Here is a 56,861-nt window from a genome sequence, read left to right as displayed (position 1 = left end):
TTACTACATCGATTACCGCAACGCGCGTCCGAAGTTCGTCGAAGCGTTCTGGAACATCGTGAACTGGAACTTCGCAGCGCAAAACTTCGCGTAATACGAAGAAGCGCTGTTCGATGTGCCGCAATGGCTGCGGCACATGCAAAAAGCCCTCGATGCGAATCGAGGGCTTTTTTGTTTTGCGCGAAGTGATTTACGCAAAAGCGGCGATGGTTTCCTGCGTCGAGCGCACGTGGCCCATGTGCGGGAACAGCTTGTTGAATGAGAAGTGATGCATCTCTTCGTTCAGGCCCGAAGTGGCGTCTTCGACGAACACGAGCTTGAAGCCGAGATCGAACGCCGCGCGTGCGGTGGATTCGACGCCGAAGTTCGTGGCGATCCCGCCGATGACGATGGTGTCGATGCCGCGGCGGCGCAACTGCTGCTCGAGATTGGTGCCGTAGAACGCGCCCCATTGGCGCTTGGCGACGATCACGTCGCCGGCTTGCGCGCCGATCTCGGGCACGAGTTCGGAGGCCTCCGCCGGTGCGGGCGGCGTGTCGGGCGTGCGCCCGGGCGCGTCGGCGGGCAGCGCGAGCAGTTCGTTCAGGAGCACGTGGACCCAGACGACGGTGCCGCCCTTGGCGCGCAGGGCGTCGGCGAGCGGCTTGGCCTTGGCCACGACTTGTGCGCCGCTATAGGGCGCGACCTGGCGGCCGACGATACCGTGCTGGAGGTCGATCATCACGAGCGCCGTGGTGCGCGCGTTCAGTGAAAGTGCTTGCGTCATGGTTCACCTATATGTGAGGATGGCTTCACATAATCATACACGAATGTGAAGGAGGCTTCAGATATGGCGGCAGACCCGCTCGCGCGCAAGGAGGCGCAAAAGGAAGACGCACGCGAAAACGCACGGCGCGTGCCGCGCCAGGAACGCGCGGCGCGCACCGTAGACACGCTGCTCGAAGCTGCGGGCGAAGCCTTCGCCGAGCGCGGCTTCGAAGCGGCGACGATGACGCAGATCGCCCAGCAGGCGGGTGTTTCGGTGGGCGCGGCGTACCAGTACTTCCCGAACAAGGAGGCGCTGGCGCTCGCGCTGCGCAAACGCTACGGCGATGAAATGGACGCGCGCTGGAGTGCGCTCATCGCTGCGCACGACGATGCGGGCAAGCTGCCGCTCGCGCAACTGGTCGAGCGCCTGTTCGACCTGATGGTCGATCTGATGCACGACTATCCCGCGTATTTGCCCCTGCTTTCCGTGCCGCTCGGCTTCAAGCGCGATGCGGCCGTGCGCAATCTGCTGCGCCAGCGTTTCACGGCGCTCTTCCTGCGTTATCAGCCGGCGCTTTCGTCCGACGAGGCCTATCGCGTGGCCGAAGTCATGCTGCAGGTCATCAAGAGCCTCAACCCACTCTACGCCGCGGCGAAACCGAAAGAGCGCAAGCTGCTGGTCGCCGAGTACAAGGGCGTGCTGGCGGCGTGGCTCGCCGTGCGGCTCGCGTGAGAGCGCGAGCCGCCCACACCCGCGCCGCGCCTTAGCGCAGGAGCGGCTCTTCGCGCGACGTCAGCACACGGTCGATCAGGCCATATTCCGCGGCCGCCTGCGCCGACATGAAATTGTCGCGGTCGCTGTCGTGCGCGATCTGCTCGATGCCGCGTCCGGTGCGCTCGGCGAGCATCGAGTTCAGGCGCTCGCGCAGGTAAAGGATCTCGCGTGCCTGCAACTCGACATCGGCAGCGGTGCCCTGGCCGCCTCCCGAAGGCTGATGGATCATGATGCGCGCATTGGGTAGTGCGAAGCGTTTTCCGTTTGCGCCCGCTGCGAGCAGGAACGACCCCATGCTGGCCGCGAAACCCGTGCACAGCGTCGAGACATCGGGCTTGATGAACTGCATCGTGTCGTAGATCGCGAGTCCGTCGTACACCGAACCGCCCGGCGAGTTGATATAGAGGCTGATGTCCTTGTCCGCGTTTTCCGCTTCGAGAAAGAGCAGTTGCGCGACCACGAGGCTCGCGCTTTGCTCGGTCACCGGCCCGACGAGGAACACGATGCGCTCGCGCAAGAGGCGAGAGTAAATGTCGTAGGCACGCTCGCCGCGCCCCGATGTTTCGATCACGGTCGGGACGAGATTGAGCGCGCTTGGCGGCATTGCTGCATGATTCAGTGCAAAGGATGGCATGAATGGCCTCGCGTTTTTCCGCTGACGGCTGTTGGCGTTGGCGGCGCGATCGCGCCGCTGCTGCCATGACGCCCGGCGAAGCCGTCGCGTGACGAGAATATTTTTGCGTGGGGCTGTCACGCCGGCCTTGCGCCGAACGTCATGAGGGAAACGGGCGGGAGCGGGCACGCATGGCGAAGGAGCGAAGCGAATGACGCAGGCGATCGACACAATCGAAGGAACAAGTCTGGAGGGCGCTGGGCGCAATGAGGCTGCGACCCCGGTGGGCGAGGCAGCCGGACCTCGCGAACAGGCATGGACTGACGCGCGCCGCGCCGCCGCCTTCGGCGAGGCGCGCGGGCGGCTCCTTGCGCTGGCAACGCGCGTGCTGGGCAGCCGCGCGGAGGCCGAGGACGTCGTGCAAGATGCATGGTTCCGCTGGCGCGACGCCGACGCGCAAGCGTTGCGCGCGCCGCAGGCGTGGCTCGCCACGGTGACGGTGCGCCTCGCGATCGACCGGCTGCGGCGCTTGCGCCGGGAGAATGCGGGCGAACACGAAGCTGCATGGCTCGACGACGCGGCGCCCTCGGCGGAAGAGGCCGGATTGCGCGCGCGGCGGTTTTCGGAGGCGCTGCTGCTCCTGCTCGAAAGGCTGGGACCGCTCGAACAGGCGGTGTTCGTGTTGCGCGAGGCCTTCGACTGCGACTACGCGCAGATTGGCGCGCTCACCGGCTGCACAAACGAACATTGCCGGCAGATCGTGCGGCGCGCCCGTGTGCGGCTCGCGCGCGAGGCCGCGCCGCAAGCGGCTCCTGCCGACAAAGTGCAGCACGCGCGCACGGTTGAGCGATTGCGCGACGTGCTGCATGCGCAGGATCGCGCGGGATTGATGGACTTGCTGGGCGTGACGGCAACGGCGCTGGTCGCGTCCAGCGTGGGCGAAGTGACCGAAGTGACTCGCCGCCACGGCGCGCAAGAAGCGGCAGTCGCGCCCGTTCTACGCGCCGAGGCGCTCGCCCTGGACTGCGAGCCGGGCGTGGCGCTCGTCGCGCAGGACGGTGCGCTCGCGGCGTGGCTGCATGTGCGCGACGACCGCTACGGGTTGCCCGAGCCTGTTGTTTGTGTCGCGGCAATGGAAGAGGGGAGCGCGCTCCAGGCGGCCAACCGGGCTTTTGGCGGCGATGCCGTGCGCAAGCTGCTCGCCCGGCTCGCCTCGAGCGACGGCGCGGCGTGCGTGTCTACGCTCCGTGTCACCGCGCGAGCGTTCACCACGCACGACTGCGCGACGCTGCTCGCGCAGCCTCTCGTCCTGGCCTGAACCCAGGCGTGAACGCTAGTCAGCCGCGCTAGCCGCGCAAGGCGGCGTCCCAGTTGATGTCGACGCACAGCACCTGCACGCCGTGTTCCGTCTGCACGGCGACCGACGCCGTGACGCACAGGTGCGCCTCGTTGATCGACAGATAAGGGGGTGTGAACTGCACGCGGCCCGGCGCCTTCATCGCGCCGATGAAGTAGGGCCGCCGCTCCCAGCTCGCGCCTTCCGAATGCAGCAGCGGCCGGAAGCGCTTGGCGCGTTGCGACGTGCGGCCGTCGGGCAGCACGTTGTCGCCGATCTGGCGGCCCGACGCGTCGAGCAGGAAGCAGCGCGCCGTGTCGTCGAGGCCGAGCAGCGGCAGCGTCGCGTCGCTCATGTTCACGCCTTCGGCAAGCTGCTTCGCCGCCGCTTCGATGGCGCTCACGTACGGCGCAAGACGCGCGGACTGCGAGCGCTCGCGCGCGGCCACGCGCTCGCGCAGCCGCGCCGAAAGATCGTCCATGAGCTGCGCGGCCTTGGCCGGCGGCACCGGCTCGACGTCGGGCCGCGCGAAATACGCACCCTGCACGAAGTCGGCGTTGCTCTCCAGCGCGATCAGCGCGTCGCGCTCGGTCGAAAGGCCGCCCACGAGCACGAGCTGACCCGACTCGTGCAGCATCGAAACGAGCCCCGGCAGCACGCGCTCGATATGCGCGTGGCGGCTCGCCTGGGCGAGCAGGCTGCGGTCGAGCGTCACGATGTCGGGTCGCAGCTGCCACACGCGGTCGATGTTCGAATGCTTCGCGCCGAAGCCGTCGAGCGCGATCACGAAGCCCGCCTTGCGCAATCCGTCGATGATTTCCGCGAAGCGCGAATTCTCGCCGCCCGCCTGCTCCGACACTTCGAGCACCACGCGCTGCGGCTGCAGGCCGAGCGCCTTGAGGCCGGCGAGCAGGGCGTCGCCGTAGCTCGTGTCCATCAGCGCGGCCGGATGCAGGCTCAGAAAGAGCCATTCGTCATGCGAATCGAACGCATTGAAGTTGCCCAGATGCAGCGATTCCGCGAGGCGCCCCAGTTCGAGCAGGTCGCCGCGGCGCGCCGCCTGCGTGAACACTTCCTGCGACGGCGCCTGCTGACCCTGCTCGTCATGCGCGCGCAGCGACGCGTGATAGCCGATCGCGCGCCGATGCGCGACCGAAAACACGGGCTGGAACACGCTGAAGACGGTGTAGCCGCCGTACAGCACGGTGCGGCGGGCGCCTTCTTCGCCGGCAATGGGGCGAGACTGGAAGCCGGGGGGATCGATGTCGATCATGCTGGTCATTTCGTTTCGATGGCACGCGGGACGGACGGGCGGGACGCGTGAGCGTCAAGTTTACAGGATAGGACAGCAAAAAGTATGCAAGTCCCAAGTCCCGCGGCCATTGGCCTGTGTGTTGGCGCACGCGCTATTTCGGGACGGTGCCCGCGATGTTCCTGAGTTGGTGCCTGAACGCGGCACGAACGCTGGCGACGCACGGCCGCGAGGCGCGCCGCACCTTTGCGGTGCGCGCGCCGCCGCCGGCGATCCAACCACAACGACCGCTGCAGCGGCCGCGGCGTATCAGGCCCGCTCGGACGGATCGGTCTTTTTCGCAGTGCGCCGCAGGTCCGACGAGAGCTGCGCGAAGATCCACGACGACCCTGCCGTGATGATGCCCACGCAAATGAACGTCGCGTGGAAGGCCGGAATTACGCTCTCGCCCGTCTTGTGGCCCATGATGCCCGTGAAGGTCGTAAGCAACGCGCCCGCGACGGTGACGCCCAGGCTCATCGAGAGCATCTGCACGAGCGAGAAGAGGCTGTTGCCGCTGCTCGCGCCGCCCGTGCCCAGGTCCTTGAGCGTGAGCGTGTTCATCGCCGTGAACTGCATCGAGTTCACGCCGCCGAAAATCGCCAGTTGTGCGATACGCATCCACAACGGCTCGTTAGGCGTGGAAAGCGCGAAGCTCGCCATCATGAGGCCCACGAGCACGGTGTTCGAGACCAGCACGCTGCGGTAGCCGTAACGCATGATGAGGTACGTCACGAGGCGCTTGGAGAACATGCCCGCCGCGGCGGTGGGCAGCATCATGAGGCCGGCTTCGAAGGCCGTGTAGCCGAGCGCCACCTGCAGGAGCAGCGGAATCAGATACGGCATCGCGCCGCTGCCGATGCGCGCGAACAGATTGCCGAGCAGGCCCACGCTGAAGGTGTGGATCTTGAAGAGATCGAGCGAAAAGATCGGCTGCGGCGTGCGTACCGCGTGCAAACCGTAGGCCACGAACGCGGCGAGCGAGAGGATGAACAGCACGAGCACGGTGGCGTGCTGGATGCCGAACTCGCTGCGCCCGTCGAGCGCGAAGGAAATTGCGAGCATGCCGATGACGAGCAGCAGGTAGCCCGGCAGGTCGAAGCGCGGCGTGTCGGGGTTGCGGCTGTCGGGCATGAAGATGAAGGTGGCCACGCACCCCACCACGCCCACCGGCACGTTGATGAGAAAGATCCAGTGCCACGAGGCGATCTGCACGAGCCAGCCGCCGAGCGTCGGACCGATGAGCGGGCCGATCAGCCCCGGAATCGCCACGAACGAGAGCGCAGGCAGATAGCGCTCGGCGGGAAACGTGCGCAGCACGGCAAGCCGGCCGACCGGCAGCAGCATCGCACCGCCCACGCCCTGTGCTACGCGCGAGACCACGAGCTGGTTCAGCGTATGCGCGCTCGCGCACAGGAGCGAGCCGACCGCGAATACGAAAATCGCGCCGAGAAACACACGCCGGGTGCCGAGTTTGTCCGCGAGCCAGCCCGATACGGGAATCATCACCGCCATCGTGAGCGAATACGCGATCACGACTGATTGCATGCGCAACGGTAATTCGCCCAGACTCTTCGCCATCGCCGGCAAGGCCGTGTTGACGATGGTCGAATCGAGGGTCTGCATGAAGAAGCCGGTGGCGACGAGCCACAGCATCACGGACAACGAGCGGGGCGACGGGGCGGTGCTGGATGCAGCAGTGGATTCGGACATGGGCGAGGAGTGGGGCGCGCAGGCAAGCGCCATTGTAGGGAAAACGGCGTGCGCGCGCAGACCGAAGGGCCCGCTGCCACGCATTTGCCACGCCTGCGCGCTTATCCGGGCAGACGCGGCGCCGCCGCGAAGAACGCCTGGGCGCGCGGGTCGAGCGTGAGCGCCACGTTGATGCGGATCCACGGGCTCGCTTCGCCATGCGGGCGGAAGTGACTGCCCGGCGAGACCGCGACGCCGAGCGGCTCGCCGCAGGCCGCGAGCCGCGCCGAATCCTCCACGTGCGGTACGCGCGCCCAGACGAACTTGCCGCCCGTTTGCGCGTAGCCGCGTGCCGCGGGCGACGCTGCCGCGCCGCCGAACAGCTCCCACCCATGCGCTTCGAGCGTGCGCGTGGCCGACCCTTGCGCTTCGGCGATGCGCCGGCGCAGCCGTTCGAGGTATTTGCGGTACGCGCCGCGCTCGAGCAGCGTGGCGGCCACGGCCTGCGTGAAGCGCGAGCCGCTGATGGTGGTCAGCGCCTTGATGGCCGCGAGGTCGCGCACGATTGCCGAGTTGGCCACGACATAGCCCACGCGCAGCGCCGAGGACAGTGTTTTCGAGAGCCCGCCTACGTACACGACGTGCTCGAACTGGTCGAGCGCGGCGAGGCGGTCAGTGGGATCGGCCTGGAAATCGGCGTAGATGTCGTCCTCGACGATCGTGAAGCGGTGCTCGCGCGCGAGCTGCAGCAAGCGGAACGCGACCGGCGGCGAGATCGTCGAGCCGGTCGGGTTGTGGAAGACCGTGTTGACGAAGAACGCGCGCGGGCGGTGCTCGGCGAGCATCGCGTGCAAATGGTCGATGTCGGGCCCGCTCGCCGTGCGGCGGATACCCACGAGGCGCACGCCATGCAGTTTCAGCAGACCGTACAGGTTGTAGTAGCCGGGGTCTTCGACGAAAACCGTGTCGCCGGGCTTGAGCATGTAGCGCATGAGCAGGTCGAGGCCCTCGCTCGCGCCTTCGGTGACGAGGATCTGCTGCGTCTCGGCCACGATGCCGAGCGGCGCGAGGCGGTGGCGCAGATGCTCTCGCAGCGTGGCGTCGCCGGTAGGCGTGCCGTAGTCGACGAGGCTGGCGGGGTCGCTGCGCGACACATGGCGGATCGCCTGGCCAAGCGCGTCGATGTCGCGCCAGGCCTGCGGGATCGAGCCGCTGTCGAGCTGCAGCGATTCGTCCGCGCGTTCGAGCTGGCTGAGCAGGTGGCCGGACTCATCGGCCGCGTTCGTGAGGTCGCAGGTGCCCATGCCGGAGAGTCCCGCGCGCGCGTGTTCGCTCACGTAAAAGCCCGAGCCATGGCGCGAGTCGAGATAGCCGAGCGAGACGAGCCGGTCATAGGCCTCGATCACGGGAAATCGGCTGATGGCGTAGTCGGCGGCGAACTGGCGGATGGACGGCAGGCGCGAGCCCGGGTGCGCCGCGCGCGAGCGAATCCACGTCTGTACGCCGGTGACGATCTGTTCGGTGAGCGGCACGTCGCTCGCGCGGTCGAGTTCGAGTTTCATCTGGGTCTCATCTGGGTACGTGACTGTTCGGTTTTTTCACTGCACAGTTCCAGACGAACTGTTCGGAAGTGTGCATGGGATCGTGCGTCACTGATCGCAATAATGCTCCTACCGGGAAGGCGCTTCAAGTCCTGATCAGCAAGCCTTCCGGAGGCCGCCCGAGGGTGATCGGCGGCCATCTGCAAGGAGCACGGCAATGCGCGAAATCCGAATCTTCGAACTGGAACACGGCGAGCCCGTCGAAACCTGGCGGCTCGCAGAGGCTATGCAATTGCATGTGAGCGAAGGCGAAATCTGGCTCACGATCGCGGGCGACGCCGGCGACTACTGGCTGCGCGCCGGCGAATCGATTGGGCTTGCGGCGGGCGTGCGCGTTCACGTGAGCGCAGGCCGCGAGGGCGCGCGTTTCGTGCTGGCGCTGGGCGGCGCAACCGCCGAAGCGCCGGCGCGGACGTTCGCACCCGTCGACATGGAGCGCGTACGCGCGGCGGGCGCGAGCAGTGTCGCGGCGCGCATCGGCGAGGCGTTGCGCGGCTGGGCGCAGCGCGGGCAGTGGGGTGTCCGCGCTGCGGGTTGAGCGTGTTGCTCGTTGCTTTTCGCTCCGGTTACGCGATGTGCCTGCCAACGTGCCGCACATCGCCGGCCATTTCCCCCACATAGCGTGCGCGCGGGCGGATCAGCCGGCCATCGGCGGTCTGTTCGAGCGCATGCGCAATCCAGCCCGTCACGCGGCCGGCGGCGAACAGCGTGAACGCCGCGCCGCGCGGCAGTCCCAGTACGCGTTCGATGGCCGCGAGCGCGTAGTCGAGCGTCGGGCGCGCACCGCTCGTCTCGGCCACGGCCTGCGCGAGCGCGTCGACTTCGTCCATGGGCGAGCGCGCCGGCGCACGCTGTGCGAGCAGGTCCAGCAACAGGCGCGCGCGCGGGTCGCCATCGGGATAGAGCGGGTGGCCGAAGCCGGACAGCGGCACCGCCGCGCCGAGGTCGTCGGGCGCGAGGCGGTCGGCCAGATAGCGATGCAGGTCGTCGGCGCGCGCGGCTTCGTCGAAGAGCGCGGCCACGCGCGTGGTCTCGCCGCCGTGGCGCGGCCCGGCCAGCGCGGCCAGGCCGCCCGTCGCCGCGCCGAACAGATGCGTGCCGGTCGAGGTGATACAGCGCACCGTGAACGTCGAGGCATTCAGTTCGTGGTCCGCGCACAGCACAAGTGCCGCGCGCAGCAGGTCGGTTTGCGCGCGCGAACGCACGCCCCACGCTTCGCCTAGCTGGCGGTGCAGCGGCTCGTTCGACGGCGCGGCGGAAACGAGCGCCGCCGCGAGCAGGCGCATGAGCATCGCACCGGTGTCGATTTGCGCGTCGCGGCCCTGCGCCCAGATGCGCGGCATTTGCGCGGCGGCGGCCGGCAACAGCACGAGCGCACGTTCGAGCGGCGTGTGCCCACTCCAGATCTTCAGCCATGCCGACCATTGCGCGGCCGCGATGGGCGCCTCGGGCGCCTGCAGCACGCGGCGCGGCGCGCATTGCCAGAGCAGCGCCGCGACGTCTTCGAGCGAAGCCTCGCGCGCGAGCGCGATGGCGTCCTGCCCGCGATAAAAGAGCTTGCCGTCGGCGATCAACGTGATCGACGATTCGAGCACGGGCACGCCCCAGTCGAGCACCTTCTGCGCGACCTTGCCCGCACGCTTGCCGTCGGCCTTGCGGCGCGCGAGGCGCCGCACCTCGGCGGCGTCGTAGCGGTTGTGGCGGCCATTGGGCGAGGGCGCCGAGGCGATGAGCCCGCGGCTCACATAGGCGTAGAGCGTGGCCCGGCTGATGCCGAGTTCGGCGGCGGCTTCTTCCGCGGTCATATAGCTGGACATGGTGGCTCGCCTCCTGGAACCGGAGAAATCAATCTATGTTGATCATGATAAACAAGATTGATCCAGGATTCGAGCGGCGCGACGATTCGTGACATCAATTCAGCCCGTTTTCTCCACGCTCTCCTAGCAAAAGGACTCCACACCATGACGCCACGCGACGCGCTCGAACACCTCTGGATGCTGGCGGGCTGCGACCCGTCCGCGCTCGGCTGGCTCGATATGGAAGGCGGCGATCCGGGCCTGCCGTCGATCTTTCGCGTGGGCACGCTCGCTGCGGCGAGCATTGGCGCGGCGGGGCTCGCGGCGGCGCAACTGCACGCATTGCGCTCGGGCCGGCAGCAGCGCGTGGCGATCGACGTGCGCCGGGCGCTTGCCGCGTTTCGCAGCGAACGTTATTTGAGCGTGGACGGCAAGCCGCCCACGGAACTGCGTCATCCCGTGACGGGCCACTTCCCGACCGGCGACGGCCGCTGGATCCAGCTGCACGCGAACTTTCCGCATCACCTTGCGGGCATCCTGCGCGTGCTCGAATGCGCGGACGACCGCGACGCCGTGGCGCGCGCGATCCTCGGCTGGGAGGGCGCGGCGCTCGACGACGCGCTCGCGCAAGCGGGGCTGTGCGCCGCGCTCGTGCGTGCGCCGCGCGAATGGGCCGCGCATGAGCAGGCCAAGGCGGTGGCGAGCTTGCCGCTCTTCGAGATCGAACGTATTGGCGACGCGCCCGCCGAGTCGCCGCAAGCGGGCGCCGGTGCGCGTCCTCTGGAAGGCGTGCGCGTGCTCGACCTCACGCGCATCATCGCGGGTCCGGTGGCGGGGCGCACGCTCGGTCAACACGGCGCGGACGTGCTGCTCATCAACGGTCCGCATCTGCCGAACATCGCGCCGCTCGTGATCGATAACGGCCGCAGCAAGCGCTCGGCCGCGCTCGACCTGCGCGATGAAGCCGCGTGCGAGCAATTGCGCACACTTGTGCGCGACGCCGATGTGTTCGTTCAAGGCTACCGGCCAGGCGCGCTTGCCGCGCGCGGATTCGCGCCCGAATCGCTTGCGCAGTTGCGGCCCGGCATCGTGTGCGTGTCGATCAGCGCGTATGGGCATCGCGGGCCGTGGCGCGAGCGGCGCGGCTTCGACAGCCTCGTGCAGTCGGCGAGCGGAATCGTGTGGGCCGAGAGCGTCGCCGCGGCAAAACATGACAACGGCGGCCGGGACACCGCGCAGCCGTTCGCCGCGGCGCGACCGCTACCGTGTCAGGCGCTCGATCACGCCACTGGGTATCTCGCGGCATTCGGCGCGATGGTCGCGCTCGCGCGGCGCGCACGTGAAGGCGGCAGCTGGCACGTGCGCCTTTCGCTCGCGCAAACGGGTCGCTGGCTGCAGACGATGGGCGCGCTCGAAGACGGCCAACGCGTGCCCGACGTGGGCGTCGCCGATCTCGCCGATTGTCTGGAGGAAATGGAGTCGCCGTTCGGACGCGTGCGCGCGGTGGCGCCCGCCGAACGGCTCGAACTCACACCCGCGTTTCACGCGCGGCCACCGGTGCCGATCGGCAGCGATGCGCCGGTGTGGAGCGCGCGGTAGAACGAACAGGCGCAAACAGGCGCGATCAGGCGCCTGCGCGCGTTTTAGCAAGCTACTTGCGCAATTCCGCGACGAAATCGTAGTAGTCGTTGCGGCAGTACGTATCGGTGAGTTCGATGGCGCGCTGATCGGCGGTATAGCCCACGCGCGTGATGAGCAGCAGCGCCTCGTTGGGCGCGATGCTCATCTGCCGCGCGATTTCCTCGCTCGCATTCACGGCGCGAAAGTGTTGCAGCGCGCGCACGATCGACAGTCCGCGCTGTTCGAGAAAGCTATAGAGCGAGTCGCCGATCGCGTTCGGATCGGGAATCAGCGCGGCGGGGAAGGTGGAGTTCTCGACGGCCATGACGATGCCGTCGGCCAGACGCAGGCGCTTCAGGCGCGTGACGGCGGCTGCCGGCGAAAGGCCGAGCTGGATCACCTCGTCGCGGCTCGCGGGCTGGATCTCGCGCGAGAGCCAGCGCGAGCTGGGCGTGAAACCGCGCTGGCGCAGCATCTCGCTGAAGCTCGTGAGGCGCGAGAGCGGGTCTTCGATACGCGGCGTGATGAAGCTGCCCGCGCCTTGCGTGCGGCGAATCAGGCCCTGCTCGACGAGCAGCGCGATCGCCTTGCGCGCCGTGATGCGCGAAACGCCGAGAGACTCCGCGAGTACGCGTTCCGAAGGCAGGGCTTCGCCCGCGTTCCAGCGATTGTCGTGAATCGCGACGCTCAGCTTGCGTGCGAGCTGCAGATAGAGCGGCGTGTCGTTGTCCGGGTCCGGGCGCAGGTCGCGCCAGCGGTCTTCCGTGGGTGCGTTCATGGGAGGCGTGCATGAAAGGCGAACGGCAATTTTATGTCATCGGCGTGCGATCACGGAAATGAACGGCTTGCGAGAGTGCGTATGACCGCATTGCGCGCGAGGCGATACACTGGCCGTTCGTTGCCAGTCAGCGCCGTTGCAGCGCGCAAAGGGAGATCATGACGACCGATATCGCAAGCGTCGCATTGCCGGACGGCGAACGCATTCCGAAGCTCGGGCAGGGCACGTGGGAAATGGGCGAGCGCAGCGCGCATCGCGCAGCGGAAATCGCCGCGTTGCGCGAAGGCGTGGCGCTCGGCATGACGCTCATCGACACCGCCGAGATGTACGGCGACGGCGCGACCGAGCGCCTCGTCGGCGAGGCCTTGCAGGGTTTGCGCGACGAAGTGTTTCTCGTGAGCAAGGTGTATCCGCACAACGCGAGCCGCAACGGCGTGGTGCGCGCGTGCGAGTCGAGCCTGAAACGCCTCGGCACGGACCGGCTCGATCTTTATTTGCTGCACTGGCGTGGCGGCGTGCCGCTCGAAGAGACGGTCGAAGGGTTCGAAGCGCTCGTGCGCGCGGGCAAGATCCGCCACTGGGGCGTGAGCAACTTCGACACCGACGACATGGAGGAACTGTTCGCCACACCCGGCGGCGACGCGTGCGCGACCAACCAGATCCTCTACAACATCGCGCGGCGCGGCGCCGAATTCGACCTGCTGCCGTGGAGCGCCGCGCATCGCATGCCGGTGATGGCGTATAGCCCCGTCGATCACGCGCGCCTGCCCAGGCGCTCGCCGCTCGACGACATCGCTCATGCGCACGGTGTCTCGGTGTATCGCGTGGCGATGGCGTGGGTCCTGGGTCAAAGCGGGGTCTGTGCGATTCCGAAGGCAGGACGCGTGGAGCACGTGCGCGACAACCGTGCGGCGCTCGATCTCGTGCTCGGCGCAGAAGAGCACGCGGCGCTCGACGCCTATTTCAAGCCGCCGCGCAGCAAGCGTCCGTTGGAGATGCTGTAACGAGCGATTGAGGTACGCGCTTCTCGTGCGCGGTCATCGCCGGCGCCTGCGTATCGCGAGCAGACAGCCCGCATGGCCGCGTGGGAACGCCACACGTGTCGCGCATCCGGCGACCGGCCCACGGCGGCGGTGCCCGGCCGGGGGACCGGGACGCCGCCGCCGACGCCAGGACTGGCGCGCCTGGCCATCGCGCCAGATCGGGGTGGCTGCAGCGGTTTGCCTGCACCGCCGTACAGGCTCAATGACCGCTGCCATGGCCGCCACCGTGTCCGCCGCCGTACCCGCCGCCCGGGCCGCCCGACGGTCCACCCTTGCCGAATCCACCTCCGAAACCACCGCCGAAGCCGCCGAAACCCCCGCCAAAGCCGCCGCCAAAGCCGCCGCCGAATCCGCCCGATGGGCCGCTCGCCGATCCGCCGTGGCTGCCACAGCCACACCCGCCTGAACTGCCGCCGCCGTTGTTGCCACCACCGTTGTTGCCGCCGCCGTTGTTGCCGCCGCCGTTGTTGCCGCCACCGTTGTTACCACCGCTGTTGTTGCCACCGCCGTTGTTGCCACCACCGCCTTTCCCGCCGCCGGAGTTGCTGGAACCGCCTCCCGAACCGCTCGGTCCCGTCCCTCCTATGCCAGAACTGCCGCTGCGGCCAAGCCCTCCCGTGCTGGCCGTAGCGGCGCCCGCGCCGCCGCCGCTGCTTCCGTTGCTGCCACTCGACGACCCCGAGCCGCCATGGCCGCCGCCGTTGCCTCGAAAACACGCGCTGCCTGTCGTACGGCTAATGCAATCGTTCGGCGCGAACACGGTAGAAACGTCGCTCGCCAGGATGGTTGAATCGGAGTCCGAATCAGTTTTCGATAAGGTGCCGGCAGCAGGCGAACCTGCAGCAGGCGACTCCTCAGCAACCGGCGCGCTGAAGGCCCCGAAGCCTTCCGCCCCGCTCGCGGGCATGGGTGCGTCCGCGAGCAGGATCACCGGATTGATGGTGTCGCCTGCGGCGCGGGCGGCGACCGCGGTGAACAGAACACCCACGCCCACCGCACACATTCCCGCTCCCCGACTTATCCAGTAGCAGTACTGATGATTATTCGTCTTTTTCATCTTGTTCTCCCCGCGAGGTGGCAGCAGTGATGCCCTGCCGTCCCTCATGCCCCCGTGCAGGCTGCACGCCTTGTGCGCGTGCGCCGACTCCGTCAGGCTCGCAACCCGCTTCGCGCCGGCGTGGATGATGCTTCGATCCGGCTCGCGCGGTACTCGCCAAACAAAAGGCACCCGGTCAGGCCGCGCGCAGGATGACCGGTTTGTGCAGGACTACTTGTTGATTGTCGGGGCCCATGGTGTGGGACGGCAGATTACAAGCGCGTCGAGCGGCCGGTCATCCGTTCGCCCGGTGCGACACCCCGCGTGTGTCGGGGCGGATTGCACTGGATTGCAGCGGCCGGATGCCTGGTGCCGATGTAGCCAGTTTTGTGCCATCGGCCGGGGAGGGGCGTGCAGGGTGGACTTAACAATTGATGTGTCGCCCGCGTGGCAGAAAAAACGCGGAAAACGTTACGGCGATGAAACGCGCGCGCCGAATGGCGTGATTTGCGTTGCGAAAGCGGACAGCGCAACGAACCTGGCGCGCGATATGAGCGCTATCGCACGTTCAGGTTGCCGCTTGTGTGGACGTGGTGGCGCGCTGTTGCGCACGCAATTCGTCTACGGGAATGTGGCAAAGAATGCGATGACCGCGGCTCGCATCGGCGAGCGGCGGCGGCGCTTCGTCGCAAATGGCGCCGACTTTGCGCAGGCAGTGCGCGCTGAAAATGCAGCCACGCCCTGTGGCCTGCGTGCCGTTTGCCGGAGCCGCGCCCAACGCGCGCGCGGCCAGCAGCGTTTCTGTATACGGATGCCACGGGCCGTCGAACACCGCGCCAGCCGGACCGCTTTCGACGATGCGGCCCGCGTAGAGCACGACGATGCGATCGGCGAGATAGCGCACGACATCGAGGTCGTGCGAGATGAACAGGTAGCTCACGCCGCGTTCGCGCTGCAGGCGTGCAAGCAGGTTGAGAATCGCGGCCTGCACGGAGACGTCGAGCGCCGAAGTGGGCTCGTCGCAGATCACGATGCGCGGCTCGCCCGCAAACGCCTGGGCAATCGCCACGCGCTGCTTGAGGCCGCCCGACAGTTGCCGCGCGCGCGCCACGAGATAGCGCGCCGGCACGCGCACGGCTTCGAGCAGCCCCGCGATGCGCGATTCGTCTGAGGCTTGGTGATCTTCCGGCGTGTCCTCACGCGGCCGGGAAAGCGCACGCTCGATCAGCTGTTTCACCGGCAGCGCACGATTGAGCGAGGCATCCGGATGCTGGAACACGACGCGCAGCGCCGCACGCTCGTCGGCGCGACGGCGCGCGACTTGAGCGTGCAGGCGTTTGCCGTCGAGTTCGACGGCGCCGCCCGCGTCGGGCGCGTGCAGGCCGAGCAGCATGCGCGCGAGTGTCGTCTTGCCGCTGCCCGATTCGCCTACGAGGCCGAGCGTCTCGCCCGCATGCAACTCGATCGACACGCCGTCAAGTGCACGCACGGCGTGCGCGCCGTGTCCGAAGGTGCGCGAGACGTCGAGCGCCCGCAGTACGACACGCGGTTCGTCATCGGCGTTCGTCGGGCTATGGCTCGATGGCTGCGAGCCCTCGCCGCCGCCGATCAAATTGCCGAACGGCAATTCGATCGCGCGCTCGTAATAGTGGCAGCGCGACATCTGCTCGCCGTGCGGCGACGTCATGCGATGCGGCGGCGGCGCTTCCACGCGGCAACGCGCGTCGGCGAGGCGGCAGCGCGGGGCATAGATGCAGCCTGGCGCGCTCGCGCCAGGCGCCGGCAACTCGCCCGGTATCGTGTCGAGCGCGCCTGCGTGCTTGTTGCGCCCATGCGCCGGCAGGCAGCGCAGCAGGCCCACCGTGTACGGATGCCGCGCGCGCTCGAACACGTCGCGCGTGACGCCTTCCTCGACCAGCCGCCCCGCGTAGAGCACGCCCACGCGTTCGCACATGCGCCCGATCACCGCGAGGTCGTGGCTGATGAGCAGCACCGCCATGCCCAGCTCCGCGCGCAGCTTGGCGATGAGGTCGAGCACCTCGGCCTCGACGGTGGCGTCGAGGCCCGTGGTCGGTTCGTCGAGGATCAGGAGCGCGGGGTTCGACGCGAGCGCCATCGCAATCACCACGCGTTGCTGCATGCCGCCCGATAGCTGATGCGGATAGCTCGCCAGCACGCGGCCCGGATCGGCGATGCGCACGCGTTCGAGCATCGCATGCGAGCGCGAGCGGGCCACGCTCGCGTCGGCGCCCGCGGCTTCGAACGCTTCGTTCAACTGGCGGGCGATCGTGAGCGTGGGATTGAGCGCACTGGCGGGGTCCTGATAGACCATCGACACGGCGTTGGCGCGCAGCGTGCGCAGGCCGTCGGCGTCGAGCGCGAGCACGTCGTCGCCTGCAATCGCGATGCGCCCGGCCTTCACGCGGCCGTTGCGCGGGAGATAGCGCAGTGCGGCGAGCGCAACCGTCGACTTGCCGCAGCCCGATTCGCCGACGAGCCCATACGCTTCGCCGCGCCGGATGCACAGCGAGACGTCAGTGAGCACGTCGCGCTCGCGCCCGCGCACGCGGTAAGCGACGGTGAGGCCGACGAGCGCGAGCGCGTCGTCGTCGCGTGGCGCGCTAAAGGTGGCGAGAGCAGGGCGTGAAGAGGCGGGGCGGTTCACGATTGAAGCACCTCGCGCAGGCTGTCGGCAATGAGGTTCACGGCCACCACGAGCGAGGCGATGGCGAGCGCGTCGAACGCCACCGACCACCACGCGCCGCCTGCGAGCAGCGTGTACGACTCGGCGAGCGCGAGCCCCCAATCGGCGGAAGGCGGCTGGATGCCGAAGCCGAGGAACGAGAGCGTCGCCACCGCGAAGATCGCATAGCCGAGGCGCACCGTTGCCTCGACGACGATGGGCGGCCATACGTTCGGCAGGATCTCGGTGAACATCACGTCGAGCGCGTTCGCGCCGCGCAAACGCGCCGCCGCCACGTAGTCGAGATGGCGCTCGGCGAGCACGGCCGCGCGCACCGTGCGTGCGATGAGCGGCGCGAACGTAATGCCGATCACGAGCACGACGGCGAAATTCGAGGCGCCCACGGCCGCGAGCACGAGCAGCGCGACGATCACGAGCGGCAGCGCGAGCACCGCGTCGAGCGTGCGCGCGACGAGGGTGCCGAATGCACCTTCGAAATAGCCCGTCACCAGGCCGAGCGCCGCGCCTGCGAGCGTGCCGACGAGCGTGGCGAGCGGCGCGATCGTGAGGATGTCGCGCGCGCCCACGATCACGCGCGAGCAGATGTCGCGGCCCAGCTGATCGGTGCCGCACCAGTGCGAAGAGTCGGGCGGCAGCAGCGAGCTGAGCGGGTCGGACGCGTAGGCGTCGTGCGGCGCGAACCACGGGCCCGCGAGTGCGCAGACAATCCACCATACGAGGATCAATGCACCCGCGACGAACGAGGGCGAGCGCAGCAGCAGATGCAGCGTGTCGTGCAAACGCGTGTCGGCAAGCGTTTCTTCTCCCGGCTCGCCGGGTGGCTGCGCATCGGACGGCTTGCCGCCCGAGGAAATTGATTCGGATGCCATATCGTTTATGCGCCTCCCGGCGTGCGCAGGCGCGGGTCGAGGAGCGCGTGCAGCGCATCGGCGGCGAGATTGGCGAGCGTGTAGACCGCACCCACTGCAAGCACGCCCGCTTCGAGCAACGGGAAGTCCTTGGTTTTCGCTGCGTTGAAGATGAGCGAACCTACACCCGGATAGCGGAACAGCGATTCGACCACGACGAGCCCGCCGATCAGATAACCGAGCTGCGTGGCCGCCACGGTCACGCTGGGCAAGAGCGCATTGCGCAGGACGTGCCGCACGATCACGACGTGGCTCGGCAGCCCTTTGAGAATCGCGGTGCGCGTGTAGTCGGCGTCGAGCGCCGTGATCGTGCCCGCGCGAGCGATGCGCGCGAGATAGCCAAAGAACACCAGCACGAGAGGCAGCACGGGCAGCACGAGGTGACGCAATTGTTCGAGCGCGCCCGCGCCGGTGGGCGCGGTGGCTTCGATGGGCAGCCAGCGCAGCCACACGCCGAAAATGAGGATCAGCACGATCGACGAGACGAACTCCGGCACGGCGCTCGCGCATAGGCCGCCGGTGCTGATCGCGCGGTCGATCAGGCGGCCTTCGTGGAGCGCCGCCCACACGCCGCCCGCAATGCCGAGCGGCACCACCACCACGAACGCGAGCAGGCCGAGCTTCGCCGACTGCAGGAGCGCGTCGCCCACGAACGGCGCCACGGGCTCTTTATAGCTCCACGACATGCCGAAGTCGCCGCGCAGCGCATGCGTGATCCACGAGGCGTACTGATCGAGCGCGGGCCGGTCGGCGCCCAGTTCATGATTGAGCGCGGCCACGGCGCGCGCGTCGGCGAGCGGGCCGAGCACGGCGCGGCCGATGTCGCCTGGCAGCAACTGGCCGCCCGCGAACACGAGCACCGAAAGCAGCCAGAGCGTGTAGATCGCCCACGCAGCGCGCCTGCCAAGAAAGCGCGCGACGCCCGCACGCGGGGCGAATGCGCGCGCGGCGCCTGTCGGCTTCGACATGGGCGGGAGCGGAGTAGCCATCGGACCTCCGTTGCGGGTGCGCCAGCCTCGCGTGCCGGCTCAGGCGGCGAGCGTCGCGCGGTCGAAGTAGAGCTGGGCGAGCGCCGTGAAGCGCACGCCGGAAAGCACGGCGCGCTGCGCGATCAACTGGTCGTAGAAGTACGGGATGATCACGGGCGTCTCGTCGAGCAACAGCGTCTGGATCTGCCGCGCCACCTGCTTCTGGGCCGCCACGTCGAGCGTTGCTGCGAACTGCGCGACCAGCTTGTCGTACTCGGCGTTGCGAAAGTGCGCAGCATTCCACGTGCCGCCCGAGGTGAGCGGCGCGTTGAGAAACACGTTCGGCACGCCCCGATGCCCGTAGTCGGTTATACCGAGCGGCGAGTCGAGCCAGTCCGATTTGCCGAACGTGCCCGCGCCGTAGTACTGCGACTGGCTCTCCACCTTGAGCGTGATGCGAATGCCGACCGCCTTCGCCGCGTTCTGCACGACCACGGCGAGGTCCGGTATCTCCATGTACTTTTCGGTGGTGAGCGTCACGTCGAAGCCGTTGGCCACGCCCGCCTGCGCGAGCAACTGGCGTGCCTTCGCGACATCGATCTTGCGCTGGGGCACGTCGGTTGCCGTAGAAGGAAAGATGGGCGCGAACGGACTGTCGTTGCCCACCTCGGCGCGGCCCTTGAAGAGTCCGCGCACGAGCACGTCGCGATCGAGCGCCAGCGCGAGCGCCTGGCGCACCCGCTTGTCCTTGAACGTGGGCGAGTCGTTGCGCATGTGGATCTGGCGATGCGCGCTCGAGCGCACGCCGATCACCTTGAAGTCGGGATTGTTCAGGATACCGATGCCGCCCTGCACGGTGAAGGTGCCCATCACGTCGGCCTGGTGGCCTTGCAGCGCGAGCAGTTGCGCCTGCTCGTCGGCGTAGAACGCGAATTCCACGCGTGCGGGCAGCGCCTTGTCGCCCCAGTAGTCGGGATTGCGCACGAAGCTCGCGCCGCGCCGCGCTTCGAACTTGTCGAGCTTGAATGGCCCCGTGCCGATGAAGCTCTTTTCGTAATTGCCCGCATAGTTGGCGGGCAGCATCACAGCGTTGTAGTTGTCCGAAGAAACGTAGTAGGCGAAGTTGCCATTGGGCGCGTCGAGATGGAACTCGACCGTGTGGTCGTCGATGGCCTTCGTCCCGCCTTTCGAAAGCACGCCCTTGAGGACCGAGAGCGCCGCCGAGCCGGTTGCCGGGTCGGCGAGACGATCGAAGGTCGCCACCACGTCTTTCGCGCCGAACGGCTGGCCGTCGTGGAATTTCACGTTGGGGCGCAGCTTGAACGTCCAGACGTCTGCTTTCGCGTTGGCTTGCCACGAGAGCGCGAGGGCAGGTTGCAGATGGCCTTGCGCGTCGTCGTTGGCGAGGAATTCACCGGTCTGGTTCAAGAGACACAGCGCGCCCGCATCGGTCACGGTGAGCGGATCGACAGCGCCGGCAGGCATGAGGTGGGCCACGCGGATCGTCTGCTCGCCGGGCTTGCCCGCGCCCTGGGCGTGCGCGCTGCGTGGCACGCCGAGCCCCGCCAAAGCGGGCAGCGCCGTGAGGCCGACCGCGCTCGCATAGCGCAGCAGCTCGCGGCGCGTGAGGCGGCCGGCGGCGAATTCGTCGAGCGCATGGTTGCCATGGTCGCCGGCCTGAGGGCGCAGCGCTTCGAGGCGGCAGAGGAGCGGACGGCGGGACTGCGGTCGTTTCATCGGTGCGGGTTTCCGTGCGATTCCGTTCAGGGGACGCGCGAGGCCCAGGGGCGTGCGCGACGGCGGCATGCGGTACGGCAGACGACGAATGGGTGCAGCTAAGGCAGCGAATTGAAACTGAGCGAAACGATTGATGAGGCTATTGCGCGCAATAGCTGGGGACTAGTTTACGCGCTTTCGGCAACCGAGGCGAAGGGTAGGGGTTTCGCGGGGTTGCGCGCCGAGCGAGAAACAGCGCGTGCGTTTTAGCGGACCGCAGCGGGACGGCGCCAGCGATGGAAGAGCACCGAGCCGATCCAGCACGCGATGAACGCCGCGACGATGCCGTAGCCCAGCTCGCCGAAGCGCGCGTTCAGGCCGGCGATGAGCGTCCACGCGCCGCCGCTGGCGCCGAGCTTGTCGGCGATGAGCCCGAGCGCTTCCACGCCGCCGATCACGATCGCCACGAGGGCGGAGACGAAGGTGATGCTCGCGTTGTAGTAGAGCTTGCGCCTCGGGTCGTCCATGGCCCAGCCGTAGGCGTGGACCATCAGCACGTTGTCGGTGGAGTCGACGAGCGTCATGCCCGCGGTGAAAAGCGCGGGGAACACGAGAATCGAATACATCGGCAAGCCCTTGTCCGCTTCGGCGGCGGCGATGGCGAGCAGGCCGATTTCGGTGGCCGTGTCGAAGCCGAGGCCGAACAGCACACCCACGGGATACAGGTGCCAGCTCTTCGTGACGAGTGCGAAGAGCGGACGCAGTGCGCGCGAGAAGAGGCCGGCGCGGGCGGGCGCGGCGGCGGCCGCGAGCGCCGCGTCGTCGCCCTGTTGCGCGCGCCGGTAGCGCATCCATACATCGCGCAGGATCACGAGGTTCACGCCCGCGAGCACGAGCAGGAACGTCGACGAAACGAGCGTGCCGATCGTCGAGCCGATCTCGTGGAACCGCTCGAAGCGGCCATGCAGCGAGAGCGCCGTGAGCGCGATGCCGAGCGTGGCGGCGATCACGACCGTGGAGTGGCCGAGCGAGAACGCGAGGCCCACGCCGAGCGGGCGCTCGCCCCGCTGCATGAGCTTGCGCGTGACGGCGTCGATGGCGGCGATATGGTCGGCGTCCACCGCGTGGCGCAGGCCGAAGCCGTAGGCGAGCAACGCCGTGCCGAGCAGCAGCGGGTAGTGGCGAAACGCGATCAGCGCCCACGCCCAGGCGCCGAGATTGGCGGCGATGAGCGCGGCATAGAGTGCAACCAGGCGGGGGCGTAGCGAGGCGGTGGGTGTCGTCATCGCGTAAGTAGGGGCACTTGCGGCCGGGCGTTCAATGGTCGTGCGGATGGCGGTGGATCGGATCGACCCAGTACACGGTTTCCGGCGCTTCGACGGCGTCGATGTTCAGGTTCACCACCACGGCCTCGTTGTCGCTACGCACGAGCACGCATTCGAGCGGATCGTCGGTGCTCGCGTTGATCTCCTGGTGCGGCACGTAGGGCGGCACGAAGATGAAGTCGCCTGGGCCCGCCTCCGCCGTGAACTCCAGATGCTCGCCCCAGCGCATGCGTGCGTGACCGCGCACGACGTAGATCACGCTTTCCAACGCGCCGTGATGATGCGCGCCGGTCTTCGCGTTCGGATGGATCGTGACCGTGCCCGCCCAGATCTTTTGTGCGCCCACGCGCGCCGCATTGATCGCGGCCGCGCGGTTCATGCCGGGAGTCTGTGCAGTGTTCGTGTCGAGCTGATCGCCGCGTATCACCTTGACGCCGTTTTCGCGCCAGTCGACCGGTGCGTCGTCGTGAGGGTGGTCATGAGGATGCTCATGGTCGTGGTCGTGACTCATCGTCGTGTCTCCTTGACTGTGTGCGTCTCAGCGTTATCGCCGCATTGTGGCACGGTCAAAATTGCGCCGCGCGCATGTAAAAAAGCCCGTCCGCAAGGGGACGGGCTTTCGTGTGCGCGGCAACGCCTGCACGTGGCCGGCGCGCTGCCTGCACTACGCCTTCTTCGCGTTGATGACCGCTTCGGCCACGTTCTGCGGCGTTTCCGCGTAGTGCTTGAACTCCATCGTGTACGTGGCGCGGCCTTGTGTGAGCGAGCGCAGCGACGTGGAGTAGCCGAACATCTCCGAGAGCGGCACTTCGGCGCGCACGATCTTGCCGCCGCCGCCCGCGATGTCCTCCATGCCCTGCACGATGCCGCGGCGGCTGGAGAGATCGCCCATCACGTTGCCCATGAAGTCCTCGGGCGTTTCCACTTCCACGGCCATCATCGGTTCGAGCAGAACGGGCTTGGCCTTGCGCATCGCTTCCTTGAAGGCCATCGAACCGGCCATGCGGAAGGCGTTTTCGTTCGAGTCCACGTCGTGGTACGAGCCGAACGTGAGCGTGACCTTCGTGTCGACCACGGGGTAGCCCGCGAGCACGCCGGCCTTCAGCGTCTCCTGGATGCCCTTGTCGACAGCCGGGATGAACTCGCGCGGAATCACGCCGCCCTTGATGGCGTCGACGAACTCGTAGCCCTTGCCCGGCGGCTGCGGTTCGAGCGTGATGACGGCGTGGCCATACTGGCCGCGCCCGCCCGACTGCTTGACGAACTTGCCTTCGACATCTTCGACCTTGTTCTTCACGGTCTCGCGATACGCGACCTGCGGTTTGCCGACCGTCGCCTCCACGCCGAACTCGCGCTTCATGCGGTCGACGAGAATTTCCAGGTGCAGCTCGCCCATGCCCGAGATGATGGTCTGGCCCGACTCTTCATCGGTTTGCACGCGGAAAGAGGGGTCTTCCTGCGCAAGCCGGTTGAGCGCGATGCCCATCTTTTCCTGGTCGGCCTTGGTCTTCGGCTCGACGGCCTGCGAGATCACGGGCTCGGGGAAGATCATGCGTTCGAGCACGATGGCATGCGCCGGGTCGCAGAGCGTGTCGCCCGTCGTCGCTTCTTTCAGGCCCACTGCGGCCGCGATGTCGCCCGCGCGCACTTCCTTGATTTCCTTGCGCTCGTTCGCGTGCATCTGCAGGATGCGGCCGAGGCGCTCCTTCTTGTCCTTGGTCGCGTTGAGCACCGTGTCGCCCGAATTCACCACGCCCGAATAGACGCGGAAGAAGATCAGCTGCCCGACGAACGGGTCGGTCATGATCTTGAAGGCGAGCGCGGAGAACGGCTCGTCGTCGCTCGGGTGGCGCTCGATTTCCTTGTCGTGGAGGTCGTGGCCGAGAATCGCGGGCACGTCCACCGGAGAGGGCAGGTAGTCGATCACGGCGTCGAGCATGGCCTGCACGCCCTTGTTCTTGAACGCGCTGCCACAGAGCATCGGCACGATCTCATTGGCGATCGTGCGCTTGCGCAGGCCGCCCTTGATTTCCTCTTCGGTCAGGCTCTCGTGGTCGTGAAGATACTTTTCGAGCAGCGTTTCGTCGGCTTCGGCGGCGGCTTCGACCATCTTCTCGCGCCACTCGTGCGCAAGCTCGACGAGATTCGCGGGGATCTCTTCATACTCGAATTTCACGCCCTGGCTCTCGTCGTCCCACACGATCGCCTTCATCTTCACGAGATCGACCACGCCCTGGAAGTGATCTTCCGCGCCCACCGGAATCTGGATAGGCACGGCCACGCCTTTGAGGCGCTCGCCGATCTGCCGCTGCACGCGGAAAAAGTCCGCGCCCACGCGGTCCATCTTGTTGACGAACGCAATGCGCGGGACCTTGTACTTGTTCGCCTGGCGCCACACGGTCTCCGACTGCGGCTGCACGCCGCCCACGGAGTCGTACACCATGCACGCGCCGTCGAGCACGCGCATGGAGCGCTCGACTTCGATCGTGAAGTCCACGTGCCCCGGCGTGTCGATGATGTTGATGCGGTGTTCGGGGTAGTTGCCGGCCATGCCTTTCCAGAACGCGGTGGTCGCGGCCGAGGTGATCGTGATGCCGCGCTCCTGTTCCTGCTCCATCCAGTCCATGGTCGCCGCGCCGTCGTGAACCTCGCCGAGCTTGTGATTCACGCCGGTGTAGAAAAGGATGCGCTCGGTCGTCGTGGTTTTGCCGGCGTCGATGTGAGCGCTGATCCCGATGTTGCGATAGCGCTCGATGGGGGTCTTGCGAGGCACGGTGATCTCCTTGGAATGACGCGCCATGGAAGCTGCCGGGCGGCACGCGGCGCGGCCAGCGCGCGGCCCGATGCGCCGCACGGCGCGCGCGGTCTTGGCACGCGCGATGCGGGGGGATTAATAGGATAGCGCTTGCGCGCCGGTTTTGCAGGGCGCATGTCGCAGCGCGGGAAGGCGGGCGCAGCGGGCCACCGCCGAGCGCTCCCGCGCCCGGCGGGGCGCCGCGCGTGCGGGCGCCGGCGTGGCGCTTATGGGTGCCATTCGTGAAGCGCAACGCGGGCGCAAAAAAACCGGCGCCGCGTGCGTGCGGGGCCGGCTTGTGCTTTTCGCGCTGCGCGCGTTGGGCAACCGCTTACTGCAGCGGCGGCAGTCCCTGAATCACCATACCGGGCTTGATGCCCTTGGCCGTGAACCAGCCCTTGGGCATTTCGAGCGCGAAGGTGCCGTTATTGCGCGGGCAGTGATTGTTGGTTGTTTCGGCCTGCATCTCGTCGATGTCGGTGATCGTGCCGTCGGCGCGAATGAAGGCGATCGACAACGGGATCAGCGTGTTCTTCATCCAGAAGCAGTGCACGGCGTTTTCGCCGAACACGAACAGCATGCCTTCATTGGGCCCGAGCTGCGAACGGTACATGAGGCCTTGTTCGCGGTCCGCGTCGTTGGCGGCGACCGCGGCGTCGATCACGAACATGCCTGCCGTGAGCTTCACGCGCGGAAATTCGCTGGGCTGCTTGGCCCCCGGCGGCATCTGCTGCGCCAGCGCGATATTCGACGTCGCCGCCGCGGTGAACGTGAGCGCCGCGAAAGCGGCGAATGGCAATGCGACGACAAGCGCGCAGCGCACGAAGAACGAGCGCAGGGAAAATCGCACGAGAGACTCCTTGCTGTAGGTTAATCCGCGCATGTTACGCGACCAGGTCAGAACGGGTCAAAATGCGCGGCGCGGTTCACGTCGTCATTCGTGTCATCGACGTGATGCGGTGAGCGCGCATGTCAAAAAAAGCCTGTAAATCATGCAGTCAAACAAAAAGGCAGAACGCCTTGCGGCGCTCTGCCTTTCGTCGCGCTGAAGAGCGGCAGCGAATGCCGTTCCTCGGTGCGTCTTACAGCAAGCTTACTCCGAAGCTGCCGAAGCGGCTTCAGCCTTCGCTGCCTTCTTGTGCGACGACTTCTTGTGCGACTTCTTGTGTGCCGACTTGTGAGCAGCCGAAGCAGCAGCAGCCGGAGCAGCCGAAGCAGCTTCCGGAGCCGAAGCTTGTGCGAATGCAGCCGATGCGAAGAGGCCAGCGACCAGAGCAGCGATCAGTTTGTTCATGTTGTGAATCCTCAAGCTTGAGTTAATTAACCAAATGACCCGGTTTTTGGAGTCAGGTCGGTAAACGTGCCATCCACCTTTCGGTTGACAGTCGCTTTCGACAAATTCGCGTGAATTTGATTTCTGCTTCTGCCAGCGGTCAGGACCGTGCATTGCTGCGAGGACCCGGAAGGCTGAATGCCGGACAGCTTCTGGCGGCATCTGCGTCGAATAACGCACGGTCTCGCGAGACGGTTGACGCAAACTTGCTATTTGCTTCGTAACGAGACGCAACAGAAAGGTGGGGGACGTGTCGCGTGATTCGAAAAAAATCGGTCAGAAAGTGAAAAGTGCTTGCGCAACAATCACTTGTGTTTACGAGACACGTTTTCCCAGGGCGCATTGGTGGGCACGTCGATGCTTTCGCCGGGCGCGAGACCAAGCGAAAAAATATCGAGAGCACCAATCGCGACGCGTACGAGCCGCAACGTTGGATAGCCGACTGCCGCGGTCATGCGTCGCACCTGCCTGTTCTTGCCTTCGCTGATCGCAATCTCCACCCACGTGGTGGGTATTGACGCGCGATAACGAATCGGCGGATTGCGCGGCCACAAATGCTCTGGCGTAGCAATGATTCTTGTTCGACACGGTTGTGTCACGAAGTCGCCGAGATCGACGCCGCGCTCGAGCGCGGCAAGCGCAGCCGCGTCGGGCTCGCCTTCCACTTGCGCCCAATAGCGCTTCACGAGTTTGCGTTTCGGTTCGGCAATGCGCGCCTGCAATGCGCCGTCGTCGGTGAGGAGCAGGAGACCTTCGCTATCGGAGTCGAGCCGGCCTGCCGGATAGACGCCCGGCACCTTCACCCAGTCCGCGAGTGAGTGGCGTGTTTCGTGCGGCGAAAACTGACAGATCGTGCCGAACGGTTTATTGAGGGCGATCAAACGCATGACGGAGGCGACGGGTACGGATGGAGGACTGGTTAGCGCCGAGATCTTAATGCATATTGCGCATCGCCGATTTTTATCTCTTATATAAGACATAAGACATGGGCTCGCCTTGCGCTGGCGTCCGTGTGAAGTGTGCGGCACGCTGGCGCGAGGCGTGGGCTAGAATAGCCGCCAGACCCTCACGCCGACGGGCCGCTCGCGCCGCGTGGCAAGCCGCTCGTGAAGCCGCTTGCTCCGCTCGGTTGCGCGCAGTGCGCCGCGTGTTCCTGGACAGTCTTGCTGCGAATATTGACCGCGTGTCGAGCGCGCCGGTCGTCGAGAAGCCGCATCGGCGAGATACCTCTCTTGCCGGGCGAAACGGCTTCGCCGCCGCCGCGAGGCGCCGAGCGCTGCGTCAAACCCGCTACAACAGCCTTGCCCTTACTGGAGTCGATCATGCCGTATCAGCACATCCTGGTTCCGACCGGCGGTGAAAAGATCACCGTCAATCCGGACTTCTCGCTCAACGTCTCGGATCAGCCAATCATTCCGTACATCGAAGGCGATGGCACGGGCGTGGACATCACGCCGGTCATGCTGAAGGTGGTCGACGCAGCGGTTGAAAAGGCCTACGGCGGCAAGCGCAAGATTCACTGGATGGAAATTTACGCGGGCGAGAAAGCGACGCGGGTGTACGGTCCCGACGTGTGGCTGCCCGAAGAAACGCTCGAAGTGGTGAAGGATTACGTGGTGTCGATCAAGGGGCCGCTCACGACGCCTGTGGGCGGCGGCATCCGGTCGCTGAACGTCGCGCTGCGTCAGCAACTCGATTTGTACGTGTGCCTTCGCCCGGTGCAGTACTTCAAGGGCGTGCCTTCGCCGGTGCGCGCGCCGGAGAAGGTCAACATGGTCATCTTCCGCGAGAACTCGGAGGATATTTATGCGGGCATCGAATGGCCCGCCGAATCCGAAGGCGCGAAGAAGCTCATCAAGTTCCTGCGCGAAGAGATGGGCGTGGCGAAGATCCGCTTTCCGGACAGCTCGGGCGTGGGCGTGAAGCCGGTGTCGCGCGAGGGCACGGAGCGTCTCGTGCGCAAGGCGATCCAGTATGCGATCGACAACGAGCGCCGTTCCGTTACGCTCGTGCACAAGGGCAACATCATGAAGTTCACCGAAGGCGCGTTCCGCGACTACGGTTATGCGCTCGCGCAGAAGGAGTTCGCGGCGGAACTGATCGATGGCGGCCCGTGGATGAAGATCAAGAATCCGAAGACGGGTGGCGATATCGTGATCAAGGACGTGATCGCCGATGCCTTCCTCCAGCAGATCCTGCTGCGCCCGGCCGAATACGACGTGATCGCCACGCTGAACCTGAATGGCGACTACATTTCCGACGCGCTGGCGGCGCAAGTGGGCGGCATCGGTATCGCACCGGGTGCGAATCTTTCGGACTCCGTGGCGATGTTCGAAGCCACTCACGGTACGGCGCCGAAATATGCGGGCAAGGACTACGTGAATCCGGGCTCCGAAATTCTCTCGGCGGAAATGATGCTGCGCCATCTCGGCTGGGTTGAAGCGGCGAATCTCATCATTGCGTCGATGGAGAAGTCGATTCTGCAGAAGCGCGTGACTTACGACTTCGCACGACTGATGGAAGGGGCGACCCAAGTGTCGTGCTCGGGCTTCGGGCAGGTGATGATCGAGAATATGTAAGAGAATTTGCTAGATTCAAGCAGGGCGGAATGCAAAAACCCCGGCGGACCTCTGGTTCGCCCGGGGTTTTTCTATTTGCGCCTCATTCCGTGATCTTCGTAATTTTCTGCCCTTGCACGCCGAGCCCGGCCATCAGCCCGGTCTGGCCGAAGACGAACGCATACACATCCGAACGCACCGTGGTGGTCGAAAAGTCTTTGGCCATGCCCGTATCGGCGAGCACGACGCTCGGGCCCGCGCCGACCGACCAGCCGTCGCTGCTATCGAGATATTGCTTCGCGCCAGGCGTCATGAGAAACATCGCCTCCGAGAAGTTTTGCGCTCCGGCCTGCAATCCATAGGAGAGGGCGCTGACGTTGTAATAGCCGAGCACTCTGCCATCCTTCGAAAACAGCACACCATCGCCGCCCGCGCCGCCAACCAGGAAGCCTGCTTTAAGAATTCCCGGGAAAATAAGAATACCGAATGAATTGTCGGCCAACGACTTCGCGTGCGGTGTGCTGGCATACAGGCTGTTCATGGCCTGGCGTGCATCGTGAACGAGTTGCGTGCGCGAGTCAGCGCGACTTGATGAACTTGCCGAGGTCATGGGGTTAGGCATGGAGCAAGCCGCGACGAGCAGCGTGGCGAGAACAGCGGCAATGCGCAGGATTTTTCGTGACATGGTGGATCTTCCCAGTGTTATCTGTGCGGCACCGGCCCGCGTCGTGCGTGCTTGCGGGCAGGGCTTGAGCGATCCTGGCGGCCTTTCATGCCGTTGTCTTTGTCCTGGACACGGTGCGCGGCACGCCGTCGCGTGCGTCGCGATGTCTGCTGTGCGATATGATGATGCGTATCAACCTGGTCAGTCCTCCGCCCAAGTCGCATGCGTTTTTTGTGTCGCCTCTTTCTTGCTTGCCTGTTCGCGCTCTTCGCCGTGCGCGGCGCGACGGCTTGCGAGCATTCACAGCGAATCGGGCAGGCGGCGCACAGCATGGCGGTGGCCGCCGATCATTGCGGCACGGCGAAATCCGGCGACATGCCGAACACGAGCGGCCACGGCTCGCACGGCGCGTGCGGCACGAGTTGCTCTGTCGTGGGCTGCGGCGTGCATTGCGGCGCGCCGCCCGTTGCGTTGGCATTGGGTATGCAAGCGCCCGATGGCTCCGCGCTCAATGTTCTTCCCGCCCCGCTGCGTGCCGGGATTACCCACGCTCCTCCATTACCTCCACCGATCGTCTGAGTCGTTCGAAGTGCTTCGCATGCGCGAAGCGAACGGCCGCACGCGCGGCGTGCCTGCTATTGCGCGCCACGTGCTCTGGCATGAACGAGGTATGAGGAATTCATCGATGAAACGACGAGCATTTATTTCCGGCGCGTTGAGCGCCGCCACCGCGACCCTGTTCGCGCGCCGCGCATTCGCGCTAGGTGCGGACGATGGCATGCACGCGATGCACGGCATGTCGGATATGCCATCGATGTCGGGCGCCATGATGCAGGCGCAAACGCCGCTAGCCGCTGCCGATGCGTTGCCCGCCGGCGCGCCGCTTGCCGCGCTGCGCACGCTTGCCAATCAGAGCCGCGAGCCGGGCCAGTTTCGCGCGACGCTGATCGCGCAGCCGGCTGCACGCGCGCTGCTGCCCGGAAAACCGCAAACGGTCTTCTGGCAATACGACGCGCTCGGCGCGGGAGCCGCGACGGAAAACGACGGGCCCGTCATCGGTCCGTTGATCGACGTGCGCGAGGGCGATACCGTCGAAATCACTTTCGTGAACCGGCTGCCGCAGCCTTCGACAATCCACTGGCACGGCCTGCCTGTGCCGCCCGATCAGGACGGCAATCCGTCGAAACCCGTCGCGCCGGGCGAGCAGCACGTCTATCGCTTCACGCTGCCGCAGGGCAGTGCAGGCACCTACTGGTATCACCCGCATCCCCACATGCTGAGTTCGGAGCAGGTGTTCCGCGGGCTGGCGGGCCCGTTTATCGTGCGCGCCGCGGACGATCCGCTCGCAGCGTCGTGGCCTGAGCGGCGTCTGTTCGTTTCCGACCTGAAGCTCGCGGCAGACGGCACGATTCCCGCGAACGGCATGATGGACTGGATGAACGGCCGCGAAGGCCAGTACGTGCTCGTGAATGGGGCGCGCGAGCCGCACATCGAGGTCGTGCGCGACGAGCGCTGGCGCGTCTGGAATGGCTGTAACGCGCGCTATCTGCAACTCGCCTTCGATGACGGCCGCGCTTTCGCGCAGGTGGGCACGGACGGCGGGCTGCTGGGCGCGCCGCGCGAGGGCGTCACCGCGCTTTTGCTGGCACCGGGCGAGCGCGCGGAGCTGATCGTGCGCGTGGGGCAGGGCGCCTCGCGTGCGTCGCTGATCGCCGCGCAATACGATCGCCACAAGATGGCGATGACACACGGCAGTTTGCCTGCGGGGCCATCGCTGATCCTGGCGAACGTTGGTTTCGCACCGGCAGGCGCAACCGCGCAACCGGCGTTGCCGGATCGCCTGCGCAAGCTTGCGCCGCTCGTTTCATCAGGTCCGCTAACGATTCCGAAAAAAAGCGTGGTGTTCAGCGAAGCCATGGACATGAAAGCGATGCACGCACCGGGTGCGTCCGCGCAGGCGATGCCGCGCGGCATGCAGTTCATGGTGAACGGGGCGGTCTTCGATCCGGCGCGTGTGACGTTGGCGAGCCGGCGCGGCGAAGTCGAGCACTGGGCGATCGCAAACGGCACGGACATGGATCATCCGTTTCATCTGCACGGGACGCAATTTCAGGTGATGGCGCGCGAGCGTGGCGGCGTGCGCAAGGAAGAGGAACTGCTGGCGTGGCGCGACACGGTGAACGTGCGGCCGGGCGAAACGGTGCACATCGCAACCGTCCAGCACGAGGCGGGCGACCGCATGTTTCATTGCCACATCCTCGAGCACGAGGATCTCGGCATGATGGGCACGTTACGCGTGAGCTAACACTCAAACGTTAAAAAACGATGACGCCAAAAAGAAACCCGGCCGAAGCCGGGTTTCCAAGGTACGGGTACCGAACAGATCAGGCGGCTGCCTGAATGTTCGATGCCTGTTTACCCTTCGGGCCTTGCACGACCTCGAAGCTCACCTTCTGACCTTCTTTGAGGGTCTTGAAGCCATTCATTTGAATAGCCGAAAAGTGAGCGAACAGGTCCTCGCCGCCTTCATCCGGCGTGATGAACCCGAAACCCTTCGCGTCGTTGAACCACTTGACCGTACCGGTTGCCATACCAACTTCCCCTGTAACTCATGTCACTACCACGAGCAGTTCGAAAAGCTAAACGATCGCGGTGCGATCGCCCCCTCCTCACAAGCTCACCAACGGCATTTTTTCGAATTTAAGGCGGTTGAAAAAAGTGCCAGCTTGATTGTTGAGGGTCTTTATTCTGCTGTCAAGAATATTTTGAGACGCTGTTTGACGCGTTGTAAAGAGCGCATTTCCAGGGTTTTTCCTGCTTTTCGCCGACGCTCGGCACCGGTGCACAACGCAGGGTGAATGAGCGATCTTGAAAAAGCACGCAAGCGACGCATATGCGATGCACCGCACCATGGAATCTGACACTGAGCGTGCGGGCGCCTACAGTCGCTTCCCACGACAACGTCAAGGTTGTGCGATACTCGATTCAACGGTGGCGTGAAAGCTGCTCAGTGCAGGATTGTGTACCGGCCCCGCAGCCGGTCCAAGGGATCGGGGCCGGGCCAGGGTGCGTGAATTGCTTGCAGCGGGTCGCAGGTCGGGAGCGCCGGGTTCACCGGCCGGCCGGTCAGGTTACGGCAGGATTGCGGGCCTGTCCGAGTTGTTTAGAATGGGTGTATGGCGATTATCCCGGACAAGCAGGATTCAACCGTACTGGAGCGGCAGGAGCAAAAGGTCAAACCGCCCTCCATGTACAAGGTCGTGCTAATGAATGACGACTACACGCCGATGGAATTCGTCGTGATGGTCGTGCAGGAATATTTCAATAAGGACCGCGAGACCGCAACGCAGATCATGTTGAAGGTGCATCGCGAGGGCAGGGGCGTTTGTGGGGTCTATACGCGAGACATCGCGTCGACCAAAGTTGAGCAAGTCGTTACCCATGCACGGCAGGCCGGGCATCCGCTGCAGTGTGTGATGGAGGAAGCATGATTGCCCAGGAACTGGAAGTCAGCCTGCACATGGCGTTCATGGAAGCACGTCAGGCACGGCACGAGTTCATAACGGTCGAGCATCTGCTGCTGGCGCTGTTGGACAACCCAACAGCGGCGGAAGTGTTGCGTGCGTGTGCCGCCAATATCGAAGACCTGCGACAGAACCTGCGCAACTTCATTCACGACAATACGCCTACGGTTCCCGGCACGGATGACGTCGATACGCAGCCGACGCTCGGGTTCCAGCGCGTGATCCAGCGCGCGATCATGCACGTCCAGTCCACTTCCAACGGCAAGAAGGAAGTGACGGGCGCGAACGTGCTGGTCGCCATCTTCGGCGAGAAGGACTCGCACGCGGTGTACTACCTGCAGCAGCAGGGCGTCACGCGTCTGGACGTCGTGAATTTCATTTCGCACGGTATTGCGAAGACGGGCAGTGGCGAAGCCGCCAAGGCCAGCGACGCGAACGCCGAAGCCGAAGACGCCGCCGGCCAGAAGGAAACCCCGCTCGCCCAGTTCACGCAGAACCTGAACCAGATGGCGAAGGACGGCCGGATCGATCCGCTCATCGGTCGCGAACTGGAAGTGGAGCGCGTGGTGCAGGTGCTGTGCCGCCGCCGCAAGAACAATCCGCTGCTCGTGGGCGAGGCCGGTGTCGGCAAGACCGCGATCGCCGAAGGGCTCGCCTGGCGCATTACGCGCGGCGAAGTGCCGGACATTCTTGCAGACGCTCAGGTCTACTCGCTCGATATGGGTGCACTGCTTGCGGGCACGAAATATCGCGGCGACTTCGAGCAGCGCCTCAAAACGGTGCTCAAGGAACTGAAAGAGCGTCCGCACGCCATTCTGTTCATCGACGAAATTCATACGCTGATCGGTGCAGGCGCCGCGTCGGGTGGCACGCTCGATGCGTCGAACCTGCTCAAGCCGGCGCTCTCGTCGGGCACGCTCAAGTGCATTGGTGCGACGACGTTCACGGAATACCGCGGCATCTTCGAGAAAGACGCGGCGCTGTCGCGGCGCTTCCAGAAGGTCGACGTGGTCGAGCCGACCGTCGAGCAGACCGTGGCGATCCTGCGCGGCCTGAAGTCGCGCTTCGAAGAGCACCACGGCGTGAAGTATTCGTCGGGCGCGCTGAACGCGGCCGCTGAACTGTCGGCACGCTTCATCACCGACCGTCACTTGCCCGACAAGGCAATCGACGTGATCGACGAAGCGGGCGCGGCCCAGCGCATCCTGCCGAAGTCGAAGCAGAAGAAGACCATCGGCAAGAGCGAGATCGAAGAGATCATCTCGAAGATCGCGCGCGTGCCGGCGCAAAGCGTCTCGCAGGACGATCGCAGCAAGCTGCAAACGCTCGACCGCGACCTCAAGGCTGTGGTGTTCGGCCAGGACCCGGCTATCGACGCGCTTTCGGCTTCGATCAAGATGGCGCGCGCAGGTCTCGGCAAGACGGACAAGCCAATCGGCTCGTTCCTGTTCTCGGGCCCGACGGGCGTCGGCAAGACCGAAGTGGCGCGGCAGCTCGCGTTCACGCTCGGTATCGAGCTGATCCGCTTCGACATGTCCGAGTACATGGAGCGCCATGCGGTGAGCCGTTTGATCGGCGCGCCGCCGGGCTACGTCGGGTTCGACCAGGGCGGTCTGCTCACCGAAGCCGTCACGAAGAAGCCGCACTGCGTGCTGCTGCTCGACGAAATCGAGAAGGCGCACCCGGACATCTTCAACGTGCTGCTGCAGGTGATGGACCATGGCACGCTGACCGACAACAACGGCCGCAAGGCGGACTTCCGCAACGTCATCATCATCATGACGACGAACGCGGGCGCCGAGGCGATGAACAAGTCGACGATCGGCTTCACGACCCGGCGCGAGCAGGGCGACGAGCTGGCCGATATCAAGCGCCTGTTCACGCCGGAGTTCCGCAACCGGCTCGATCAGACGATCAGCTTCCGTGCGCTCGATGAGGAAATCATCATGCGCGTGGTCGACAAGTTCCTCATGCAACTGGAAGACCAGCTGCACGAGAAGAAGGTCGACGCGGTCTTCACCGACGCGCTGCGCAAGCATCTGGCAAAGCATGGCTTCGACCCGCTCATGGGCGCGCGGCCGATGCAGCGCCTGATCCAGGACACGATCCGCCGTGCGCTCGCCGACGAACTGCTGTTCGGCAAGCTCATGAACGGCGGCCGCGTGACCGTGGACGTCGATGCGGACGACAAGGTCCAGCTCACGTTCGACGAGCAGCCGGCGCCGCGCAATCCGGAAGCCGTGGAAGTGGAGTAAGCGGCGGCGCGAAAGCGCGCACACAGCCTTCAGGCAAGACGGCGCAGTCCGAGAGGACTGCGCCGTTTTTCTTTTGGGCTGGCGGTGCCGGCGTTGCACCGTGACGCGCAGGTGGCCGAGCCGTCAGCCGGTAAAATACGCGTTTGTCCCGCCGTCGGCGTTTTCTTGATGCGCAGCGCTTCAGTAGCGTCTCGCGCGAAGCAGGGGTGTAACAGTGGTACCACGTAAATCGGGCGCGTTCGAAGCCATCGTCGAGCGCGAACAAGGGCTGCGCCAGGGCTTGTCAGCCGGGCAGATGACGATGATCGCCATCGGCGGCGCAGTCGGCACCGGGCTCTTTCTCGGCAGCGGCTTTGCGATCTCTTTCGCCGGGCCGGGCGTGCTGATTTCCTACGCGATCGGCGCGCTGATCGCCTTGCTGTTGATGGGCGCACTGGCCGAAATGACCGTTGTGCATCCCGTGTCGGGCTCGTTCGGCGCGTATGCCGAACACTACATCGGGCCGCTCGCCGGCTTCGTCGTGCGCTATGCGTACTGGTCGGCGTATGTGCTGGCTGTCGGCACCGAGGTTGCAGCAATCGCCATCTACATGAAGTTCTGGTTTCCCCACGTGCCGGGGCTCTACTGGATCATCGGATTCTCAGCAGCGCTGATCGTTGTGAATGCAATGAGTGTGCGCGCTTACGGCACCATCGAATACCTGTTTTCGAGCCTGAAGATTGCAGCCATCGTTGCGTTCATCGTGCTGGGCGCCTGGTTCGTCTGGCGGGCACCAGCCGGCTCGGGCGTGGGCTTCGCGAACTACACGCAGCACGGCGGCTTGCTGCCGCGAGGATGGTGGGGCGTGTGGGTGGGGACGATCATCTCGCTCTTCAGCTACCTCGGGGTGGAGACGATCGCCGTGGCGGCTGCCGAGGCGCAGGACCCGCAGCGCGCCGTCACGCGTGCGTTTCGCGCGACCGTGCTGCGGCTCGTGCTGTTCTATCTGCTCACGCTCGCGCTCATGCTCGCCATCGTGCCGTGGACTCAGGCGGGCGGCAACGAGAGCCCGTTCGTGAAGGTGATGGCCGCGACCGGCGTGCCTTATGCAGCGGGCGCGATCAACTTCATCGTGCTCGTGGCGGCGCTCTCCGCCATGAACAGCCAGCTTTACATCACCACGCGCATGATGTTCAGCCTTTCGCGCGCGGGCTATGCGCCCGCGGCGTTCGGGAGGCTCACACGCCACGGCGTGCCGACCGCTGCGCTGTCGCTGTCCACCATCGGCATCGCGGTGGCGGCTGTGCTCAACGCACTCTGGCCGCAGGCGGCGTTCACGCTGATGATGTCGATCGCCATGTTCGGCGCGATGTTCACGTGGTTCATGATCTTCGTCACGCAGATCTTTTTCCGCGTGCGCCAGCCGCGTGAAGGCGGTGCGCCGCTCGCGTTCCGCATGTGGGGTTTCCCGTTCACGAGCGTGCTGGGCGCGCTGTTGATGCTCGGCATTCTGGCTGGTACGGCCTTTACGCGCGAATTCCGCATGACGCTGGTCTACGGCCTCGCGTTTCTCGCGGTGCTCGTGGTGGTCTATGCGCTCTGGTATCGCCGGCGTCCGGGCGCCGCGCAGCGAACCGAAGCCTCCGCCTAAACGCAAAAAAGCACGCCAAGGCGTGCTTTTTTGTTGCCGGCGCAACCGCTGCGGTCAGTGCTTGCCCGTGCTGCCGAAGCCGCCCGCACCACGCTCGCTCGCCTCGAAGTCGTCGACGATGTTGAACTGCGCCTGCACGACCGGCACGATCACGAGCTGCGCGAGGCGCTCCAGCGGGTTGAGCGTGAACGTGGTGTGGCCGCGGTTCCAGGTCGAAATCATCAGTTCGCCCTGGTAGTCCGAGTCGATCAGGCCGACCAGGTTGCCGAGCACGATGCCGTGCTTGTGACCAAGGCCCGAGCGCGGCAGGATCAGTGCCGCGTAGCCGGGGTCGGCCACGTGGATGGCGAGACCCGTCGGCACGAGCTTCGTTTCGCCCGGTTCGAGCGTGATCGGCGCGTCGAGGCACGCGCGCAGGTCGAGGCCGGCGCTGCCCGGCGTGGCGTAGTGGGGCAGCTGGTCGCGCATGCGCTCGTTCAGGATCTTGATGTCGATTTTCATGAAGTCAGGGTGATGGGGCGGTGGTGGTTGGCTCAGGCGCGAGGCAGCTGGAACGCCTCGGCGAGCAGTTCATAAGAGCGCAGACGAGCCTTGTAGCTGCCCGCAACGGTCAGCACGATCAGTTCGTCGGCGCGAAAGTTGTCCTTGATCGCAAGAAGGCGCTCCGTGACGCTCTCCGGCGTGCCTATCACGCTGCGCGGCTTCTCACGGTCGATCACGATCTGCTCGCGCTCGCCGTATTCCTGCGCGCGCCCTTGCTCGAGGCTCGGAATTGGCGCGTTCAGCCCGTAGGCCATCTGCACGCGGCGCAGATCGACGGCCTTTTCGAGGTCGGCGGCTTCGGCTTCGGTGTCGGCGCAGATCGCGAACACGGCGCACGCGAGGTACGGCTTCGCCTCATGGCCCGGCTTGAAGCGGTCGAGATACGCCTCTGCCACGAGGTGCCCGAAGTGCGCGTTGATGAAGTGCGCGAATGAGAAGCGCAACCCGAGCTGCGCGGCGAGAATGCCGCCGAAGTCGCTCGACCCGAGCACCCAGAGCTGCGGGCGCGTGTCAATTTGCGGCTGAAGCACCACGCCGTGCGCGAGGTGGTCGGCTGGGAGGTTGCCGTCCATCAGGCCGACGAGATCCTGCACTTGCTGCGTGAACTGGTCGCCGCGATTGTAGGCGCCCGCAGCCACGGCCTGCGCGGTGCGCATGTCGCCGCCCGGCGCGCGACCGACGCCGAGATCGACGCGCCCCGGAAAGAGCGCCTCGAGCATCATGAACTGCTCGGCGACCTTGAACGGGCTGTAATAGGGCAGCATGATCCCGCCCGAGCCGATGCGGATGCGCTTCGTCACGCTGCCAAGGCGCGCGAGCATGACTTCGGGGCTGGGGTTGCACACGCCCAGCAGGCCGTGGTGTTCGGCGCACCAGTAGCGCGTGTAGCCGAGGTCGTCGGCAAGCTGCGCGAGTTCGATGGTGGCGGCGATGGCATCCGCCGCGCTGTGCCCGGCGATGACGGGCGACTGGTCGAGTACGGAAAGCAGTGTCATGGCAGTACTGCTCCTTGCCTGTGTTCGCGGCGCCGCGCGCCGGCACACGGGTGCGCCGGCGCGTGCGTCACGAGATGATGCTCTGGTCGGGCAGACGCCGCGCGATCTCGGCGACGAGCGTCTGCGCGAGCGCCTGCTTGGCCGCGCGCGGCAGCGGCGTGCGGCCGGCCGCCTCGAACAGCACGACTTCATTGTCGTCCTGGCCGAAGGTGAGCGGGCCGAGATTGCCGATCAGGAGCGGCACTTTCTTGCGTGCGCGTTTTTCTTCGCCGTGCACGTCGAGATTGCCGCTTTCGGCGGCGAAGCCCACGCAGTACGGCGGATTCGGCAGGGCCGCGACCGAGGCGAGGATGTCCGGGTTCTCGACGAACGTGAACGTCGGCATGCGGTGCTCGGCCGTTTTCTTGATCTTGTGCTCGGCGACATGGTCGACGCGCCAGTCGGCCACAGCCGCCACGCCGATGAAGACATCGGCACCGGTTGCGGCGCGCATGACCGCGTCGTACATCTGCTGGGCGGTCTGGACGTCTTCGCGATACACGCCCCACGGCGTTTGCAGCGCGACCGGGCCCGCGACCAGATGCACCTCGGCGCCCGCCTGCTGCGCGGCGCGCGCGAGCGCGAAGCCCATTTTGCCGCTCGAACGGTTGGTGATGCCGCGCACGGGATCGAGCGGCTCGAAGGTCGGGCCGGCGGTGATCAGGAGCTTGCGGCCCGCGAGCACCTTCGGCGCGAAGAAGGAGACGATCGCCTCGTACACGGCTTCGGGTTCGAGCATGCGCCCGTCGCCGATCTCGCCGCACGCCTGCGGGCCGGAATCTGGGCCGAGCGTTTCGATGCCGTCCGCGCGCAGCTGTGCGACGTTGCGCTGCGTGGCCGGGTTTTGCCACATCTGGCGGTTCATCGCGGGCACGACGAGCAGCGGGCAGTCGCGTGCGACGCACAGCGTGGAGAGCAGGTCGTCGGCGAAACCGTGCGCGAGTTTGGCGAGAAAATCGGTCGAGGCAGGCGCGATGACGATGGCGTCGGCTTCGCGCGAGAGGTCGATGTGCGCCATGTTGTTCGGCACGCGCGCATCCCACTGGCTCGTGTAGACGGGGCGGCCCGAGAGCGCCTGCATCGTGACCGGCGTGATGAACTGCGTGGCCGCCTCGGTCATCACGACCTGCACGGTCGCGCCTGCCTTGGTCAGGAGGCGCGTGAGCTCGGCGATCTTGTAGCAGGCAATGCCGCCCGTCATGCCGAGCACGAGGTGGCGGCCAGCCAGTTCGCCTGGGTTTGCAGCGGACGTGTTCAAGTCACAGCTCCTTTAACCGTGCAGCGGGCACGCTCAGCGCGCGCCGCGCACGCGCCGCAGTTCGTCGAACACCAGCAGCGCCGCGCCGATGCAGATCGCGCTGTCGGCCAGGTTGAACGCCGGCCAGTGCCAGCCGCCCACGTGGAAGTCGAGAAAGTCGATCACGTGGCCGTAGAGCAGGCGGTCGATCACGTTGCCGAGCGCGCCGCCCATGATGAGCGCGAGCGCGGTGCAGAAGAGCTTCTGCGTGGCGTGGCGCTTGAGCAGATAGCAGATCACGAGCGCCGCCACCACGCCGAGCGCCGTGAACGCCCAGCGCTGCCAGCCGCCCGCCGCCGACAGGAAGCTGAACGCCGCGCCCTTGTTGTAGACCAGCACGAGGTTGAAGAACGGCGTGATCACGCGGCCTTCGCCGTAGCTGAACACCTTGTTGATGGCGATTTTCGTGAGCTGGTCGGCGAGGATCACGATGACCGCGATGCCCAGCCACGGCGCGAGCGTGCCGCTTGCGCCGTTCGACCGGGTTTGCTTCGGCAGCGTTTTTGCCATTATGCCGCGCTCCGTTTTTCACCGTCGCCGAACAGATTCACGACGCAGCGGCCGCACAGGCCCGGATGCTCCGCGTTCGCGCCGACGTCCTCGCGGTAGTGCCAGCAGCGCTCGCACTTGAGGTACTTCGAGGTGACCACTTCGACGCCTTCCTCCGCTTCGCTTTCCACCTTCACGACTTCCGCCGCCGAGGTGATGAGCACGAACTTGAGGTCGTCGCCGAGCGAGGTGAGGGCGTCGTAACGCGCGCCGCTTGCGAGAATGCGCACTTCGGCTTGCAGCGACGAGCCGATCTGGTTCGCCACACGCGCCTCTTCGAGCGCCTTCGTCACGTTGCCGCGCACTTCGCGCAGCAGCGTCCACTTGGCGATCAGCTCCGGCGCGCCTTCGACGTCCGGGAAGGCGTGGAAGGTTTCGGTGAAGATGGTTTCGCTTTGCGGCTGGAACACTTTCCACGCTTCTTCGGCCGTGAACGAAAGGAACGGCGCGAGGATGCGCAACAGGCTATGCGTGATGTGGTGCAGCGCCGTTTGCGCGCCGCGGCGGGCCTTCGAGTCCGCTGCGCTCGTGTAGAGGCGGTCCTTCAGCACGTCGAGATAGAAGCCGCCCAGGTCTTCCGAGCAGAACGTCTGCAGCTTGGCCACGACCGGGTGGAACTCGTAGCGGTCGTAGTGCGAGAGCACGTCGTTTTGCAGCGTATGCGTGAGCGCGACGGCGTAGCGGTCGATCTCGAGCCATTCGCTGGCGGGCAGCGCGTGCTTCTCGAAGTCGAAGTCCGACAGGTTCGAGAGCAGGAAGCGCAGCGTGTTGCGGATACGGCGATAACCTTCCGTCACGCGCTTCAGGATCTCTTCCGAGATGGCCAGCTCGCCCGAATAGTCGGTCGAGGCGATCCACAAACGGATGATTTCCGCGCCCAGTCGGTTCGCCACTTCATGCGGGTCGACGCCGTTGCCGAGCGACTTCGACATCTTGCGGCCTTCGCCGTCCACGGTGAAGCCGTGCGTGAGCAGCGCGTTGTAGGGCGGACGGCCGTCGAGCATCGAAGCCGTGAGCAGCGACGAGTGGAACCAGCCGCGGTGCTGGTCCGAGCCTTCCAGGTACAGGTCGGCCGGGAACTGCAGCTCGTCCTTGTGCGAGCCGCGCAGCACGTGCCAGTGCGTCGTGCCCGAGTCGAACCACACGTCGAGCGTGTCGCGGTTCTTCTCGTACAGGTTGGCGTCGTCGCCGATCAGTTCGCGCGGGTCGAGCGTTTGCCACGCTTCGATGCCCGCCTTTTCCACGCGCTGCGCGACCTGTTCGAGCAGCTCCAGCGTGCGCGGATGCAGCTCGCCGGTTTCCTTGTGCACGAAGAACGCCATCGGCACGCCCCATTGGCGCTGGCGCGAGAGCGTCCAGTCCGGGCGGTTGGCGATCATCGAATACAGGCGCTGCTTGCCCCACGAGGGGTAGAACGCCGTCGCCTCGATGCCTTCGAGCGCGGTTTCACGCAGCGTCTTGCCGCCGTCCTTGGGCGTGACGTCCATGCCCGCGAACCACTGCGACGTGGCGCGGTAGATGATGGGCGTCTTGTGGCGCCAGCAGTGCATGTAGCTGTGCAGGTACTTTTCGCTGCGCAGGAGCGTGCCGGCGGCGTCGAGCGCGTCGACGATCTTCGGGTTCGCCGCCCAGATCGAGAGGCCGCCGAAGAGCGGCAGCGATTCGATATAGCGGCCATCGCCCATCACCGGGCTGATGATGTCCGAGTCGGCCATGTTGTGCGCCTTGCACGACACGAAGTCTTCCACGCCATAGGCGGGCGCCGAGTGCACGATGCCCGTGCCGGTGTCGGTCGTCACATAGTCGCCGAGATAGATCGGCGAGGTGCGCTTGTAGCCCGGGTGCGCCGAGGCGAGCGGGTGGTTGAAGCGCAGCAGCGAGAGCTTTTCGCCCTTCGTCGTGGCGACGATCTTGCCCTCGAGGCCGAATTCCTTCATGCACGCTTCCACGCGCTCGACCGCGAGGATCAGCAGGCCGCGTTGCGTGTCGACGAGCGCGTAGTCGATTTCCGGATGCACGTTCAGCGCCTGGTTCGACGGGATCGTCCAGGGCGTGGTGGTCCAGATCACGATGCCGCCTTCTTCGCGCGGCAGGGCGGGCAGGCCGAACGCGGCCGCCGTTTCAGCCGGCTGCGCGAACGTGAACAGCACGTCGATGGTCGGGTCGGTCTTGTCCTTGTACTCGACTTCCGCTTCGGCAAGCGCCGAGCCACAGTCGAAGCACCAGTTCACGGGCTTCAGGCCCCGGAACACGTAGCCCTTCTCGATGATCTTCGCGAGTGCGCGGATCTCGCCAGCCTCGTTCGCGAAGTTCATGGTCTTGTACGGGTTGTTCCAGTCGCCGAGCACGCCCAGGCGCTTGAAGCCCTTCTTCTGCGTCTCGATCTGGCCGGCCGCGTATTCGCGCGCCTTCTGCATCACTTCCTGGGCGGGCAGCGACTTGCCGAACTGCTTTTCGATCTGGATTTCGATCGGCATGCCGTGGCAGTCCCAGCCCGGCACATAGACCGCGTCGAAGCCCGCGAGATTGCGCGCCTTGACGATCATGTCCTTGAGGATCTTGTTCACCGCGTGGCCGAGGTGGATGTCGCCGTTCGCGTACGGGGGACCGTCGTGCAGGATGAACTTCTTGCGGCCCTTCGAGGCCGCGCGGATCTTCTCGTAGACCTGGTTCTCCTCCCACTCCTTGACCCATTGCGGCTCGCGCTTGGGCAGATCGCCGCGCATCGGGAACGGAGTGTCGAGCAGATTGACGGGGTACTTCGATTCGGACTTCTGCGGCTTGCCGGAGGATGCTTTTTTGTCGCTCATGGTGAGATCACGTGGAATTCGGGGGATGCATGGCGTCAGCGTTGCGGCCGATGCCGCGCAACCGTCGCCTCGGGCGCTGCATGCCGTGCGTTCCGCACGCGGCGCCTGGGGGCGGGGCAGCCCGCGCATGCGGGCCGCAGGTCACCTAATTCGGTCGGTGGCCGAGGTGGCGAAGCCGGTGGACGCGCCGCCGGCCACGCTGGCGCCCGCGGCGGCGAACCACGCGCGGGTGTTCGCCACGTCGCGGGCGATCGCGGCGGTGAGCGTTTCGAGGTCGGGAAACTTCTCCTCGTCGCGCAGCTTCTTGAGGAACTCGACGCGCACGAGCTTGCCGTAGGCGTCGCCGTGCCAGTCGAGCAGATGCACTTCGAGCAGCACACGGCCCGAGTCGTCCACGGTCGGGCGCAGGCCGAGGCTCGCGACGCCCGGCAGCGGGTGCTCGGCAATACCATGCACCATCACGACGAAAATGCCCTTGAGCGCCGGCCGCTTGTGGCCGATCAGCAGGTTCATCGTGGGGAAGCCGAGGTCGCGGCCGAGCTTCAGGCCATGCGTGACGTGCGCGCTGATGTGATAGCCGCGGCCAAGCGAGGCGCGCGCGGCGTCGAGGTCGCCCGCGTGCAGTTGCGCGCGCACGGCGGAGCTGGAAATGCGCACGCCCGACGGGTCGGCCACGGTCGCCATCTGTTCGACTTCGAAGCCGTACTGCGCGCCCGCGGCCTGCAGCGAGGCGAAGTCGCCCGCGCGCTTCGCGCCATAGCGGAAGTCGTCGCCGATCATCATCCAGCGCGCGTGCAGGCCGCCCACGATGATGCGCTCGACGAACGCCTCGGGCGACTGGCTGGCGAACGTGTGGTTGAAATGCTCGACCACGACGCGGTCCACGCCGTTTTCGCGCAGCGCCTCGAGCTTGTCGCGCAGCATGGCGATGCGCGGCGGGGCGCTGGCCGGGTTGAAGAACTCTCGCGGATGCGGCTCGAAGGTCATCACGCAGACGGGCAGGCCGCGCGCGTCGGCTGCCGCGCGCACGCGCGCGAGCAATGCCTGATGCCCGCGGTGGACACCGTCGAAATTGCCGATGGTCAGCGCGCAGGGCGCGCGGCTTTCGGCATTGGGAAGACCGCGGAAGACTCTCACGATAGCGGAACCTGGTGGAACCTCAAAAAGCGCGCTGGCGCAGCACGCGTGCTAAGGACCTTCTGACTTGGCCATTCGCGGCCCAAAGACCGCGACGAAACAGAAGATTATAAACGCACGAGGCGACGATCGCCGCCGCACGAGCGTCGAGCAGGCCCCCCGATGATAAAATCCGCGGATGAAAAATCTCGTCATCCTGATTTCGGGACGGGGCAGCAACATGGAAGCCATCGTGCGCGCTTGCGCGCAGGAGGCTTGGGGCGCGCGCATCGCCGCCGTGATTGCCAACCGTCCTGACGCCGCGGGCCTCGCGTTCGCGGCTTCGAACGGCATTGCCACGGCGGTCGTCGATCACCGCCAGTTTCCCGATCGCGCCAGCTTCGATACGGCGCTCGCTCAAGTTATCGACGGCTATGCGCCGGACCTCGTCGTGCTGGCGGGTTTCATGCGTGTGCTGACCGAATCGTTTGTCGGCCATTATGCGGGTCGGATGCTTAATATCCATCCCTCGCTGCTGCCGATGTTTCCGGGCCTGAAGACGCACCAGCAGGCGCTCGACGCGGGCTGCCGCGTGCACGGCGCGACGGTGCATTTCGTCACGCCTACGCTGGATCATGGTCCGATCGTCGCGCAGTCGGTGGTGCCGGTGCGCGCGGGCGACGACGCCGCGGCGCTCTCCGCGCGCGTGCTCAAGACCGAACATGTAATGTATCCGCGCGCAGTGCGCTGGTTCGTCGAAGGGCGCCTCGCGCTCGACGGCGAACGCGTGACGCTCACGCCGGCCGAGCCACAGTGGCTCTTCTTTGACGACTCGCAAGCCGCCGGGGAGGGCGCATGAGACTGCATGGTTTTCTGATTGGACAGACTGAAACGTTGCTCGCCGACGTCCTCAAATTCACGGGCCCGGCCGACGCGGTGACGAGCCGTTTCTTCCGCGAGCATCCGAAGCTCGGCCACGCCGAGCGCGGCGTGATCGCCGAAGCCGTGTTCGCCGTGCTGCGCCGGCGCATGGAGTTCGCCCATCTGGCCGAAAGCGGCTCGGGCAGCCCGACGCGCCGCCTCACGCTGCTCGGCCTCATGGCGACGGCGGGCCGCTCGGCGATCCGTCCGTTCGTTTCCGACGCCGAGGCCAGCTGGCTCGAACATGTTTCGAAGATCGACCCGGCGAGCCTGCCGCAGCGCGTGCAGCTGAATCTGCCGGAGTGGATCATGAAGGCGCTGGAAACGCGCTTCGAGCCGGCCGAACTCGCGCAACTGGCCGCCGCGCTGAATTACCCGGCGCCGCTCGATCTGCGCGCCAATCCCATTAAGGCGAACCGCGAGGAACTGATCCGTGCGCTGTCCGCTTCGGGCATCGAAGGCGGCGAAACGCCGTTCGCGCCGTTCGGCGTACGTGTGACGGGCAAGCCCGCGCTCTCGAAACTCGACGCGTTCAAGGACGGCTGGTTCGAGGTGCAGGACGAAGGCAGCCAGCTGCTGTGCACGCTCCTCGCGCCGCGCCGCGGCGAGATGGTCGTGGACTTCTGCGCGGGCGCGGGCGGCAAGACGCTGGCGCTCGGCGCGATGATGCGCTCGACGGGCCGGCTCTACGCCTTCGACGTGTCCGACCGGCGCCTTGCCAAGCTCAAGCCGCGTCTCGCGCGCAGCGGCCTGTCGAATGTCAATCCGGTGCTGATCGACAGCGAGCACGACGCCAAGATCAAGCGACTGATCGGCAAGATCGACCGCGTGCTCGTGGACGCGCCGTGCTCGGGCCTCGGCACGCTGCGCCGCAACCCCGACCTCAAGTGGCGCCAGTCGCCCGAGTCGATTGCCGAGCTTGCGCCCAAGCAACTGTCGATTCTCACGAGTGCGGCGCGCCTGCTCAAGCGCGGCGGTCGTCTCGTCTACGCGACCTGCAGCATTCTCGACGCCGAGAACGAAGCGGTCGTGAAGCAGTTCCTCGAGGCGCACCCCGACTACGTGCTGGTGAGCGCGCGCGACGTGCTGGCCGAGCAGCGTGTGGGCCTCGACACGGGCGACTACCTCTCGCTGTGGCCGCACCGCCACGCCACCGACGGCTTCTTTGCCGCCGTGCTGGAACGGCGCGGCGATGCGAAGCCGAAGACGAAGGCGGCCGGCGCGCAGACCACGCCTGAAGAAGCCGCGGCGGTGCAGGAAACGTCCGACGCGATCGCGAAGGCGCAGGAAAGCGAAGCCGCCGAGCCGGACGCCGCGCTGGAGTAAGCGCACGGCAGGCAGCCACGATGCGGGACCGTCCGGCCTACACAGGCCGGGCGGTTCGCGATAGCGGGTACGCGAGGTCGTGCCGCGTCACGGCTGAACCCTCGTTGCGTATTGGCGACACCGTCAGGCCAGGCGGTATTCAGGTTGGGAGTGGATGTGGCATCGAGACCTGATTCCCGACGACCATCGCATCCCATTGAATTTTCGCGCGACGCCACACAACTTGAGCCAGAATTCTGGTTAGAAGGCGCGGAACATGGGATCGCGATACCGCTGCTCAACGCGAGGTGCGGATTGCAGTGAAAGATTAGATGGGGACAGATACTTCGGAAAGGGCCGGTTGGGGTGCGGCAAAGCGCCTCAAAACGTCCTTCAGACGTTGACGCCGTAACCATTAAAGAAAAAAATCTTCCTTTGTTACAAACACTTGGAACGGTTCTAGTAGAATGCCGTCCAACCGCATCTAGTCGCTTTCACTTTCTTGACACCGGCGCCTGGCTGAAAGGCCGACGCGCTTCGTTTCACAGGTAAATGCCTTGTTGAACTCCCTGCTTGATTTCCTCGCCCACGGCGTGCTCCATTTCTCGTGGTGGCAGATCGTGCTGTTCGCGGCGGTGGTCACCCACATCACGATTATCGGCGTAACGGTGTACCTGCACCGCTGCCAGGCGCACCGCGCGCTGGACCTGCACCCCATCGCGAGCCACTTCTTCCGTTTCTGGCTGTGGATGACCACGGGCATGCTCACGGGCCAGTGGGCGGCGATCCACCGCAAGCACCACGCCAAGTGCGAAACGGAAGAAGATCCGCACAGCCCGCAAACGCGCGGCATCTGGAAGGTGCTGCTCGAAGGCGCCGAACTCTATCGTGCCGAAGCGAAGAACGAAGAAACGCTGCGCCGCTTCAGCCACGGCACGCCCAACGACTGGATGGAGCGCAACGTCTACACGCGCTACCCCATTCTCGGCGTGAGCATCATGATGGTGATCGACGTCGCGCTGTTCGGCGCTGTTGGCCTCACCGTGTGGGCCGTGCAAATGGCGTGGATCCCGTTCTGGGCCGCCGGCGTCGTGAATGGCCTTGGTCACTTCTGGGGTTACCGCAACTTCAATTCGTCCGACGCAAGCACGAACCTTCTTCCGTTCGGCATCATCATCGGCGGCGAGGAACTGCACAACAACCACCACACGTTCGCGACTTCCGCGAAGCTCTCGAACAAGTGGTACGAGTTCGACATCGGCTGGATGTACATCCGCATGATGCAGGCGGTGGGTCTTGCCAAGGTGAAGAAGGTCGCGCCCACGCCGCGCCTGACCAAGGTCAAGCTGGTGCCGGATCACGAAACGCTGCAGGCCGTGCTGTCCAACCGCTACGAAGTGATGGCGCGTTACGGCAAGGCCGTGAAGCAGGCGTACCGCCAGGAACTCGCGCACCTCAAGGAAGTGGGCGAGCGCGAGAAGTACAAGGTCATGCGTGGTGCACGCAAGTGGTTCGACAAGGAAGAAGCCAGCCTGAACGAGCCGCAGAAGCGCCAGCTTCCGCAAATTTTCGCGAACAGCCAGAAGCTGCGCACGTACATCGAACTGCGCAACGAACTGGCCGCAATCTGGGAACGTTCGAGCGCCTCGCGCGAACAACTGCTCACGCAGCTCCAGGATTGGTGCCATCGCGCTGAACAAAGCGGTATCAAGGCGCTGCAGGAATTTGCGTCGCGTCTGCGCCGTTACGCCTGATTGGCCTCATCGTCCGGAGGGGATTTTGGCCGCTCAGTAGGGCGTAAGAAAATCCTTTAGAATGACGAGACGTCACAAAACCCCGCGCTGGCGGGGTTTTTCTTTTTGGGCCGCAAAAAAGCCGGAGTCCCCACAATGGCTTCAATGGCGCGGCGATCGGTAGGGGCAGGAGATCATGAGTCAGGCAATCAGGAAGGTCGAATACGACCGGCCGCAGGGTGCCGTCTGCAGCGTTGGACAGGCTTGGGCGCGCGTGCCCGATGCACCGTCCACGGCAGAGCGCGTTGCATTGAAGGAGCGGATTCGCGCGTTGCTCAAGCGCGAGAAGGCGGTGCTCGTCGCGCACTATTATGTGGACCCCGAATTGCAGGAGCTCGCCGACGAAACAGGCGGCTGCGTGGCCGATTCGCTCGAGATGGCGCGCTTTGGCCGCGACCACGAGGCACAGACGCTCGTCGTGGCGGGCGTGCGCTTCATGGGTGAGACGGCGAAGATTCTGAGTCCGAACAAGCGCATTCTCATGCCCGATCTCGATGCGACCTGTTCGCTCGACCTCGGCTGCCCGATCGACGAATTCTCCGCGTTTTGCGATGAGCATCCGGACCGTACCGTCGTCGTTTATGCGAACACGAGTGCGGCTGTGAAGGCGCGTGCGGACTGGATGGTCACGTCGTCCATCGGCCTCGAGATCGTCGCCGACCTGCACGCCAAGGGCGAAAAAATTCTGTGGGCGCCGGACCGGCACCTGGGCAGCTACATCCAGAAGAAGACCGGCGCGGACATGTTGTTGTGGCAGGGCTCGTGCCTCGTGCACGACGAGTTCAAGGGCATCGAGCTCGATCTGCTGCGTGCGGAATACCCGGACGCGAAGATTCTCGTCCACCCCGAATCGCCGGAAGGCGTCGTCGCGCTTGCGGATGTGGTCGGGTCGACCACGCAGCTGATCGACGCCGCCGTGAAGCTCGACGCGCAACGCTTCATCGTCGCGACCGATTTAGGGATCCTGCACAAGATGCGCCTCGCGGCGCCGGGCAAGACCTTCATCGAAGCGCCCACGGCCGGCAACAGCGCCACCTGCAAGAGCTGCGCGCATTGCCCGTGGATGGCCATGAACGGCCTGGCGAATCTCGCCGACGTGCTCGAGCGCGGCCACAACGAGATTCACGTCGATACCGCGATCGGTGAGCGCGCGCGTCTGCCGATCGACCGCATGCTGGCGTTCGCGGCGGAACACAAGCGCCGCGTGCAGGCGAGCGGCGACCTTGCGCGCGACACCGCGTTGTTCTCGCAAGTGGGGGCGGCGTAAATGGGTGCACTCGAATTGCTCGCAGTCGATGCCGTTTCGCCCGTGCTCGATGAAGTGCGCGCGCAGTACGGCGCAGCGTTCGACGCTGCGATCGTGCGCAATGTGGCCGACGCGCTAGAGGAAGACGTAGGCCCTGGCGACCAGACCGGCCGTCTCGTGCCCGCCGACGAAATGCGCGACGCACGCATCATCGTGCGCGAAGAAGCCGTGCTGTGCGGCGTGCTCTGGTTCGACGGCGTGGTGAAGCGCGTCGATTCGCGCATCGAGGTGCGCTGGCACTATCGCGAAGGCGACCGCATGGTCGCGGATACGACCGTTTGCTCGCTGCGCGGTCCGGCGCGTTCGCTGCTCACGGCCGAGCGCAACGCGATGAACTTCCTGCAACTGCTTTCGGGCGTGGCGAGCGTGACGCGCCGCTACGTCGACATGATCGCGCACACGAGCACGCGTATTCTGGACACGCGCAAGACGCTGCCCGGCCTGCGCCTCGCGCAGAAGTACGCGGTGCGCGTGGGCGGCGGCGCAAACCAGCGCCTCGCGCTTTACGACGGCATCCTGATCAAGGAAAACCACATCGCAGCGGCGGGCGGCGTGGACGCGGCGATGGACGCTGCGCTCGCGCTCGATGCGGGCGTGCCGATCCAGATCGAAGTCGAGACGCTCGAACAGCTCGAAACGGCGCTCGCGCACGGCGCCAAATCGGTCCTGCTCGACAACTTCTCGTTCGACATGATGCGCGACGCGGTGAAGCTCACGGCGGGGCGCGCGGTGCTCGAAGTCTCGGGCGGCGTGAACTTCGACACGGTGCGCACGATCGCGGAAACGGGCGTGGACCGGGTGTCGATCGGCGCTTTGACGAAAGATGTGCGCGCGACGGACTTCTCGATGCGCATCGTCTGAGTCTGCAAGCTCGCTGAGCTGAACTGAAACGAAAAGGCCGCCTCGAAATGAGGCGGCCTTTGTTTTTGCGGCGCGCTTGCTACGTAGGTCTTAAGAAACCGTGCGATTGCGCACGCGCTCCGGTGCGAGCACGGTCGGCAGCGCCTTGGGCAGCGAGTTCTGCCAGTCGCGGCTGTAGTGCAGGCCGCGGCTCTCGCGGCGCGAGCGCGCACTTTCCACGATCAGCGAAGCGACTTCGACGAGGTTGCGCAATTCGAGCAGGTCGCGCGTGACGCGGAAATTCGCGTAGTACTCGAGAATTTCATCGCGCAGCAAGGCGATGCGATGCTGCGCGCGCTCGAGGCGCTTGTCGGTGCGCACGATGCCGACGTAATTCCACATCAGCCGGCGCAGCTCGTCCCAGTTGTGGGCAACGACGACTTCTTCGTCGGAATCGGAAACGCGGCTTTCGTCCCAGTCGGGCAGCGGTGCGTGCGCGCCAGCGCTGAAGCCTTCTTCCTCAATCGCCTCGGCCGCCGAGCGGCCGATCACGAGGCACTCCAGCAGCGAATTGCTCGCGAGCCGGTTCGCGCCGTGCAGGCCGGTGTACGAGGTCTCGCCCACGGCGTACAGGCCCGCGAGATCAGTGCGCCCGGCCAGATCGGTGACGACGCCGCCACAGGTGTAGTGCGCGGCGGGCACGACCGGAATCGGCTCCTTCGTGATGTCGATGCCGAACTCGCGGCAACGCGCGAGGATGGTCGGGAAGTGCTCCTCAAGAAACGCCGGCGGCTGATGGCTGATGTCGAGATGCACGCAGTCGATGCCGTGCTTCTTGATCTCGAAGTCGATCGCGCGGGCAACGATGTCGCGCGGCGCCAGTTCGGCGCGTTCGTCGTGCTCGGGCATGAAACGCGTGCCGTCGGGCAGGCGCAGCACGCCGCCTTCGCCGCGCACGGCTTCCGAAATCAGGAACGACTTGGCATGCGGATGGAAGAGGCAAGTGGGGTGGAACTGGATGAACTCCATGTTCGCCACGCGGCAGCCCGCGCGCCATGCCATGGCGATGCCGTCGCCGGTGGCCGTGTCGGGGTTCGTCGTGTAGAGGTAGACCTTGCCTGCGCCGCCCGTGGCGAGCACCGTGTGCGGCGCCTGAATCGTCACCGTGCGGTCGTTCTTCAGATCGAGCGCATACAGGCCGTGGCAGCGACGGCCCGGCAGGCCCAGACGGTCGGACGTGATGACGTCGATTGCCTGATGGTCTTCGAGGATCGTGATGTTCGGGTGCGAGCGGGCGCGCTCGAGCAGCGTTTGCACGACCGCGTGGCCGGTGGCGTCGGCAGCATGGATGATGCGGCGATGGCTGTGGCCACCTTCGCGCGTGAGGTGAAAGCCGAGTTCGGCGGCGGCGTCCTTCGTGAACGGCACGTCCTGGGCGATCAGCCATTCGATCGCCTCGCGGCCATGCTCGACGATGTAGCGCGTGGCCGCCTCGTCGCACAGGCCGCCGCCGGCGACGAGCGTATCGTCCACGTGGTTCTCCACGCTGTCGGCCGAGTCGAGCACGGCGGCAATGCCGCCTTGCGCGCGGTCGCTCGCGCCTTCGGTCATCGCGCGCTTGGCGATGATGACCACACGACGCGAGTCGGCGAGATTCAGCGCGACGCTCAGTCCTGCGAGGCCGCTGCCGACGATCGCTACATCGAAATTCATGATCCTGCTTCTCCGTCTCTCTTGTTCTACGCATTCCGGCCGCCGCATTTGCCGCGGTCCTGCGCCGTCGCGGGCGTATGACACGCGTGTGGCAGCCGGTATAAAGCGGGAAGCATACTCCGAGAGACGAGCGAAGGGGTAGCGGCAGTTTGGGCGCTGCAGTTAAAACACCTTTGCACGGCGCGAACCTAGGCGCGGTGGTGTCCAGGACCGGCGCGCAAAAAGAAAAACCCCGCTAAAAAGCGGGGTTTTTCTGTCTTCGTCAGGCTCGAAACCGATCAATTACTTGATCTTGGTTTCCTTGTACTCGACGTGCTTGCGAACAACCGGGTCGAACTTCTTGATCGACATTTTTTCCGGCATGTTGCGCTTGTTCTTCGTGGTCGTGTAGAAGTGACCCGTGCCTGCGGTCGACTCGAGCTTGATCTTGTCGCGAATACCCTTGGCCATGATTTACTCCTTACAGTTCGCCGCGTGCGCGCAGGTCTGCGAGCACGGAATCGATGCCGTTCTTGTCGATCAGGCGCAGGCCTGCGTTCGAGATGCGCAGACGCACCCAACGGTTCTCGCTTTCAACCCAGAAACGGCGGTTTTGCAGATTCGGGAGGAAACGGCGCTTGGTTTTGTTGTTAGCGTGGGAAACGTTGTTGCCGCTCATCGGCGCTTTCCCAGTGACTTGGCATACACGTGCCATGAGACACTCCTACGGAAATTCTGAGTTCGAGAGCCGCTTAAGTTTCCCAGGCGAGAAATGGCCGGAATAAGAGCGCGCTCACGTATGGATGAGAGACAACCTCGAACCCAGGCCGTATTTCCCCTGGAAGACCTCGATGGGCTTCAGAACAGGGTTGGAAATAGGCAAACCGTGAGTCTAGCAGAAAAATGCCAGGAAAATCAAACACGATTTGCGGATATCGTTGTGCGCTGCCGCGGTTGCTCGCAGTTTCCTGCAGCTGTCCGCGGTCGCCGCGGGTGCCGCGGGTGCCATCACGCGTGCGCGGCCGCCTCAGCTCCAGCCCTGGCGCGCGAAGGAAAACGTCTCGCGCGTGCCAATGACCAGGTGATCGATGAGTTGAACCTCCACGAGCGCCAGCGTTTCGCGCAACACCCGCGTGAGGCGCCGGTCGCTCGCGCTCGGCTGCACCGCACCAGAAGGGTGATTATGGGCGACGATGAGGCTCGCGGCATTAAGGGTTAGCGCACGCCGCACGATTTCACGAGGATACACCGCCATGCGCGTGAGCGAGCCGCGCGAGCTTTCCTCCGAGCGGATCAGCCGATGGCGCGCGTCCAGAAAGAGGCAAACGAACACCTCGTGCGGCCGCCCGCCGATCAGCAGGCGCAAATAGTCCTCGACCGCGCCCGGTGAGTCGACGAGCGGTTTGTCGTCGAGTGCTTCGGCGAGCGCCCGCCGCGCGAGTTCGGTCACCGCTTGCAGCATCGAGGCTTTCGCGGGCCCGATGCCGCGCAGGGCCTCGAATTCTTCGCGTTGCGCGTCGAGCATGGCGCGCAGCGATCCGAATTGGGCCAGCAGCGTGCGGGCCACTTCGAAGACATCGTGGCCCGGCAAGCCGGAGCCGAGCAGGATCGCGAGCAACTCCACATCTGATAGCGCGGCCGGCCCCGCCGTGCGCAGCCGCTCGCGTGGCATGTCGCGGCGCCGTGCCGCAGCCCCGCTATTGCGAACCGGCACCGCCGGAGTAGCCGGCGCGGGAAGGGCGGTGTCGGCGGGGCCGCGCTCCGCGCAAGCCAGTCCGTGCGGGCGGCCGGCAAAGGCGCTGGCAATCGTGCTGGGCGCCGTGTCTGGCAGGCAGGCAAGTCCGGTCATGGCAATCTCCACAGACAAATAAGGAGCGCGCGGCGTACGCGAGCGCGGGTGGTGGCAGTGCACAATCGTGCCGCGACCGTCCCGGCCAAGTGGCTTACAATAGATGCTTTCCGGCCGCCCAAGGCAGGCCGGACCGGCGCCTTGCGGCGCGCACGCGCGAAGCGCGCGTTCCGACGAAAAGAGTTACGCATGAGCATCATCGACATCTCCGAAGTGAAACCCGGTTCCCACGTGACGCTGCATTACCGGCTTTCGCTCGCCGATGGCACCGAAATCGTCAATACCTTTGTCGACCGTCCCGCCACTCTGCTGATGGGCGCCGGCCAGCTCGCGCCGCCGCTGGAAGATATTTTGCAGGGCCTGAAGGTGGGGCACCACTCGACCTTTCAGCTAGAACCGGGCGTCGCTTTCGGCCAGCGCAACCCCGACCTGATCCAGCGCGTCTCGCTCAAGACCCTGCGGGAGAACGGCATGATCGGCGAGGAGTTCAGCCCGGGCGACCTGATCGAGTTCAATGCGCCCAACGGCGGCCGCTACGCGGGGGTGCTCAAGGAAGTGAACGAGACCTCCGCGCTGTTCGATTTCAACCATCCGCTCGCTGGCCAGGCGGTTGCGTTCGAAGTGCAAATCATCGGAATCCTTTAAAGCCCATGACCAACACGGACACGTCCCTCGTCGCAGACCTGACGGAAGCGGAAATCCTGCTCGCCCAGCCGCGCGGCTTCTGCGCCGGCGTCGATCGGGCCATCGAGATCGTCGAACGCGCGATCCAGCTTCACGGCGCACCGATCTACGTGCGTCACGAAATCGTCCACAACGCGTATGTCGTCGAAGACCTGCGCAAGAAGGGCGCGATCTTCATCGAGCAGCTCGATGAGGTCCCGTCCGGCAACACGGTGATCTTCAGTGCGCACGGCGTCTCCAAGTCTGTGCGCGCCGATGCCGAGGCGCGCGGACTGCGCGTGTACGACGCGACCTGCCCGCTCGTCACGAAGGTGCACGTGGAAGTCGCGAAGATGCGCGACGAAGGGCTCGACATCGTCATGATCGGGCACAAGGGCCATCCGGAAGTGGAAGGCACGATGGGGCAGGTGGCCGAGGGCATGTACCTCGTCGAAGACATTGCCGACGTCGAGGCGCTCAAGCTGCGCGATCCGCAGCGCGTGGCGTTCGTCACCCAAACCACGCTGTCGGTGGACGACGCCGCGGAAATCATCGCCGCGCTCAAGACGCGCTTTCCGGCGATTCGCGAGCCGAAGAAGCAGGACATCTGCTACGCCACGCAGAATCGCCAGGACGCCGTCAAGTTCATGGCGCCGCAGTGTGATGTCGTGATCGTGGTGGGCAGCCCGAACAGCTCCAATTCGAACCGGCTGCGCGAAGTGGCCGAGAAGCGCGGCATTCCCGCCTATATGGTGGATGCCCCCGAGCAGATCGACCCCCAGTGGCTCGTCGGCAAACGCCGGATCGGTCTGACAGCAGGAGCGTCGGCGCCCGAGGCGCTTGCACAGGAAATCATTCGCCGTCTGCACGAACTTGGTGCGCGCAACGTGCGTGCACTCGAAGGCATCGAGGAGAACATTGCGTTCCCCTTGCCGCGCGGACTCGGCCAGCCGGCCTGAAGCTTCCTGCTCCCTGCAAAAACGCGCCCATCCGGCGCGTTTTTTTATGCCTGCGACTCGTGTGGAGTGCCATTAATAAGGGTCATATAGTCAGAAAAGAGAGGTTAACCTCACATTGGCCGGGGGTTCTTATTAGTGTTTTCGCTAGAGTGGGGCATCGAATCGTGTGGTGTGACCCCAAATTTATGAGGTAATTGATACGCTTTCGACACGAATGCACCGCGTCGGGGCAGCATTTTTATGCTCTCTCTTAAATACCGTTCATTTGAACCAATGCCCGCCTGACAAGGCATTGCGGCCATTATCCGCAACACATGATGCGAAACCCGCGGATTTTTGGTGCAACTGGTGCACGAAAATGCGGCGCAACCTGCGGTGCAACCCGACACAGGCTGTTATCTAAAAATATGGTTGCAATGCAGGAAAACCCTGCCGGTTCAACAATATTGCCCGTCGCATAATTGGCGTTACAATGCGCGCGTTCTGAAGGCTGGACATCGTTGAGAAGGCCATCAGGCAAGCATTTCGGAAGGCGCAGGAGACCTGATTAATGCAATTCAAGTCTGCTTTTTCCGCGTCATCGATTAATGCGGTTGCGCTACGCAACACGTGGCACAGCCGCAATGTCGAGACGGGTATGAGCGCAACATCGATCATTCCTGGCATGCAGATTGCTTTTGCATGCTCCGGCGTTGTCATGCCGGTTCGCCGCCTGGGTGCGATGGATCTCGCAGGTGAGATCCTGAAGCGCGTGGGCGGCCGGGGAGAGGGAGTCATGACGTTTGACGCATTCGCGTTTGCGGGCCGCGAGGCTCGCCGTGAATACGCCAACGTGAATATGACGCGTAGTTGATTGAACCCGACGGCACCGAACCATCCGACGGTGCCGTTTTTGCATCCGCTTTTGGCGAGCCTGCCGCTGCAACACAGCGGCAACGCGAACCAGGGCGGCCAACCGTTACCGGTTTTTACTTCAATACCCGAAAGTGTCGTTGTGGTTCCGTAAAACATCGCCCACCGGCCGATGACGAGCGCGAATCCGGTTGCACGGGCTAAGGAGCATTAAATGGATATTTTCATCCAGCAGATCCTGAATGGGCTGGTGCTTGGCAGCATTTACGCCATCATCGCTCTGGGCTACACCATGGTGTACGGGATTCTGGGCATCATTAACTTCGCGCACGGCGACGTGCTCATGGTGGGCGCCATGGTCGCGCTCTCCGCGATCAATGTGCTCCACAATCACTTCCCGGGCCTCGGGAACATCCCCACGCTGTGCATCGCCCTGGCCGTCGCCGCGGTCGTGTGTGCGGGCGTCGGCTACACGATCGAAAAGGTCGCGTACCGGCCGCTGCGCCGGGCGCCGCGCCTCGCACCGCTGATCACCGCGATCGGGGTGTCGATCCTGCTGCAGACGCTCGCCATGATCATCTGGGGCCGTAACCCGCTCGCGTTCCCCCAGCTCATCTCGACCGAC

The 56,861-nt window shown here is 65.5% G+C and carries 53 protein-coding genes (1 of these 53 running past the window's edge); 21 read left to right on the top strand and 32 right to left on the bottom strand.

The window, feature by feature from the left end:
* A protein-coding gene (gene sodB / locus U5A58_RS21495; RefSeq protein ID WP_321913810.1) for a superoxide dismutase [Fe] crosses the window boundary here: on the top strand, positions 1-94 show its 3' end. The gene continues 485 nt to the left of window position 1, outside the view; the window shows 94 of its 579 coding nt (coding positions 486-579); its start codon lies off the left edge, out of view; its stop codon occupies positions 92-94.
* Between the two features lie 96 nt (positions 95-190).
* Here sodB and U5A58_RS21490 read toward each other — a convergent pair whose 3' ends face one another.
* Positions 191-766, bottom strand: coding sequence for an isochorismatase family protein (locus tag U5A58_RS21490; protein ID WP_321913811.1), 576 nt, complete (start codon positions 764-766; stop codon positions 191-193).
* A gap of 63 nt (positions 767-829) precedes the next feature.
* Between U5A58_RS21490 and U5A58_RS21485 the strand changes: the two genes are divergently transcribed.
* Entirely contained in the window at positions 830-1,480 is a 651-nt protein-coding gene (locus tag U5A58_RS21485; protein ID WP_321913812.1) for a TetR/AcrR family transcriptional regulator, read from the top strand.
* A gap of 31 nt (positions 1,481-1,511) precedes the next feature.
* On the opposite strand, the gene clpP is transcribed toward U5A58_RS21485, so the two are convergent.
* A complete protein-coding gene (gene clpP, locus U5A58_RS21480) occupies positions 1,512-2,156 on the bottom strand; it encodes an ATP-dependent Clp endopeptidase proteolytic subunit ClpP (RefSeq protein WP_321962947.1) in 645 nt (214 codons plus the stop codon).
* A 190-nt stretch (positions 2,157-2,346) separates the two neighbouring features.
* Here clpP and U5A58_RS21475 point away from each other — a divergent pair, with 190 nt between their 5' ends.
* On the top strand, positions 2,347-3,453 hold the full coding sequence (locus U5A58_RS21475) for a sigma-70 family RNA polymerase sigma factor (RefSeq protein WP_321962946.1): 1,107 nt from the start codon (positions 2,347-2,349) through the stop codon (positions 3,451-3,453).
* A gap of 28 nt (positions 3,454-3,481) precedes the next feature.
* On the opposite strand, the gene U5A58_RS21470 is transcribed toward U5A58_RS21475, so the two are convergent.
* The 3 genes from U5A58_RS21470 to U5A58_RS21460 form a co-directional block, all read right to left on the bottom strand.
* On the bottom strand, positions 3,482-4,753 hold the full coding sequence (locus tag U5A58_RS21470) for an EAL domain-containing protein (RefSeq protein WP_321962945.1): 1,272 nt from the start codon (positions 4,751-4,753) through the stop codon (positions 3,482-3,484).
* Between the two features lie 279 nt (positions 4,754-5,032).
* Positions 5,033-6,475 (bottom strand): multidrug transporter subunit MdtD, encoded by a 1,443-nt coding sequence (gene mdtD / locus U5A58_RS21465; protein ID WP_415774272.1) that lies wholly within the window; start codon positions 6,473-6,475, stop codon positions 5,033-5,035.
* Between the two features lie 101 nt (positions 6,476-6,576).
* Positions 6,577-8,016, bottom strand: a complete 1,440-nt coding sequence (locus tag U5A58_RS21460) for a PLP-dependent aminotransferase family protein (RefSeq protein ID WP_321962943.1) — start codon at positions 8,014-8,016, stop codon at positions 6,577-6,579.
* A 196-nt stretch (positions 8,017-8,212) separates the two neighbouring features.
* On the opposite strand from U5A58_RS21460, the gene U5A58_RS21455 reads away from it, so the two are divergent.
* Positions 8,213-8,593, top strand: a complete 381-nt coding sequence (locus U5A58_RS21455; RefSeq protein WP_321962942.1) for a DUF2917 domain-containing protein — start codon at positions 8,213-8,215, stop codon at positions 8,591-8,593.
* Positions 8,594-8,621: 28 nt separating this feature from the next.
* Here U5A58_RS21455 and U5A58_RS21450 read toward each other — a convergent pair whose 3' ends face one another.
* A complete protein-coding gene (locus tag U5A58_RS21450) occupies positions 8,622-9,872 on the bottom strand; it encodes a citrate synthase family protein (protein ID WP_321962941.1) in 1,251 nt (416 codons plus the stop codon).
* Positions 9,873-10,016: 144 nt separating this feature from the next.
* Between U5A58_RS21450 and U5A58_RS21445 the strand changes: the two genes are divergently transcribed.
* Positions 10,017-11,450 (top strand): CoA transferase, encoded by a 1,434-nt coding sequence (locus tag U5A58_RS21445; protein ID WP_321962940.1) that lies wholly within the window; start codon positions 10,017-10,019, stop codon positions 11,448-11,450.
* Between the two features lie 52 nt (positions 11,451-11,502).
* Here U5A58_RS21445 and U5A58_RS21440 read toward each other — a convergent pair whose 3' ends face one another.
* Complete coding sequence (locus U5A58_RS21440; RefSeq protein ID WP_233882636.1) at positions 11,503-12,249, bottom strand: GntR family transcriptional regulator; 747 nt, start codon at positions 12,247-12,249, stop codon at positions 11,503-11,505.
* A gap of 158 nt (positions 12,250-12,407) precedes the next feature.
* Between U5A58_RS21440 and U5A58_RS21435 the strand changes: the two genes are divergently transcribed.
* Positions 12,408-13,253: an aldo/keto reductase gene (locus U5A58_RS21435; RefSeq protein WP_321947145.1), complete on the top strand. Its 846-nt coding sequence runs from the start codon at positions 12,408-12,410 to the stop codon at positions 13,251-13,253.
* Positions 13,254-13,491: 238 nt separating this feature from the next.
* On the opposite strand, the gene U5A58_RS21430 is transcribed toward U5A58_RS21435, so the two are convergent.
* The 12 genes from U5A58_RS21430 to U5A58_RS21375 form a co-directional block, all read right to left on the bottom strand.
* Positions 13,492-14,349, bottom strand: coding sequence for a hypothetical protein (locus U5A58_RS21430; RefSeq protein WP_321962939.1), 858 nt, complete (start codon positions 14,347-14,349; stop codon positions 13,492-13,494).
* A 547-nt stretch (positions 14,350-14,896) separates the two neighbouring features.
* Positions 14,897-16,993 carry an ABC transporter ATP-binding protein gene (locus tag U5A58_RS21425; protein WP_321962938.1) on the bottom strand — a complete coding sequence of 699 codons (2,097 nt, stop codon included), beginning with the start codon at positions 16,991-16,993 and terminating at the stop codon, positions 14,897-14,899.
* Positions 16,990-17,901: an ABC transporter permease gene (locus tag U5A58_RS21420; protein ID WP_415774271.1), complete on the bottom strand. Its 912-nt coding sequence runs from the start codon at positions 17,899-17,901 to the stop codon at positions 16,990-16,992. Before U5A58_RS21420 ends, U5A58_RS21425 begins: the two co-directional genes overlap by 4 nt.
* 5 nt (positions 17,902-17,906) lie before the next feature.
* Positions 17,907-18,908, bottom strand: coding sequence for an ABC transporter permease (locus U5A58_RS21415; protein ID WP_415774276.1), 1,002 nt, complete (start codon positions 18,906-18,908; stop codon positions 17,907-17,909).
* A gap of 60 nt (positions 18,909-18,968) precedes the next feature.
* Positions 18,969-20,645, bottom strand: a complete 1,677-nt coding sequence (locus U5A58_RS21410) for an ABC transporter substrate-binding protein (RefSeq protein WP_321962936.1) — start codon at positions 20,643-20,645, stop codon at positions 18,969-18,971.
* Between the two features lie 245 nt (positions 20,646-20,890).
* Positions 20,891-21,910, bottom strand: coding sequence for a HoxN/HupN/NixA family nickel/cobalt transporter (locus U5A58_RS21405; RefSeq protein ID WP_321962935.1), 1,020 nt, complete (start codon positions 21,908-21,910; stop codon positions 20,891-20,893).
* 31 nt (positions 21,911-21,941) lie between these two features.
* A complete protein-coding gene (locus U5A58_RS21400; protein WP_158758472.1) occupies positions 21,942-22,460 on the bottom strand; it encodes a cupin domain-containing protein in 519 nt (172 codons plus the stop codon).
* A gap of 153 nt (positions 22,461-22,613) precedes the next feature.
* Positions 22,614-24,722 (bottom strand): elongation factor G, encoded by a 2,109-nt coding sequence (gene fusA / locus U5A58_RS21395; RefSeq protein WP_321962934.1) that lies wholly within the window; start codon positions 24,720-24,722, stop codon positions 22,614-22,616.
* Between the two features lie 352 nt (positions 24,723-25,074).
* A complete protein-coding gene (locus tag U5A58_RS21390) occupies positions 25,075-25,593 on the bottom strand; it encodes a DUF192 domain-containing protein (protein ID WP_321947135.1) in 519 nt (172 codons plus the stop codon).
* A 243-nt stretch (positions 25,594-25,836) separates the two neighbouring features.
* Positions 25,837-26,037 carry a hypothetical protein gene (locus tag U5A58_RS21385; protein WP_321913977.1) on the bottom strand — a complete coding sequence of 67 codons (201 nt, stop codon included), beginning with the start codon at positions 26,035-26,037 and terminating at the stop codon, positions 25,837-25,839.
* Between the two features lie 344 nt (positions 26,038-26,381).
* Complete coding sequence (locus tag U5A58_RS21380) at positions 26,382-26,963, bottom strand: pseudouridine synthase (protein ID WP_321962933.1); 582 nt, start codon at positions 26,961-26,963, stop codon at positions 26,382-26,384.
* A gap of 179 nt (positions 26,964-27,142) precedes the next feature.
* Entirely contained in the window at positions 27,143-27,400 is a 258-nt protein-coding gene (locus tag U5A58_RS21375) for a hypothetical protein (protein WP_321962932.1), read from the bottom strand.
* Between U5A58_RS21375 and icd the strand changes: the two genes are divergently transcribed.
* Entirely contained in the window at positions 27,399-28,655 is a 1,257-nt protein-coding gene (icd, locus tag U5A58_RS21370; RefSeq protein ID WP_321913974.1) for an NADP-dependent isocitrate dehydrogenase, read from the top strand. The genes U5A58_RS21375 and icd overlap by 2 nt on opposite strands.
* A gap of 82 nt (positions 28,656-28,737) precedes the next feature.
* Here icd and U5A58_RS21365 read toward each other — a convergent pair whose 3' ends face one another.
* Together U5A58_RS21365 and U5A58_RS21360 are read right to left on the bottom strand one after the other, a co-directional pair.
* Positions 28,738-29,175 (bottom strand): YSC84-related protein, encoded by a 438-nt coding sequence (locus U5A58_RS21365; RefSeq protein WP_321962931.1) that lies wholly within the window; start codon positions 29,173-29,175, stop codon positions 28,738-28,740.
* 470 nt (positions 29,176-29,645) lie between these two features.
* Positions 29,646-29,810 carry a hypothetical protein gene (locus U5A58_RS21360; protein WP_321962930.1) on the bottom strand — a complete coding sequence of 55 codons (165 nt, stop codon included), beginning with the start codon at positions 29,808-29,810 and terminating at the stop codon, positions 29,646-29,648.
* A 173-nt stretch (positions 29,811-29,983) separates the two neighbouring features.
* Here U5A58_RS21360 and U5A58_RS21355 point away from each other — a divergent pair, with 173 nt between their 5' ends.
* Positions 29,984-31,603 (top strand): multicopper oxidase family protein, encoded by a 1,620-nt coding sequence (locus U5A58_RS21355; RefSeq protein ID WP_321962929.1) that lies wholly within the window; start codon positions 29,984-29,986, stop codon positions 31,601-31,603.
* Between the two features lie 79 nt (positions 31,604-31,682).
* Here U5A58_RS21355 and cspD read toward each other — a convergent pair whose 3' ends face one another.
* Positions 31,683-31,889: a cold shock domain-containing protein CspD gene (gene cspD / locus U5A58_RS21350; protein ID WP_017776809.1), complete on the bottom strand. Its 207-nt coding sequence runs from the start codon at positions 31,887-31,889 to the stop codon at positions 31,683-31,685.
* 585 nt (positions 31,890-32,474) lie between these two features.
* Here cspD and clpS point away from each other — a divergent pair.
* From clpS to U5A58_RS21335, 3 genes are all read left to right on the top strand, one after another.
* Positions 32,475-32,789: an ATP-dependent Clp protease adapter ClpS gene (gene clpS, locus U5A58_RS21345; RefSeq protein WP_028213389.1), complete on the top strand. Its 315-nt coding sequence runs from the start codon at positions 32,475-32,477 to the stop codon at positions 32,787-32,789.
* A complete protein-coding gene (gene clpA / locus U5A58_RS21340) occupies positions 32,786-35,077 on the top strand; it encodes an ATP-dependent Clp protease ATP-binding subunit ClpA (protein WP_321913971.1) in 2,292 nt (763 codons plus the stop codon). The genes clpS and clpA overlap by 4 nt, the downstream gene beginning before the upstream one ends.
* 214 nt (positions 35,078-35,291) lie before the next feature.
* Entirely contained in the window at positions 35,292-36,707 is a 1,416-nt protein-coding gene (locus tag U5A58_RS21335; protein ID WP_321962928.1) for an amino acid permease, read from the top strand.
* A 54-nt stretch (positions 36,708-36,761) separates the two neighbouring features.
* Here the strand turns inward: U5A58_RS21335 and dut are convergent, their stop codons facing one another.
* The 6 genes from dut to U5A58_RS21305 form a co-directional block, all read right to left on the bottom strand.
* A complete protein-coding gene (gene dut, locus U5A58_RS21330) occupies positions 36,762-37,208 on the bottom strand; it encodes a dUTP diphosphatase (RefSeq protein WP_028205273.1) in 447 nt (148 codons plus the stop codon).
* 32 nt (positions 37,209-37,240) lie between these two features.
* Positions 37,241-38,245: an LLM class flavin-dependent oxidoreductase gene (locus U5A58_RS21325; RefSeq protein WP_321913969.1), complete on the bottom strand. Its 1,005-nt coding sequence runs from the start codon at positions 38,243-38,245 to the stop codon at positions 37,241-37,243.
* A 67-nt stretch (positions 38,246-38,312) separates the two neighbouring features.
* Positions 38,313-39,542 carry a bifunctional phosphopantothenoylcysteine decarboxylase/phosphopantothenate--cysteine ligase CoaBC gene (gene coaBC / locus U5A58_RS21320; protein ID WP_321962927.1) on the bottom strand — a complete coding sequence of 410 codons (1,230 nt, stop codon included), beginning with the start codon at positions 39,540-39,542 and terminating at the stop codon, positions 38,313-38,315.
* Between the two features lie 33 nt (positions 39,543-39,575).
* Positions 39,576-40,091: a signal peptidase II gene (lspA, locus tag U5A58_RS21315; RefSeq protein ID WP_321913967.1), complete on the bottom strand. Its 516-nt coding sequence runs from the start codon at positions 40,089-40,091 to the stop codon at positions 39,576-39,578.
* A complete protein-coding gene (ileS, locus tag U5A58_RS21310; protein ID WP_321962926.1) occupies positions 40,091-42,940 on the bottom strand; it encodes an isoleucine--tRNA ligase in 2,850 nt (949 codons plus the stop codon). The genes lspA and ileS overlap by 1 nt, the downstream gene beginning before the upstream one ends.
* A 141-nt stretch (positions 42,941-43,081) precedes the next feature.
* Positions 43,082-44,077 carry a bifunctional riboflavin kinase/FAD synthetase gene (locus U5A58_RS21305; protein ID WP_321962925.1) on the bottom strand — a complete coding sequence of 332 codons (996 nt, stop codon included), beginning with the start codon at positions 44,075-44,077 and terminating at the stop codon, positions 43,082-43,084.
* A gap of 178 nt (positions 44,078-44,255) precedes the next feature.
* Here U5A58_RS21305 and purN point away from each other — a divergent pair, with 178 nt between their 5' ends.
* The 5 genes from purN (at position 44,256) to nadC (ending at position 50,242) form a co-directional block, all read left to right on the top strand.
* Entirely contained in the window at positions 44,256-44,915 is a 660-nt protein-coding gene (gene purN, locus U5A58_RS21300; RefSeq protein ID WP_321935100.1) for a phosphoribosylglycinamide formyltransferase, read from the top strand.
* Entirely contained in the window at positions 44,912-46,303 is a 1,392-nt protein-coding gene (locus tag U5A58_RS21295) for an RsmB/NOP family class I SAM-dependent RNA methyltransferase (RefSeq protein ID WP_321913963.1), read from the top strand. Before purN ends, U5A58_RS21295 begins: the two co-directional genes overlap by 4 nt.
* Before the next feature lie 536 nt (positions 46,304-46,839).
* Positions 46,840-48,036, top strand: a complete 1,197-nt coding sequence (locus U5A58_RS21290) for an acyl-CoA desaturase (protein ID WP_321962924.1) — start codon at positions 46,840-46,842, stop codon at positions 48,034-48,036.
* A 175-nt stretch (positions 48,037-48,211) separates the two neighbouring features.
* Complete coding sequence (gene nadA, locus U5A58_RS21285) at positions 48,212-49,342, top strand: quinolinate synthase NadA (protein WP_321913961.1); 1,131 nt, start codon at positions 48,212-48,214, stop codon at positions 49,340-49,342.
* On the top strand, positions 49,343-50,242 hold the full coding sequence (gene nadC / locus U5A58_RS21280; protein WP_321962923.1) for a carboxylating nicotinate-nucleotide diphosphorylase: 900 nt from the start codon (positions 49,343-49,345) through the stop codon (positions 50,240-50,242). It abuts the gene before it with no gap.
* A gap of 90 nt (positions 50,243-50,332) precedes the next feature.
* Here nadC and nadB read toward each other — a convergent pair whose 3' ends face one another.
* The 3 genes from nadB to rpmB all read right to left on the bottom strand — a co-directional run bounded on the left by nadB (position 50,333) and on the right by rpmB (position 52,628).
* Positions 50,333-51,934 carry an L-aspartate oxidase gene (nadB, locus tag U5A58_RS21275; protein ID WP_321913959.1) on the bottom strand — a complete coding sequence of 534 codons (1,602 nt, stop codon included), beginning with the start codon at positions 51,932-51,934 and terminating at the stop codon, positions 50,333-50,335.
* Positions 51,935-52,216: 282 nt separating this feature from the next.
* A complete protein-coding gene (gene rpmG / locus U5A58_RS21270) occupies positions 52,217-52,384 on the bottom strand; it encodes a 50S ribosomal protein L33 (RefSeq protein WP_027817504.1) in 168 nt (55 codons plus the stop codon).
* A gap of 10 nt (positions 52,385-52,394) precedes the next feature.
* Positions 52,395-52,628 (bottom strand): 50S ribosomal protein L28, encoded by a 234-nt coding sequence (gene rpmB / locus U5A58_RS21265; protein WP_027794135.1) that lies wholly within the window; start codon positions 52,626-52,628, stop codon positions 52,395-52,397.
* Positions 52,629-52,839: 211 nt separating this feature from the next.
* Between rpmB and U5A58_RS40870 the strand changes: the two genes are divergently transcribed.
* Positions 52,840-52,998 (top strand): twin-arginine translocation signal domain-containing protein, encoded by a 159-nt coding sequence (locus tag U5A58_RS40870; protein WP_415774270.1) that lies wholly within the window; start codon positions 52,840-52,842, stop codon positions 52,996-52,998.
* On the opposite strand, the gene radC is transcribed toward U5A58_RS40870, so the two are convergent.
* On the bottom strand, positions 52,941-53,762 hold the full coding sequence (gene radC, locus U5A58_RS21260; RefSeq protein WP_321962922.1) for a RadC family protein: 822 nt from the start codon (positions 53,760-53,762) through the stop codon (positions 52,941-52,943). The genes U5A58_RS40870 and radC overlap by 58 nt on opposite strands.
* Positions 53,763-53,951: 189 nt before the next feature.
* Here radC and U5A58_RS21255 point away from each other — a divergent pair, with 189 nt between their 5' ends.
* From U5A58_RS21255 to U5A58_RS21240, 4 genes are all read left to right on the top strand, one after another.
* On the top strand, positions 53,952-54,407 hold the full coding sequence (locus tag U5A58_RS21255; RefSeq protein WP_201695416.1) for an FKBP-type peptidyl-prolyl cis-trans isomerase: 456 nt from the start codon (positions 53,952-53,954) through the stop codon (positions 54,405-54,407).
* A 5-nt stretch (positions 54,408-54,412) separates the two neighbouring features.
* Positions 54,413-55,384, top strand: a complete 972-nt coding sequence (gene ispH / locus U5A58_RS21250) for a 4-hydroxy-3-methylbut-2-enyl diphosphate reductase (protein WP_321935104.1) — start codon at positions 54,413-54,415, stop codon at positions 55,382-55,384.
* Positions 55,385-55,934: 550 nt separating this feature from the next.
* The gene (locus U5A58_RS21245; RefSeq protein ID WP_321913956.1) at positions 55,935-56,237 is read left to right on the top strand and encodes a hypothetical protein; all 303 of its coding nucleotides are present in this window, start codon (positions 55,935-55,937) and stop codon (positions 56,235-56,237) included.
* 213 nt (positions 56,238-56,450) lie between these two features.
* The coding region (locus U5A58_RS21240; protein WP_321962921.1) for a branched-chain amino acid ABC transporter permease at positions 56,451-56,861 on the top strand (411 nt) is incomplete at its 3' end.

The organism is Paraburkholderia sp. J7, assembly GCF_905220155.1.
In the GTDB taxonomy this organism is placed as follows: Bacteria; Pseudomonadota; Gammaproteobacteria; order Burkholderiales; family Burkholderiaceae; genus Paraburkholderia.
Note: the sequence above shows the minus strand (reverse complement) of the source record. Positions and strands in the feature narration are given on the sequence as shown.

Excerpts from the sequence above, each read along its gene's own strand:
- U5A58_RS21490 (WP_321913811.1), bottom strand. The coding sequence starts at position 766 with ATGACGCAAGCACTTTCACTGAACGCGCGCACCACGGCGCTCGTGATG.
- U5A58_RS21485 (WP_321913812.1), top strand. The coding sequence starts at position 830 with ATGGCGGCAGACCCGCTCGCGCGCAAGGAGGCGCAAAAGGAAGACGCA.
- clpP (WP_321962947.1), bottom strand. The coding sequence starts at position 2,156 with ATGCCATCCTTTGCACTGAATCATGCAGCAATGCCGCCAAGCGCGCTC.
- U5A58_RS21475 (WP_321962946.1), top strand. The coding sequence starts at position 2,347 with ATGACGCAGGCGATCGACACAATCGAAGGAACAAGTCTGGAGGGCGCT.
- U5A58_RS21470 (WP_321962945.1), bottom strand. The coding sequence starts at position 4,753 with ATGACCAGCATGATCGACATCGATCCCCCCGGCTTCCAGTCTCGCCCC.
- mdtD (WP_415774272.1), bottom strand. The coding sequence starts at position 6,475 with ATGTCCGAATCCACTGCTGCATCCAGCACCGCCCCGTCGCCCCGCTCG.
- U5A58_RS21460 (WP_321962943.1), bottom strand. The coding sequence starts at position 8,016 with ATGAAACTCGAACTCGACCGCGCGAGCGACGTGCCGCTCACCGAACAG.
- U5A58_RS21455 (WP_321962942.1), top strand. The coding sequence starts at position 8,213 with ATGCGCGAAATCCGAATCTTCGAACTGGAACACGGCGAGCCCGTCGAA.
- U5A58_RS21450 (WP_321962941.1), bottom strand. The coding sequence starts at position 9,872 with ATGTCCAGCTATATGACCGCGGAAGAAGCCGCCGCCGAACTCGGCATC.
- U5A58_RS21445 (WP_321962940.1), top strand. The coding sequence starts at position 10,017 with ATGACGCCACGCGACGCGCTCGAACACCTCTGGATGCTGGCGGGCTGC.
- U5A58_RS21440 (WP_233882636.1), bottom strand. The coding sequence starts at position 12,249 with ATGAACGCACCCACGGAAGACCGCTGGCGCGACCTGCGCCCGGACCCG.
- U5A58_RS21435 (WP_321947145.1), top strand. The coding sequence starts at position 12,408 with ATGACGACCGATATCGCAAGCGTCGCATTGCCGGACGGCGAACGCATT.
- U5A58_RS21430 (WP_321962939.1), bottom strand. The coding sequence starts at position 14,349 with ATGAAAAAGACGAATAATCATCAGTACTGCTACTGGATAAGTCGGGGA.
- U5A58_RS21420 (WP_415774271.1), bottom strand. The coding sequence starts at position 17,901 with ATGGCATCCGAATCAATTTCCTCGGGCGGCAAGCCGTCCGATGCGCAG.
- U5A58_RS21415 (WP_415774276.1), bottom strand. The coding sequence starts at position 18,908 with ATGTCGAAGCCGACAGGCGCCGCGCGCGCATTCGCCCCGCGTGCGGGC.
- U5A58_RS21410 (WP_321962936.1), bottom strand. The coding sequence starts at position 20,645 with ATGAAACGACCGCAGTCCCGCCGTCCGCTCCTCTGCCGCCTCGAAGCG.
- U5A58_RS21405 (WP_321962935.1), bottom strand. The coding sequence starts at position 21,910 with ATGACGACACCCACCGCCTCGCTACGCCCCCGCCTGGTTGCACTCTAT.
- U5A58_RS21400 (WP_158758472.1), bottom strand. The coding sequence starts at position 22,460 with ATGAGTCACGACCACGACCATGAGCATCCTCATGACCACCCTCACGAC.
- U5A58_RS21385 (WP_321913977.1), bottom strand. The coding sequence starts at position 26,037 with ATGAACAAACTGATCGCTGCTCTGGTCGCTGGCCTCTTCGCATCGGCT.
- U5A58_RS21380 (WP_321962933.1), bottom strand. The coding sequence starts at position 26,963 with ATGCGTTTGATCGCCCTCAATAAACCGTTCGGCACGATCTGTCAGTTT.
- icd (WP_321913974.1), top strand. The coding sequence starts at position 27,399 with ATGCCGTATCAGCACATCCTGGTTCCGACCGGCGGTGAAAAGATCACC.
- U5A58_RS21375 (WP_321962932.1), bottom strand. The coding sequence starts at position 27,400 with ATGATCGACTCCAGTAAGGGCAAGGCTGTTGTAGCGGGTTTGACGCAG.
- U5A58_RS21365 (WP_321962931.1), bottom strand. The coding sequence starts at position 29,175 with ATGAACAGCCTGTATGCCAGCACACCGCACGCGAAGTCGTTGGCCGAC.
- U5A58_RS21355 (WP_321962929.1), top strand. The coding sequence starts at position 29,984 with ATGAAACGACGAGCATTTATTTCCGGCGCGTTGAGCGCCGCCACCGCG.
- cspD (WP_017776809.1), bottom strand. The coding sequence starts at position 31,889 with ATGGCAACCGGTACGGTCAAGTGGTTCAACGACGCGAAGGGTTTCGGG.
- clpS (WP_028213389.1), top strand. The coding sequence starts at position 32,475 with ATGGCGATTATCCCGGACAAGCAGGATTCAACCGTACTGGAGCGGCAG.
- clpA (WP_321913971.1), top strand. The coding sequence starts at position 32,786 with ATGATTGCCCAGGAACTGGAAGTCAGCCTGCACATGGCGTTCATGGAA.
- dut (WP_028205273.1), bottom strand. The coding sequence starts at position 37,208 with ATGAAAATCGACATCAAGATCCTGAACGAGCGCATGCGCGACCAGCTG.
- U5A58_RS21325 (WP_321913969.1), bottom strand. The coding sequence starts at position 38,245 with ATGACACTGCTTTCCGTACTCGACCAGTCGCCCGTCATCGCCGGGCAC.
- lspA (WP_321913967.1), bottom strand. The coding sequence starts at position 40,091 with ATGGCAAAAACGCTGCCGAAGCAAACCCGGTCGAACGGCGCAAGCGGC.
- ileS (WP_321962926.1), bottom strand. The coding sequence starts at position 42,940 with ATGAGCGACAAAAAAGCATCCTCCGGCAAGCCGCAGAAGTCCGAATCG.
- purN (WP_321935100.1), top strand. The coding sequence starts at position 44,256 with ATGAAAAATCTCGTCATCCTGATTTCGGGACGGGGCAGCAACATGGAA.
- U5A58_RS21295 (WP_321913963.1), top strand. The coding sequence starts at position 44,912 with ATGAGACTGCATGGTTTTCTGATTGGACAGACTGAAACGTTGCTCGCC.
- nadA (WP_321913961.1), top strand. The coding sequence starts at position 48,212 with ATGAGTCAGGCAATCAGGAAGGTCGAATACGACCGGCCGCAGGGTGCC.
- nadC (WP_321962923.1), top strand. The coding sequence starts at position 49,343 with ATGGGTGCACTCGAATTGCTCGCAGTCGATGCCGTTTCGCCCGTGCTC.
- nadB (WP_321913959.1), bottom strand. The coding sequence starts at position 51,934 with ATGAATTTCGATGTAGCGATCGTCGGCAGCGGCCTCGCAGGACTGAGC.
- rpmG (WP_027817504.1), bottom strand. The coding sequence starts at position 52,384 with ATGGCCAAGGGTATTCGCGACAAGATCAAGCTCGAGTCGACCGCAGGC.
- rpmB (WP_027794135.1), bottom strand. The coding sequence starts at position 52,628 with ATGGCACGTGTATGCCAAGTCACTGGGAAAGCGCCGATGAGCGGCAAC.
- radC (WP_321962922.1), bottom strand. The coding sequence starts at position 53,762 with ATGACCGGACTTGCCTGCCTGCCAGACACGGCGCCCAGCACGATTGCC.
- U5A58_RS21255 (WP_201695416.1), top strand. The coding sequence starts at position 53,952 with ATGAGCATCATCGACATCTCCGAAGTGAAACCCGGTTCCCACGTGACG.
- ispH (WP_321935104.1), top strand. The coding sequence starts at position 54,413 with ATGACCAACACGGACACGTCCCTCGTCGCAGACCTGACGGAAGCGGAA.
- U5A58_RS21245 (WP_321913956.1), top strand. The coding sequence starts at position 55,935 with ATGCAATTCAAGTCTGCTTTTTCCGCGTCATCGATTAATGCGGTTGCG.